At 40.9% G+C, this 57,671-nt stretch carries 52 protein-coding genes and 6 pseudogenes (1 of these 58 running past the window's edge); 37 read left to right on the forward strand and 21 right to left on the reverse strand.

The window, feature by feature from the left end:
- The coding region (locus tag F0249_RS16625; RefSeq protein WP_171757225.1) for a carboxymuconolactone decarboxylase family protein at nt 1–162 on the forward strand (162 nt) is incomplete at its 5' end.
- Nucleotides 163–339: 177 nt separating this feature from the next.
- Here the strand turns inward: F0249_RS16625 and F0249_RS16630 are convergent.
- Nucleotides 340–1,170: a LysR family transcriptional regulator gene (locus F0249_RS16630; protein WP_171757226.1), complete on the reverse strand. Its 831-nt coding sequence runs from the start codon at nt 1,168–1,170 to the stop codon at nt 340–342.
- A gap of 608 nt (nt 1,171–1,778) precedes the next feature.
- On the opposite strand from F0249_RS16630, the pseudogene F0249_RS16635 reads away from it, so the two are divergent.
- The 7 genes and pseudogenes from F0249_RS16635 to F0249_RS16665 all read left to right on the forward strand — a co-directional run.
- A pseudogene (locus tag F0249_RS16635) lies at nt 1,779–2,090 on the forward strand (RidA family protein); the annotation flags it as partial.
- A gap of 51 nt (nt 2,091–2,141) precedes the next feature.
- Nucleotides 2,142–3,029 carry a PhzF family isomerase gene (locus tag F0249_RS16640; RefSeq protein ID WP_171757227.1) on the forward strand — a complete coding sequence of 296 codons (888 nt, stop codon included), beginning with the start codon at nt 2,142–2,144 and terminating at the stop codon, nt 3,027–3,029.
- Nucleotides 3,030–3,504: 475 nt separating this feature from the next.
- Nucleotides 3,505–3,924: a hypothetical protein gene (locus tag F0249_RS16645; RefSeq protein ID WP_253825335.1), complete on the forward strand. Its 420-nt coding sequence runs from the start codon at nt 3,505–3,507 to the stop codon at nt 3,922–3,924.
- A gap of 68 nt (nt 3,925–3,992) precedes the next feature.
- The gene (locus F0249_RS16650; RefSeq protein WP_017053112.1) at nt 3,993–4,619 is read left to right on the forward strand and encodes a LysE family translocator; all 627 of its coding nucleotides are present in this window, start codon (nt 3,993–3,995) and stop codon (nt 4,617–4,619) included.
- Nucleotides 4,620–4,707: 88 nt separating this feature from the next.
- A complete protein-coding gene (locus F0249_RS16655) occupies nt 4,708–5,373 on the forward strand; it encodes a glutathione S-transferase N-terminal domain-containing protein (RefSeq protein ID WP_017053113.1) in 666 nt (221 codons plus the stop codon).
- 38 nt (nt 5,374–5,411) lie between these two features.
- Nucleotides 5,412–5,994, forward strand: a pseudogene (locus tag F0249_RS20435) (hypothetical protein).
- A gap of 517 nt (nt 5,995–6,511) precedes the next feature.
- The gene (locus F0249_RS16665) at nt 6,512–6,994 is read left to right on the forward strand and encodes a tetratricopeptide repeat protein (protein WP_017103369.1); all 483 of its coding nucleotides are present in this window, start codon (nt 6,512–6,514) and stop codon (nt 6,992–6,994) included.
- Nucleotides 6,995–7,633: 639 nt separating this feature from the next.
- Here the strand turns inward: F0249_RS16665 and sigZ are convergent.
- The 9 genes from sigZ to uhpT form a co-directional block, all read right to left on the reverse strand.
- Nucleotides 7,634–8,179, reverse strand: a complete 546-nt coding sequence (gene sigZ / locus F0249_RS16670; protein WP_171757228.1) for an RNA polymerase sigma factor SigZ — start codon at nt 8,177–8,179, stop codon at nt 7,634–7,636.
- 37 nt (nt 8,180–8,216) lie between these two features.
- The gene (locus F0249_RS16675; protein ID WP_171757229.1) at nt 8,217–8,798 is read right to left on the reverse strand and encodes a GNAT family N-acetyltransferase; all 582 of its coding nucleotides are present in this window, start codon (nt 8,796–8,798) and stop codon (nt 8,217–8,219) included.
- Nucleotides 8,799–8,897: 99 nt separating this feature from the next.
- The gene (locus tag F0249_RS16680; RefSeq protein WP_171757230.1) at nt 8,898–9,224 is read right to left on the reverse strand and encodes a 2Fe-2S iron-sulfur cluster-binding protein; all 327 of its coding nucleotides are present in this window, start codon (nt 9,222–9,224) and stop codon (nt 8,898–8,900) included.
- Between the two features lie 146 nt (nt 9,225–9,370).
- Nucleotides 9,371–10,081, reverse strand: a complete 711-nt coding sequence (locus F0249_RS16685) for a glutathione S-transferase family protein (protein WP_171757231.1) — start codon at nt 10,079–10,081, stop codon at nt 9,371–9,373.
- Nucleotides 10,082–10,821: 740 nt separating this feature from the next.
- A complete protein-coding gene (gene manA / locus F0249_RS16690) occupies nt 10,822–12,027 on the reverse strand; it encodes a mannose-6-phosphate isomerase, class I (protein WP_171757232.1) in 1,206 nt (401 codons plus the stop codon).
- Nucleotides 12,028–12,297: 270 nt separating this feature from the next.
- Nucleotides 12,298–13,638 (reverse strand): MFS transporter, encoded by a 1,341-nt coding sequence (locus F0249_RS16695; protein ID WP_171757233.1) that lies wholly within the window; start codon nt 13,636–13,638, stop codon nt 12,298–12,300.
- Between the two features lie 8 nt (nt 13,639–13,646).
- Entirely contained in the window at nt 13,647–15,143 is a 1,497-nt protein-coding gene (uhpB, locus tag F0249_RS16700) for a signal transduction histidine-protein kinase/phosphatase UhpB (RefSeq protein WP_171757234.1), read from the reverse strand.
- Complete coding sequence (uhpA, locus tag F0249_RS16705) at nt 15,143–15,751, reverse strand: transcriptional regulator UhpA (RefSeq protein WP_171757235.1); 609 nt, start codon at nt 15,749–15,751, stop codon at nt 15,143–15,145. The genes uhpB and uhpA overlap by 1 nt, the downstream gene beginning before the upstream one ends.
- Nucleotides 15,752–15,954: 203 nt before the next feature.
- Nucleotides 15,955–17,349: a hexose-6-phosphate:phosphate antiporter gene (gene uhpT, locus F0249_RS16710; protein ID WP_171757236.1), complete on the reverse strand. Its 1,395-nt coding sequence runs from the start codon at nt 17,347–17,349 to the stop codon at nt 15,955–15,957.
- Between the two features lie 587 nt (nt 17,350–17,936).
- On the opposite strand from uhpT, the gene F0249_RS16715 reads away from it, so the two are divergent.
- The 4 genes from F0249_RS16715 to cyaB all read left to right on the forward strand — a co-directional run bounded on the left by F0249_RS16715 (nt 17,937) and on the right by cyaB (nt 24,044).
- Nucleotides 17,937–20,954: a flavocytochrome c gene (locus F0249_RS16715; protein ID WP_171757237.1), complete on the forward strand. Its 3,018-nt coding sequence runs from the start codon at nt 17,937–17,939 to the stop codon at nt 20,952–20,954.
- Between the two features lie 56 nt (nt 20,955–21,010).
- A complete protein-coding gene (locus tag F0249_RS16720) occupies nt 21,011–21,955 on the forward strand; it encodes an FAD:protein FMN transferase (RefSeq protein ID WP_171757267.1) in 945 nt (314 codons plus the stop codon).
- Between the two features lie 602 nt (nt 21,956–22,557).
- Nucleotides 22,558–23,316, forward strand: coding sequence for a PhzF family phenazine biosynthesis protein (locus tag F0249_RS16725; RefSeq protein WP_171757238.1), 759 nt, complete (start codon nt 22,558–22,560; stop codon nt 23,314–23,316).
- A 176-nt stretch (nt 23,317–23,492) separates the two neighbouring features.
- On the forward strand, nt 23,493–24,044 hold the full coding sequence (gene cyaB / locus F0249_RS16730; protein ID WP_171757239.1) for a class IV adenylate cyclase: 552 nt from the start codon (nt 23,493–23,495) through the stop codon (nt 24,042–24,044).
- A gap of 77 nt (nt 24,045–24,121) precedes the next feature.
- Here the strand turns inward: cyaB and F0249_RS16735 are convergent, their stop codons facing one another.
- On the reverse strand, nt 24,122–24,625 hold the full coding sequence (locus F0249_RS16735; RefSeq protein WP_113797768.1) for a hypothetical protein: 504 nt from the start codon (nt 24,623–24,625) through the stop codon (nt 24,122–24,124).
- 303 nt (nt 24,626–24,928) lie between these two features.
- Nucleotides 24,929–25,069 (reverse strand): annotated as a pseudogene (locus F0249_RS16740) (EamA family transporter); the annotation flags it as partial.
- 318 nt (nt 25,070–25,387) lie between these two features.
- Here F0249_RS16740 and F0249_RS16745 point away from each other — a divergent pair.
- Both F0249_RS16745 and F0249_RS20265 read left to right on the forward strand, forming a co-directional pair.
- Complete coding sequence (locus F0249_RS16745) at nt 25,388–26,461, forward strand: replication initiation protein (protein WP_113797760.1); 1,074 nt, start codon at nt 25,388–25,390, stop codon at nt 26,459–26,461.
- A gap of 747 nt (nt 26,462–27,208) precedes the next feature.
- Nucleotides 27,209–27,350, forward strand: a pseudogene (locus F0249_RS20265) (resolvase); the annotation flags it as partial.
- On the opposite strand, the gene F0249_RS16750 reads toward F0249_RS20265, so the two are convergent.
- Nucleotides 27,325–27,798, reverse strand: coding sequence for a hypothetical protein (locus F0249_RS16750; RefSeq protein WP_171757240.1), 474 nt, complete (start codon nt 27,796–27,798; stop codon nt 27,325–27,327). The pseudogene F0249_RS20265 and the gene F0249_RS16750 overlap by 26 nt on opposite strands.
- On the opposite strand from F0249_RS16750, the gene F0249_RS16755 reads away from it, so the two are divergent.
- Nucleotides 27,798–28,496, forward strand: coding sequence for a hypothetical protein (locus tag F0249_RS16755; RefSeq protein WP_171757241.1), 699 nt, complete (start codon nt 27,798–27,800; stop codon nt 28,494–28,496). The genes F0249_RS16750 and F0249_RS16755 overlap by 1 nt on opposite strands.
- Before the next feature lie 78 nt (nt 28,497–28,574).
- Here F0249_RS16755 and F0249_RS16760 read toward each other — a convergent pair whose 3' ends face one another.
- The gene (locus F0249_RS16760) at nt 28,575–29,450 is read right to left on the reverse strand and encodes a LysR family transcriptional regulator (RefSeq protein WP_171757242.1); all 876 of its coding nucleotides are present in this window, start codon (nt 29,448–29,450) and stop codon (nt 28,575–28,577) included.
- 171 nt (nt 29,451–29,621) lie between these two features.
- Here F0249_RS16760 and glaH point away from each other — a divergent pair, with 171 nt between their 5' ends.
- On the forward strand, nt 29,622–30,581 hold the full coding sequence (gene glaH, locus F0249_RS16765; RefSeq protein WP_171757243.1) for a glutarate dioxygenase GlaH: 960 nt from the start codon (nt 29,622–29,624) through the stop codon (nt 30,579–30,581).
- Nucleotides 30,582–30,705: 124 nt separating this feature from the next.
- Nucleotides 30,706–31,965 carry an L-2-hydroxyglutarate oxidase gene (gene lhgO, locus F0249_RS16770; protein WP_171757244.1) on the forward strand — a complete coding sequence of 420 codons (1,260 nt, stop codon included), beginning with the start codon at nt 30,706–30,708 and terminating at the stop codon, nt 31,963–31,965.
- Nucleotides 31,966–32,063: 98 nt separating this feature from the next.
- Here lhgO and F0249_RS16775 read toward each other — a convergent pair whose 3' ends face one another.
- The gene (locus F0249_RS16775; protein WP_171757245.1) at nt 32,064–32,996 is read right to left on the reverse strand and encodes a LysR family transcriptional regulator; all 933 of its coding nucleotides are present in this window, start codon (nt 32,994–32,996) and stop codon (nt 32,064–32,066) included.
- 152 nt (nt 32,997–33,148) lie between these two features.
- On the opposite strand from F0249_RS16775, the gene F0249_RS16780 reads away from it, so the two are divergent.
- From F0249_RS16780 to gabT, 6 genes are all read left to right on the forward strand, one after another.
- On the forward strand, nt 33,149–34,588 hold the full coding sequence (locus F0249_RS16780; RefSeq protein WP_171757246.1) for an NAD-dependent succinate-semialdehyde dehydrogenase: 1,440 nt from the start codon (nt 33,149–33,151) through the stop codon (nt 34,586–34,588).
- Nucleotides 34,589–34,911: 323 nt separating this feature from the next.
- Nucleotides 34,912–35,946 (forward strand): TRAP transporter substrate-binding protein, encoded by a 1,035-nt coding sequence (locus F0249_RS16785; protein ID WP_171757247.1) that lies wholly within the window; start codon nt 34,912–34,914, stop codon nt 35,944–35,946.
- A gap of 124 nt (nt 35,947–36,070) precedes the next feature.
- Nucleotides 36,071–36,649, forward strand: coding sequence for a TRAP transporter small permease subunit (locus F0249_RS16790; protein ID WP_113796416.1), 579 nt, complete (start codon nt 36,071–36,073; stop codon nt 36,647–36,649).
- A complete protein-coding gene (locus tag F0249_RS16795; protein ID WP_113796414.1) occupies nt 36,646–37,968 on the forward strand; it encodes a TRAP transporter large permease subunit in 1,323 nt (440 codons plus the stop codon). The genes F0249_RS16790 and F0249_RS16795 overlap by 4 nt, the downstream gene beginning before the upstream one ends.
- A 1-nt stretch (nt 37,969) precedes the next feature.
- Nucleotides 37,970–38,395 carry a universal stress protein gene (locus F0249_RS16800; RefSeq protein ID WP_113796412.1) on the forward strand — a complete coding sequence of 142 codons (426 nt, stop codon included), beginning with the start codon at nt 37,970–37,972 and terminating at the stop codon, nt 38,393–38,395.
- A 127-nt stretch (nt 38,396–38,522) separates the two neighbouring features.
- Nucleotides 38,523–39,794 carry a 4-aminobutyrate--2-oxoglutarate transaminase gene (gabT, locus tag F0249_RS16805; RefSeq protein WP_171757248.1) on the forward strand — a complete coding sequence of 424 codons (1,272 nt, stop codon included), beginning with the start codon at nt 38,523–38,525 and terminating at the stop codon, nt 39,792–39,794.
- 323 nt (nt 39,795–40,117) lie between these two features.
- On the opposite strand, the gene arsB is transcribed toward gabT, so the two are convergent.
- From arsB to F0249_RS16825, 4 genes are all read right to left on the reverse strand, one after another.
- Complete coding sequence (gene arsB / locus F0249_RS16810; RefSeq protein ID WP_171757249.1) at nt 40,118–41,173, reverse strand: ACR3 family arsenite efflux transporter; 1,056 nt, start codon at nt 41,171–41,173, stop codon at nt 40,118–40,120.
- A gap of 215 nt (nt 41,174–41,388) precedes the next feature.
- A complete protein-coding gene (gene dpaL, locus F0249_RS16815; RefSeq protein WP_113796404.1) occupies nt 41,389–42,567 on the reverse strand; it encodes a diaminopropionate ammonia-lyase in 1,179 nt (392 codons plus the stop codon).
- A 106-nt stretch (nt 42,568–42,673) separates the two neighbouring features.
- Nucleotides 42,674–43,057 (reverse strand): RidA family protein, encoded by a 384-nt coding sequence (locus F0249_RS16820; protein ID WP_017051254.1) that lies wholly within the window; start codon nt 43,055–43,057, stop codon nt 42,674–42,676.
- Between the two features lie 21 nt (nt 43,058–43,078).
- Nucleotides 43,079–43,756 (reverse strand): transcriptional regulator, encoded by a 678-nt coding sequence (locus tag F0249_RS16825; protein ID WP_017051255.1) that lies wholly within the window; start codon nt 43,754–43,756, stop codon nt 43,079–43,081.
- 322 nt (nt 43,757–44,078) lie between these two features.
- Between F0249_RS16825 and F0249_RS16830 the strand changes: the two genes are divergently transcribed.
- From F0249_RS16830 to F0249_RS16845, 4 genes and pseudogenes are all read left to right on the forward strand, one after another.
- On the forward strand, nt 44,079–45,245 hold the full coding sequence (locus F0249_RS16830; protein WP_017051256.1) for a Xaa-Pro peptidase family protein: 1,167 nt from the start codon (nt 44,079–44,081) through the stop codon (nt 45,243–45,245).
- An 18-nt stretch (nt 45,246–45,263) separates the two neighbouring features.
- Entirely contained in the window at nt 45,264–46,835 is a 1,572-nt protein-coding gene (locus F0249_RS16835) for a BCCT family transporter (RefSeq protein WP_171757250.1), read from the forward strand.
- An 83-nt stretch (nt 46,836–46,918) separates the two neighbouring features.
- Nucleotides 46,919–48,070: a M20 aminoacylase family protein gene (locus F0249_RS16840; protein WP_171757251.1), complete on the forward strand. Its 1,152-nt coding sequence runs from the start codon at nt 46,919–46,921 to the stop codon at nt 48,068–48,070.
- 29 nt (nt 48,071–48,099) lie between these two features.
- Nucleotides 48,100–48,523 (forward strand): annotated as a pseudogene (locus tag F0249_RS16845) (hypothetical protein); the annotation flags it as partial.
- A 110-nt stretch (nt 48,524–48,633) separates the two neighbouring features.
- Here the strand turns inward: F0249_RS16845 and F0249_RS20270 are convergent.
- A pseudogene (locus F0249_RS20270) lies at nt 48,634–48,831 on the reverse strand (IS110 family transposase); the annotation flags it as partial.
- Between F0249_RS20270 and F0249_RS16850 the strand changes: the two are divergent.
- The gene (locus F0249_RS16850; protein ID WP_171757252.1) at nt 48,800–50,182 is read left to right on the forward strand and encodes a hypothetical protein; all 1,383 of its coding nucleotides are present in this window, start codon (nt 48,800–48,802) and stop codon (nt 50,180–50,182) included. The pseudogene F0249_RS20270 and the gene F0249_RS16850 overlap by 32 nt on opposite strands.
- Nucleotides 50,183–50,410: 228 nt before the next feature.
- On the opposite strand, the gene F0249_RS16855 is transcribed toward F0249_RS16850, so the two are convergent.
- Nucleotides 50,411–50,587, reverse strand: a complete 177-nt coding sequence (locus F0249_RS16855; protein WP_171757253.1) for a hypothetical protein — start codon at nt 50,585–50,587, stop codon at nt 50,411–50,413.
- Nucleotides 50,588–51,043: 456 nt separating this feature from the next.
- Between F0249_RS16855 and mobI the strand changes: the two genes are divergently transcribed.
- The 9 genes from mobI to F0249_RS16895 all read left to right on the forward strand — a co-directional run.
- Nucleotides 51,044–51,550 (forward strand): conjugative transfer protein MobI(A/C), encoded by a 507-nt coding sequence (gene mobI, locus F0249_RS16860; RefSeq protein WP_171757254.1) that lies wholly within the window; start codon nt 51,044–51,046, stop codon nt 51,548–51,550.
- A gap of 11 nt (nt 51,551–51,561) precedes the next feature.
- Nucleotides 51,562–52,083 carry a hypothetical protein gene (locus F0249_RS16865; protein WP_171757255.1) on the forward strand — a complete coding sequence of 174 codons (522 nt, stop codon included), beginning with the start codon at nt 51,562–51,564 and terminating at the stop codon, nt 52,081–52,083.
- 20 nt (nt 52,084–52,103) lie between these two features.
- A complete protein-coding gene (locus tag F0249_RS16870; protein WP_171757256.1) occupies nt 52,104–53,393 on the forward strand; it encodes a 3'-5' exonuclease in 1,290 nt (429 codons plus the stop codon).
- A 329-nt stretch (nt 53,394–53,722) separates the two neighbouring features.
- The gene (locus tag F0249_RS20370; RefSeq protein WP_301337562.1) at nt 53,723–53,848 is read left to right on the forward strand and encodes a hypothetical protein; all 126 of its coding nucleotides are present in this window, start codon (nt 53,723–53,725) and stop codon (nt 53,846–53,848) included.
- A 65-nt stretch (nt 53,849–53,913) separates the two neighbouring features.
- A complete protein-coding gene (locus tag F0249_RS16875; RefSeq protein ID WP_171757257.1) occupies nt 53,914–54,819 on the forward strand; it encodes a hypothetical protein in 906 nt (301 codons plus the stop codon).
- A gap of 181 nt (nt 54,820–55,000) precedes the next feature.
- Nucleotides 55,001–56,191 carry a hypothetical protein gene (locus F0249_RS16880; RefSeq protein WP_171757258.1) on the forward strand — a complete coding sequence of 397 codons (1,191 nt, stop codon included), beginning with the start codon at nt 55,001–55,003 and terminating at the stop codon, nt 56,189–56,191.
- A complete protein-coding gene (locus F0249_RS16885; RefSeq protein WP_171757259.1) occupies nt 56,184–56,546 on the forward strand; it encodes a hypothetical protein in 363 nt (120 codons plus the stop codon). Before F0249_RS16880 ends, F0249_RS16885 begins: the two co-directional genes overlap by 8 nt.
- 60 nt (nt 56,547–56,606) lie before the next feature.
- The gene (locus F0249_RS16890; RefSeq protein WP_171757260.1) at nt 56,607–57,329 is read left to right on the forward strand and encodes a hypothetical protein; all 723 of its coding nucleotides are present in this window, start codon (nt 56,607–56,609) and stop codon (nt 57,327–57,329) included.
- 132 nt (nt 57,330–57,461) lie between these two features.
- Nucleotides 57,462–57,671, forward strand: the 5' portion of a protein-coding gene (locus tag F0249_RS16895; protein ID WP_171757261.1) for a hypothetical protein. Its footprint extends 390 nt past the window's final position; only the first 210 of its 600 coding nucleotides appear in the window; the start codon lies at nt 57,462–57,464; the stop codon falls past the right edge of the window.

Here is a 57,671-nt window from a genome sequence, read left to right on the forward strand (position 1 = left end):
ACCTGTACGCCGCAACTAAAAGTGCATTTGCATGCAGCCCTTAATGTTGGTTGTTCAGAAGAAGAAATCAAAGAAGTAATAATACAAATGTCTGTCTATGCAGGCTTCCCAGCAGCGTTAAATGGAATGTTTGCTTTCAAAGAAGTGCTATCTGAAAGGTAGCATTAGAAGGGCTGCGTAACTCAAAGCTGCCCAAAGTGTGTTTAGCCAGTTTTTCACTACATTTGAAAAGGAAAACTTCATCTTACAAAAACTAATCATCTAACCTCCACCTTCTGAGCTTTGGTATTAAAATATCAGAGTAGTTTGGGTGCTGTACTTTATATAATCAATGGCAACTTATTGATTCAAAATACTATCCAATTCTGCTCTAATGAAAACTGAGATTTCGGCCAATTTTCTCGGCAGTGGATTTTGATAAGGGTAAGCGATATACATCGATCTTTCCGTATCGAAAATTTCCGTAATATGGATATGGCTATTTATATGGCTACCTTTCATGAGATAATTTGGAATGACACCAACACCGACTCCTCTAGCAACAAAGTTCATTAAAATAGATGTATTATCAACTTCAATGACATCATTATAATTCTTTTTTATCAACTCTTTGCTTGAATGGTTTTTATAGATGAGTAAAGTTTTATTTTTAATGTCATCGATTTTTGATATTAAAACATCGTTATAATTTGCTACTTTATGTGCAATCAATGCGTCATCAACAACGTTATTAAGCCTAATTGCCATATCTACATTACTTTCCAATAAGTTTTCAATGTTGTTACTTGATGATATTTCAAAGTTAACAGCAGGATATCGATCTTGAAGACCTTTAAGAACTTCACCAAAAATAGATGAGGCTATTGAATTAGGCATTGTTATTTTAAATTTTCCACTAATGCAGTCACTCAGTGATTTTGCTCTGTAATTCAATTCTTGTAAATTATCTAAAGCTTCGATGGCAAGCTCTTTGATGCTTTCGCCATGATCAGTCAGAACGAGTTTTCTTGTTGTTCGGTGAACGAGCGTAACCCCAAGCTGTTTTTCTAAGGATGTCAGTTGACGGCTTACTTGAGCCTTCGATTTTCCAAGCTCTTTTGAAGCCTCCGTCAAGGAAAGGTTCTTACAAACTGCCGCAAAGCAGATTAGTTCACTGTTCATCAATTCCATGATTGTTACCTATTTGCAACTCTGAGTCACGTTGTCTTTCAAATGCCCGTTTAGTATAACTAGCTTTCGTCGGAGGATGAAAGTGATATTTTAATTATTAATCAGACTCATTTGAAATTCTGAGTTTTAAGAGTTTAGTCAATTAAAAAGTTCATTAGTGTTCATCAAAATTTTTCTAATAATAGAACTAATTATTTTTTGTTTTTTAATATTTATCTATAACCTAATCAAAGTAGAGAAGTAAACTATGAAAGCAGAATGTCAAAATAAAAAGAAATATCTATTTTATCACGAGTTTTTTTATAACCTGATAAATTGTGTTATCCAGTATTACACAAAAGTGTTTGTTACATTATTTGGAGATGAGATGAGAGCTCGCCACAGAAAAAGTAACATCAATTTACCAAGTACATCTGAGCTTAGTGAGCACATGAAACGGGATCTTGGTTTAGATTGATTGGGAGTTTCCACTCGAACAATCCGAAACGTATTTGCAATAAAAAATAGTATCCACGAGATTTCTATTTATACCATTAAAACAAGAACTACTAAGGAAATCACAAAGTGGGATTCATTGACACCGCCTCTGCGCTAAACAACCAAATGGTCATTACAGTCAAGCTACCTTAATAAGTAATACATTGTACATATCTGAACAACTTTCAGATACTGCGGTAAGTGTTGAAAAAAAAGACATGACGAAAGAGGTTGAAAGGCAGGCTCGTTCTGTTTTAAATAACAATCTAGCGCTTACTCAAACGACAGGCGGTACACTACACAGTCTTGCGTTGGTAAGGTTATCTTTTACAGATGTAACGTACTGGCCAATAAAAGATCGAACGTTTGCCGATTTTATGGGTGAGCATAAACCTGCAAGAGCCGTAATATGTGCTGCAGCGATTAAACAAGATTTTTGGTGATGGGGGAAGCTATCACTGAAATCACTATGCCAGCAAAGGAGGAATTGTGCCATGGTTACCATTTATGTGGTTGATGCATTTACCACCGAACCTAACACAGGAAATCGGGCGGGAGTTGTTTTAGATGCAGACCGGCTTACCACTCAGGAGATGCAACACATCGCTGCATTTGCGGGTTATTCAGAAACGGCCTTTGTTTTGTCACCTAAAGATCAAAGCCATGACGTATATGTTCGATACTTCACCCCGACCAAGGAGGTCCCAATATGTGGGCACGCGACCATAGCCACTCATTTTTTGCGAGCAAGCACTGGGCACCTATCAGACTATCCGTTAATAGCGAAGACAGGGGCAGGCAATCTACCTGTATCAATTTCGGGTAATCCAAATGATATCTTGGTGAAAATGACTCAGGGCCGCGTGGAGTTTCTACCGCCATTTGACCAAAATCAACGGAATGGGCTGGCAAATGCCCTAGGTATTAGTGTGAGTGATTTTGCTGAACTGCCAATACAAATTGTCTCGACAGGTCATTCTAAGGTTATGGTTCCTATGCTTAGCAGGAAGAGGCTTGATGGATTAAACCCAGATAACGAGAAGTTAAAAGCGCTCAGTGGTGAGATAGGCTGCAATGGATTCTTTCCCTTTGTTTTAGAGGGGAGCAAGCAAAAACCTATTACTTACGGACGAATGTTTGCCCCTGCAATTGGGATTGACGAAGACCCTGTAACGGGCAATGCAAATGGCCCAGTAGGAGCGTATCTTGTTCAGCACAGTTTGATTGAGTTTAACTCGAAAGTATGCTTTTGGGGTTATCAGGGATTGGCAATAGGAAAACCCGGCCGAGTACTAGTGTCAGTGGAGAAAACCGATACACAATTACTCGTCAGCATTGCAGGGCAAGCTGTACTAGTTGGTAAGAGAGTCGAAGAGTTGTAACTGAAACCTGTAAACTGCTCCGTACCTAGCAGTTTTGGATTCTGAGTTAGGTTACTCACCATCCATATAGTTATTCGAGAATTGCTAATTTAGCAAAGCGGTTAGCACGTTTTTGTCCAAAAACAAGTTAACTCGTTGTCTGTGGCGCATTCAAACGCAGACTTTCTCGCCTAGAAATTGTAATCCATATAACTTAAATTTTGCTCCGTTTGGGTGTGTAATAGCGACCAGATAGTTCGAGCATTCTTTGCTGCAAGAGCGACAATAACTCGGTTCATTCCTCGTCGTTCCAACACACCTCGACACCACTGACTGAGCCTGGCTTGTTCATCATAGTCGACGTTTTACGCTTGATGGCCCAAAAAGATCAGCGAACAGCGTGATGGATTGCCATCAAGACAAGGGATTTCACTTGTTCAATCACGACATGAAACTGCCGGCTCGCCCGGTGGTCATTGAAGTGGTAGACAGTCATATGAGGGAGTTGCAACCTTTGCTTGATGCGTTGTCTCAAAAAGGGGTTATTTGGCAGGTATATCTTCAAGGACAGTCTCAAGATGTGGCTGTTGATGTCTCTTACGACTGTTACGTATTTGGCGACGACCTGACGTTCCAGTATTACGAATGGCTACTTTGCGGCAATGTGTTTAGCCTATGTTTGCCTGAACGTGGAAAACAAAGCCTATTAACCTTTATTGATATGCTCATGCAGGAAAGTAACGACAGTGAGGAATTTCTGCACAAGCTGTATCGAGCGGAGGATTGGCTTATTCAGAACTATTATTATTGCCCTCTCTGGCGCAATCATTTCACCGTCACTCGAGCGGACAATTTGTATGGCACAGAAACAAACAATATGGGTGTCATGTCTCTGGTGAATATGTGGTTGGAGTAATCGCTGGTATGGTAGTGTTTGAGTGGCAATTTTGTTTGCAGTGTTTAACGGATAATTAAGGATAGAAAATGGATTTTAACGTTTGGCTCAGTTTTGTCGCAGCCTCCCTCATTCTTACCGCAACACCGGGGCCTAGCATATTTTTAGGTATTGCACATGCACTGAGATATGGTCATAAACGTGTGTTATATACCGCCCTTGGGGATATCTCTGCTAACTTTATTCAAATGGTGTTAGTTGCCTTGGGTTTAGGAGTCATCCTTGCGAGTTCGGTAATGGCATTTACTGTCATTAAAGTCTTTGGTGTCATGACCTTGGTTTACATGGGGCTAAAAATGCTCCTCGTTAAACCCAAACAAGTTGAGCGCTTAGACCTCAACGACTCGGATTTGCAGGCCTCGAACAAAAAGTTGTTCTATTCTGGCTTTTTAGTCGCCGCTGGTAATCCCAAAGCCATCATATTCTTCTCTGCTTTTTTTCCGCAATTCATCAACCCTGACTTGCCAGTGTTACCTCAACTGATGGTGATGTGCCCAACCATGGCATTTCTTGATTTCAGCTTAGTAATGTTTTATGCATTTTCGGCCAGGCGCATTGTTAATGCGAGCAGACTATCTCTTAACACTGTGACCAGAGGAAGTGGTGCTTTACTGCTCGGAGCCGCAGGTATTCTAGCAGTTAAAGAACCCACTTAATCTCGACTGAGAACCGCGTTCAAGATTGAACACACTGTGCCCAGCACAACCATTACACCTATTTAGCAACTCTCGGAGTAAGACACTTATGATCACTTTTTACGAACTGTGTGGGGACGATGGCTTAAAATTCAGTCCTTATTGTTGGCGAACGAAAATGTGCTTGATACACAAAAATATAGCGTTTGATACCACTGACCTATCTTTTGTCGACCTTCAGGCTAAGTTTAAGGGGCAATTTTCTACACTCCCCGCCATCAAAGATGGTGAAACGGTACTCTCTGATTCGTTTAACATCGCTGATTATCTTGAGGCTCACTACCCTGAATTACCCTCATTATTTGGCGGTAAAAAAGGGCGTTTAATGGCACTTTTTTTCCATGAGTGGGCAGCATCATTACATTCGGACATTGCCAAAATTGCCATCTTCGACATTTACTGCAAGCTTAAAGATCGAGATAAAGAATACTTTCGTTCCTCTAGAGAGAAACACTTTCAGGACAGCTTGGAAAATGTACAAAACAACAACCAAGATTTAGCAAAGGCCGATTTACTCAAAAAAATGAGAGTACTGGAATCTTATTTAGCTAAGACACGATATTTATCGGGCGATGCGCCCATGTATTCAGACTATATCGTCTATGGAACGTTGAAGTGGCTGCTGTCTACGAGTAACGCTTTCACAGAGGAAATGCTGACTAACCATGTTTTAAAGTGGTATGACTGCCTAGATAGGATTGGCACTGGAATTTAAACATGCTTAAGACAGCGACGGAAATGTGAACGCATCGCATAGTTTCATGTTCAAGCTTTGCATCAAGTGAGATCGTTGATAATTTTTCGCACATAGGATTTGGCTATACAAGGAGCTAGTTTTAAGTCGGGGGCGTTAAAACCTTACCTTAACGATAAGTATGACAATACAGAGAGTAAGACGATGGGAGGGTTATACTTAGATGTCAGCGCTCAAGTTTTCGATTACGTATTCATCGAAGGAAAAGCAGATTTTCTCACTCGATTTAGTTCGGAGGTAGATAGTTGGTAAGCCGGCGGAGGACTCATTGGGCGTTTGGGAGGGGTAATGGCAAGTTCTTTATCCTGTGGCACAGTAAACTATCGTGCTGATAGTGATTACAGTTCACCATATTCCGAGCATGGAACATACTGTCAAGCGATGGTTAGAAAACAAATAGCTAATCATTGGCAGATGGGAGTTTCCTATCAGCATGATTTCTTAGATCTAGCAAGAGATGAGTTCAAGTGGAATAACGTCTTTCAATTCGGCTCAGTGTCTGGCTTAGTCGCAAATTTAGAATATGCAGAGCGTGAGAAAGCGGAAGTGAGCTATGAGCTTGGGTTGCAGTTCTCATTTTAACGTATGCGCATCGCAATAATTAACGTCATTATAGATCTGAATATTGGGGCTATAGTAAGCTAGACTTAGCCACCGCTTGAAAATCATCTCTATATAAAATCGTACCTATATCCGAATATTGTAATACTGAGACATTGGTATCATATTCTTCTAATATGTACTTTAACTCGTACATGATCGATATGTATTGGGTACTAGAGTCTAAAAACCAAGAAATTGCATTTCGTGGCCATGATTTTTCTTCAAATGGTGGGCAAGGTAAAGAGGAATTGAGTTGAGAAAATATTTGTTCGATATGTTCTCTATGATATTCATGGAGTATTAGATCTTCCTCGAGCATTAATCTCGCCTGTGTAATGATGCCATGAGTATTCTGCAACTGTTTTTCTTCATTATTGCTAGCGATAAATCTAATGTACATAACCTTGTTACTCTTTGGGTTAGTTAGTGCCTAAATTAATATAAGACGGACAGAATTCTTGAAACTGTAGCATAGTTAATGGGAGGTAACACACGTATGAGAACAAGAATAAATGAAGCTATCTTGCTGAGAAAAAAAGGGAGCTATAAAGAGTCTCGTCAGTTATTACGCACGGTGTTAGCGAATTCCTCCTATGCGCCTTCCGCGCATTTGAATATTGCTTGGTCCTACGATAACGAAGGTAAAGAACAACAAGCTGTAGAGCACTATCGGTTAGCATTAAAGGGGCTGCTTTCACCTAACGAGCGATTTGATGCTTTGTTTGGTTTAGCGAGCACTTACAGAAGCCTCGGTTGTTATGGAGATGCGCTGGATTACTTTCAACAAACGATTACCGAGTTCCCAAGTAATTTAGAAGCTCAGCCTTTTTATGCGATGTGTTTATATAACTTAGGTAGACATAAGGAGGCAACCGCTTTGCTTCTTAATTTGTTGGTATCGACAACTGATAATCAGTCAATAAAAGAATACCAAAGAGCAATACTGCTGTATGCAGAAGACCTTGATAAAAAGTGGTAAATATTGCGTTCCTACGTATATTTGTTCGTCTAACCGTGGAGTAGACACAATAGCGAGGTTCTAGTCATGAATTCTAAGGTTTTGGATCTCGATAACTGATTAACTGCTGTTTCAGCCCTAAAAGAGAGAGGCTAAGGTTTCGACTTATCATGAAAGAGAGTGGTGTCAATCTGATGATATGGATAAATAAGTGGCAAACCTACCTCCACTTTCACCTAGGTATCGTGTAAAAAATCTTGATCAGCTTTCTTTTGGTTCTCAGCGTAAAACAGCACAAGAAAAATAGGGAGAAATCATCCTTGTCCTTGTGGAAGTGGAAGTGGAAGTGGAAAAAAATACAAACGATGCCGCATTTCGTAAAGATATAACTATTTCTTCTTTTATAGTATAGATGGGCTTTTGTGAGCTAGATTTTGACCAAACTCAGCTTATCCGAACTGCATGGCTTGGAGCATCAACTCTAAGCCATTTCTGTCCATTTATGAGTTTGCGAGCGCATCACAGTTCAATCTCGTATGAGAAACACTCTACATTTGGTTATGTTTGGAGACAGAATAGTGATGAGCAATTTTTTCCAGAGGAGAGTAAAATTCAAAATTTCACAAGCAACGTTTAAGTCCATACATATGCAAGTTCAAATCAGCAGCGATTGCAATTACCAGATTTGGGATTGTATTCCATGATATTTCCCTGTGTATCTATGGAAAAATTGCAGCAGCTATTAAACAAGTTATAGAGTTTTTTACGGCTTTTCTTAACCCTAGATTTTAGTGTTGAGTACTTTATTCCATTGTTCTCAGCATAACTTTTTTGCGAGACTCCTTCGATTTCAACAGCAATCAACAATTCTGCATCGTCCTCAGGTAGTTGATTAATAAATGGCAAAAGGCAGTGAGAAAGCGCTTTGACAATTTGCTCTTCATCTTGCTCGTCATACCACAAATTATCCGCCGTTAAATCATTTTGTTTATTGTTTTTTCGGTAGAAATCAATAATTGTATTGTTCGCTATTTGGAATAACCACGGTTTGATCTTGCTACCATCTGTAACCGTTTGAAAACCATCATAAGTTTTAATCAAAATCTCTTGAAATAGATCTTCAGCGTCCTCAGGGTTAGCAACTCTGCTGTGTAAAAACGCCTTCAAACTGGATTGATATACTGACCAGATAGATTCAAATTTCATGTGATTCATTTACCCCTTATAAAATGGCCTAGGTCCACTAGCGAGCTAATTTATGTGCCAAACTCATTTTTACTGCTGGCCATTCACTATCAATGATTGAGAAGACAACCGTATCCCTATAAACACCATTTACCTTTTGATGATTACGAAGCACACCATCTTGCTTTGCACCTAAACGACTAATAGCAGCTCGTGATTGGTGATTATGCCAATGTGTACGAAACTCAACAGCAATCGCATCAAGATCTTCAAATGCATGATTTAAAAGTAGCAGTTTACATTCTGTATTTGAAGATGAACGTTGATGGCTTCTGGTGTACCATGTGTAGCCTATTTCGACCCTTTTATTCAATATATCCGCATGACAAAAACGAGTAGATCCGATAATTTTATCATTTGCTTTATCGACAATAGTAAAAGGCAACGAAGTTCCATTCTGCTGTTCAGATAGCGCCTGAAAGATATAGGCATCGATTGTTTCACTGCTTGGCACTTGTGTGTACCACAAATCCCACAATTTACCATCTGACGCGGCTTCAACTAGAGCAACTGCATGCTCTGTCCGAAGTGGTATCAGTTTTACTGACTTGGACTCTAATTCGATCTCACTCAGCCACATATACACTTCCTTTTGTTATTTAGGGTTTCTCATACTTTATAGAGAATAATTTCCATATTAAATATACAGCTATTGTTCACCCTTTAGATTAAGTCGCTCTCAAGAACAACGGCAAGGCGAGCTATTGTTTGATTTCATTTGCCGCTTGAATTTTTTGATGGACTCTTTTCTAATTTCATCCAAGTCATCCCTACGAACTACTACAATCATTCCACTTCTGGGTCGAGTGGAACAAGCGTAAACTTCCTTGCCGTTAACTTCGACTAAGCAAGCTTTGCAGCAACCATTCTTACGTTTATTTTTCAGGCAAGGCGCTGAGATGTTGATTTTTACTTTGCGTGCTATTTCCACCAAATTATCATCATCTGGCGTTATCAGTATTCTTTTATTGTCAATTTCTATAACTGATGATTTTAAATTAAACATGCTTTAGCCTTTGAACAACCTTAACTCAGGCAATTTTCTTAGATTAAGATACAGCTGCCCAGGGACGCTCTCAAATAGAAACGGAGCTTATCCTGAGCAGATGTACGTAGCTTAGACAATACTTTTATGCCCTACTACACATTGCACTAATCACAACATGAGCCTGATGATGTTGAGCAACTACTGGTTGCGCACTCAGCCCCTTTCCCACCCTTTAAACTGCCAAGGTATGTATTTTTTAAGTAAAATCCGCTAAACGTTGACACAAAATCTTGTGGTACAGTTTTATCGGTAAGGCCTGACTCAATGAGTGCAGCTTGCCATTTCTGAACTTTTGGAAACTGTTCCAGCATATCAAAGCCAGATTGATTTTTGATTACTGCCGCACGGTGTAGCAATGGAAGCCATGCAATATCGACATTAGATACGTAATTCCCTTTGAAAAATGATGACTCACCAAGCTTATTTTCCGCTTTTGCGAATGCCTTGGATAGATTTGCGAAACGTGTTTCAAATGTCTCTTTATCCTTACTGCCCATTGTTCCACATTGTGGCATGTAGTGTTTACTTGCTTGATATGACCATGCACGATCTAACGCTTTTTGTTCTGGTGAAACCTCTTCTATCGGTGCATATTTATCATCTAGATATTCGACAATGGCATCTGACTCAAACAAAACAGTATCATTTTCGGTAACCAATACGGGGACTTGACCATTCGGTGATATATCTAAAAACCATTGCGGTTTGTTACTCAATTCGATGTATTCGATTTCAAATGGTACATTCTTTGTTACCAACGCACCCATTACACGTTGCACAAATGGGCAGTTCTTAAAGCTAATCAGTTTAATCATTTTGTTGCTCCAAATCGGTTCATTGTTTCTACTTACACCTAATAAGACGAGCAACGTTTAAAAAAGACGAAAGATTATTACTTTTTTAAATAATTCGATTTTATGTCAGATAGCAATTCAAGCAATCCGTTTTTTAATCACTCAGAGTGGATCGAGCGCTTCGAATGACTCGAAAGAATTTTGGGTTAGGGGTTAGAGGATTACAGCCCCACAGGCGATAGCCATCAATGACTAAAAACTCTAGCTTAATCAAACAAAATTTTGATATTACTAACAGAAATGCCCTGAACCTTCATAGGCTAAACTTTTACCCTTGTGAGCTTTACCCGTGGCATTTTTTAGCACGAAAATACCACTAAACATTTCAGAACGCATAGTTTCGGTAATAGAACTTGCATACTACCGAGGAATCCTCTGCAGTTGAAATGTTGCAAAATTTGCAATAATTGCCTGACATCAGCCAAGTTCGGTGTTCATAAATGTGCGAGCTGCAGTCGTTGACTCTCCGCGCGCACGAGCTGGATTGTTGTTACACCGCAAGGTGTCTTGATTGAGCCTCCGATTGAGGCAGAAACGAGCAAAGAGGTTTGCGAGTTAAGGCATGGTTGCCCGTAGGGTGCTTAATTTCAATACCTTAACTATCAAGCCAATATGCCTTTGGTTTGTTCTCACTTCCATTAGAACTTTAAGCCAACATCTTAATTCGCAACACTTGATAGCACTTCCAACACACTATTCCCTCAATTAAACGCTCTGGCAACACGGCCGTTACTGCTCAATTCATAGTGACCAATATAGGCTGGGATAAATACCGATTGCCCTTTAGTCAGGGTTAAATGCTCGCCTTTTGGGCTCATTAGCGTGAAATCATCATCTATTGCCATTAAAATTTCAGCACCACTTGTGATGACTTCTTCTTGATAAGGACGATGAAATATATTGAAATTAAAATCACTGACCGGGATATCATAGCTATCACATTGATCTAATTTTGAGGGTGCCAATAATAAGCATTCGAACGAAATTGGCGTGAACTCCGTGCATGCGACTAACTCAGCGACATCAATGTGTTTCGGCGTTAAACCAGCGCGTAACACGTTGTCTGAATTTGCCATGATCTCGAGACCAGTCCCCTTAATGTAGGCATGCGGAGTGTTCGCATTCAAATACATCGCTTCACCCGGCTTCAGTGTGATCAAGTTAAGCAGCAGAACACAAAACAGACCAATATCGTTCGGGTACTGATGGCAAAGCTCAGTAACCAAAGCAAACTCTGCTTGATCTTGATGAGCTGCTGCGTAAGTTAGGAGTTGCTCTAATGCTTGGTGTTTACGTTGGTCATTCAGCGTTAATAGATCACGGAAAAACGCCTCTAAACCTAGAGAGTTAAGGTTATTACCAAACTCTTCAACCAAACCAACAAGCTCGATAGAATCCAACTTTCTGAACAAGGCTAATATTTCATCGAATTCTCGAAAGCCATTCATCGCTTGGTATTCAGTAATCGCGTAAACCAATTCAGGTTTATGGTTAGAATCTTTGTAATTACGGTGTCCTGCGGTCAGAGGAATACTTGCTTGCTCCTCTCTCGCAAAGCCAACCTCGGCTTGGTGCTTGTTTGGGTGAACTTGAACAGATAGTGCCTTTTCTGCCGCTAAGATTTTAAATAAGAATGGCAGTTCACCAAACTCTTTCGCAATATCAGTAGATAAATAGGCCGATTTATTCTTGTTAATCAACTCGGAGAGAGGCACCAAATGTTGGTCAAGCTTAACCATTGAGCAACCTTTTGGATGCGCTCCCATCCAAACTTCCGCTTGCGGTTCTTGTGACTCATTCTTAAAACCAAACAGTTCACGTATCGAAGAGATACTCCCCCATGCATAATTTTGGATGGTGTTTTCCATTGGGAAGAATGAGTGTTCTGAGAAGTGGCTGAGTGACATGGCGTTTTCCGTAGTGAGCCCTTTGAACACAATTCAAGAGAGCTGATTCTAATAACGTGAATAATTAGAAAGACTACAGAGAGCGGCTTGAGCCCACATGAGATGGGATCTTAGAGGTAATAGGAAAAATTCTTAGAAACGGGGGATTTCGATGAAAAGCGTGAAAAGAGTCACATTTGAATATCACGTGTAGAACGCGCTGAGAATAAGACAGCGATGCTAGCAACAGTAATACAAGCTGTCACACTATCTTATTCTCGGGAAGACACCTTAAAAACCAGATCGAGCCTCTGCACTTTTCTGAGGTGATTGAGCCTGTAGGAAAGGCAGAAGAAGCAGCCCAATAACGGCCGCACAAGTAGAGATCGTAATGAAAAATCCACTCCAACCGTAAGTTTCTAGAACGAGCGCCAATGGGTATCCGGACAGTGCAGCCCCCATGTAGGCGAATAAGCCAACAAAGCCAGTCGCCGCCCCGGCAGAGTCTTTATGCGAGCATTCGGCCGCCGCCATACCAATAAGCATTTGAGGGCCAAAAACAAAAAAACCAACACAAAACAACCCAGCAGCTTGAAACACAAAGTTGGTTAAAGGCATAAGCCATAAAGCGGATACCGAGAGGAAGATACCAATCGCAAACAGGATATTCATTGGACCGCGGTTGCCACCAAACAGCCTATCCGAGCCCCACCCAGCTACAAGTGAACCAACGAAGCCACCAATCTCGAATAGAGATAAAGCTGCGTTGGCGTTTATCAAACTGTAATTGTGTTCTTCGGTTAGGTATAAGTTACCCCAGTCGTTAACCGCCGTTCTTACTATGTAAACCAACACATAACTAAAAGCGAGCAACCAAATGTACTTATTGCTGAACACGTAGGTTTTCAGGATTTCTCGATAGCTTAATCCTTGTCCATGGTTCTCTTGAGCCAATTCTAAATGATCATTGCGCCACTTCCCTACCGTCGGAAGTCCCATAGTGGTCGGCTTATCACGTAAGCGCCAGCAAACGATAAGACCAATAAAAACACCAATCACGCCCGGCCAGATAAACCCAGCTCGCCAACTGAATTGAAGCGTCAGATAACCCACAAGAATAGGGATAAGAGCCCCACCAACGTTGTGTGCTGTATTCCATATAGCCCAACGAAAGCCTCTTTCGGAGCGAGAATACCAGGTCGTCAATAACTTAGAGCACGATGGCCAGCCCCAACCTTGAAACCACGCATTTAGCACCCAAAGTGAGATAAAAGCCGCCAACGAACTAGAAAAGCCAAACGCGATATTGATCAAGCCTGTCGCGATTAGGCCAAGACCCATGAAGTAACGCGGGTTTGAACGGTCCGATATCGTGCCTGAGATAAATTTCGATAAGCCATAAGAAAGATAAAAGAGCGTGCCAATTAAGCCGATATCGCCTTTGTCCAAGCCAAGGTCGGTGATCATAGCTGGTGCTGCATAATTAAAGGTTTTACGAGTGAAGTAAAAACCTGCATAGCCGACATACATCCCTATCATGATATGGAGGCGCCAGTAGCCATAACTCTGATTGACCTCATCATCAGTTAGAGCATGACTATTTGACGTTTTTGAGCGCAGAAATCCAAACATATTCGTTCTCACACTTTAGGTAATGTAACGCTGATATTGGTACCCGAAGAGGAGTCATTAGCGTTGATTGTCATCTTGCCGCCGAGCGCCTGAACACGCTCTAGCATACCGCGAACCCCCATTCCTTTGGGAAGATCTTGCGCTGTAAAGCCAACGCCATTGTCTGTGATCCAAAGATAAGCCTGATCATCTAAAATTAATTCAATTCTAATTTCGCTCGCTTGAGCATATTTATGGGCATTATTTAAAGATTCTTGGCACAAACGGAAGAGGGTAACCTTGAGCGTATCACTCAAACACGAGTAATCACCTTGCCAATTTAACTGGATATCAACGCCGTGGTCCGAAAACTCCATTTCCCGAATAAGCTGTTCAACGGAGTCTTTTAGATCAAGATCGTCCAACATCTTAGGTCTTAGTTTTGTCAGTAGACGTTTGGTGGTGTCATAAACATTCAAAGACAATGACTCAATCGTACCCGCACAGCGAACGCTCATCTCAGCCGCGTCGACACGTTTAATAATGCTTGCCTGCGTACGAATTGCCGTGATGTTTTGCCCGATTTCATCATGCAGCTCACGCGCAATATCACGGCGAACCGACTCCTCAGCTGTTACTAGCTGGCGTGAAAGATTTTGATTTCTTGAGAGTTCACTTCGTAATTTTGAGTTGAGATCTTTCTGCTTTTGAACCGCTAAACCAAGCAATATACCTGTGATGGTTTGAGCAGATAGAGATAATAGTAAATCTGTAATTTCGAGTTTGGATGTTCCGCTGTGGGCTGCAATCAATGCGACACTGTTTAATAGAGTCGCCAATAAAGCACCTTGCCACCCGTAACGAACGGCGAGCAGGATGATAGGGATAGCCATACAGAATGGGGCGAAGCGTCTTAGCTCATCAGGTAAACTGGTTTGTATCAAAATACTGGCCACTAGCAACACACTGTATAAAGCAATGTGGCGGATTTTGAACTCAACAACATTGTTGATTAAGTAAGAACTCAATGGCGCCCATTTGTTTTGGAATAGATAGTTCCAGACCAGATAGCACATCGGCACCAGCATCAGTCCGCCAGTGATACTCACCAACCACACCATGTAAACAGCCGGAACATGAGAGCCCACTACAGCAACGTTGATCAATGAGGTGACCATAATTAAGCTCGTCATCACTAACAAGTGGCGATTCTGGTCACCAGAATAATAACGTTTGGCAATTAGAGTGGCAGGAATGCTCAATCCACTGGCGATTAGTATCGTCAGCCATTGGGGTTCATCAAGTAATAACGCTAAAGCGATCGCGAGCCCCCACTCTGCAATATAGATAGCAGGCCAATAGTGCGCACGAGTGTGCAGCGTCATTCCCAATCGAAGTGAGAATGGAAAAAGCAGAATGGCTAACTCAGGGTCATTGATGAAATAGAAAGCAATAACCCACAAACAAAACCATGCACAGCCAGCCATAAAAACTCCACATAGGGAGGTTGCGAGATAGGAACGCATTAGTACTGTTCTTGTGTGAATAGTTTAGCTAACTCGACGTTGTTCTTAACATTGAGTTTGTCCATCGCATTGGCACGGTGTACATGAACCGTTTTATGGCTAACCCCTAACTCAACGGCGATAGATTTTACATCGAGCCCTGTTGCCAATAACTGACATACTTCGCTTTCTCTCCGGGTTAGCTGATTTAACGAGACTTTATTCTTCGTAGGTGTCGCAAGCTTTATAGCGATATCTGGCGTGAGATAACAACCGCCCTTTGCGCTCGTGTGCACGGCTTGAATTAATTCATCAGGGCTACAGCGCTTACTGAGATAACCTTTGGCTCCTAACTCTAATGACCTCTCAACCATCGCCGGAGAGTCATGAACGCTCAACATGATGCTGGCAATTCCTGATGGAATCTCTTCCAATAAGCTCAAGCCACTTTCGTCCTGCATTGAGATATCCAAGATAACGACATCAGGGTGGCAACTTGGCAATCCGAAGCGCGCTTCTGCCGCAGAGTTGAATTCACCCACGACCGTAATATCAGTTTCAAGACTGAGTAATTGAGCAAAGCCCGAACGAACAATGACGTGGTCATCAACAAGCGCAACATTAATCATGATATTAGCCAGAATTAAGAGTAAGAAAGAAAAATAGCCCCGACAGGAGCTATATAATATTAATTTTATTAATAGAGATGATACTGAATCGAACTAGCGATTGGTATGATCTCACGTGCTTTAATCCAATAAAGTACGTGAGACTATGTATCTGAAACTCTCTTTGCGACAACAAATGCGCGACAACAAGTACGCGAGACTAGCTAGGCGTTTTGAGCCGCTAAGTGTATTTTCTTAGCTTGACGAATCTTCTTCTCTTCCGCAATCGCAACGAATAGCAGCAGTACAATACAAATGGCAGCTGAAGTATCAAGTGCTGCGAACGTTCCTTTCCAACCCGTTAAGCCGAAAATAGGTGTTCCATCAGCAATCATACCTAGGCCAAGTTTTGCGAAACTGTCACCAATTAAGTAAGCAAAGGTACCTTTCACACCATCCGCAACACTGATTGCTTTCTTAGGTACAAAACCAACCGCCGCAACACCAATCAGCAACTGAGGACCAAACACTAGGAAACCAAGCACGAACAGTGATGCTAGGTACATGAACTCACTTGTTGCATGCTGGTAGAACTCTAGAGAAACGATAATCAGGCCAAGCGATACACAAGCAACTAAAGCGCGGCGTCCGTTCGCAAGGTCTGATAAATAACCCCACATTAGCGTACCGACCAGAGCACCCACTTCAAACAGAGTAAAACCTGAAATCGCCGTTTCTTTTGATAGGCCTAGCTCTTGATACGCATAAACGGTAGACCATTGATCGATACCGATACGAACAATGTACAAAAAGATATTCGCGAAGCAGAGCAACCAAATCACTTTGTTTTTAAGGATATATTCAACAAAGATCTCTTTCTTGGTCATTTGATTTTCTTCAGCGATAGTATCTTCTTCGCTGATTTCTTCGTCAAACAACTCTTCAACTGTACCTAAACCGTATGCTTCTGGAGAGTCATTACCAAAACGCATTCCAATAAAACCAACCACAATCGCGATGATCGATGGGAACACGAACATACCAACAACGCTGCCATCAAATAGGTAATTTGCCCCAAACAAAGCAACACCAGCAGCACCGGCACCACCCACGTTGTGTGACATGTTCCAAAGGCCTAGGTATGAACCACGCTTATTACGAGGCGTCCATTTAGTAATAGTCGAATAACTTGAAGGACCACCGGTACTTTGAAAGAAACCACTCAATGCGTAGAAGGCAACCATCATGAATAAGCTAGCGCTGCCGCCACCCATACTGAAACTAAAGCCCAACATGGCAAGGCCAGACAGGATTAGCATAAACGGTAGGAACTGCTTGGTATTCTTACCATCAGCGTAATAAGAAACTACGGTTTTACCGATACCGTAAGTGATAGAGAAACCCAGACCGATAAGACCTAGATCCGTCATCGATAATCCATAAGTAGAAATCATGTCGTTTTGCGCGACATTGAAGTTCTTACGGATCAAATACATGGTTAAATAACCAATGAACACGACAAGGTAAGATTGTAGGAAGGGTTTAAACCACATTTTTCTTCTGGTTTCGACCGGAAGATCCAGCGTCGGTTTTCGAACCTGATCTAGGAACTTTAACATTGTGAACTCTCTTATTTTTTGTGAGGTCTGCACGGCATAATTCCGACCATGCATTCTTTGTTAGTTGACCGTGAAATAATAAGGAGTCTAAAAATCGACCGCATGAGAGAGGGGCTTAGAATAACTAGGAAAAATTCTTAATTCAGAGTCAGGAGTCAAGAAAGCGTGAACAGCATCACTTTGTTTACGATCTGTTATGTATTGATATTACGATAACAAAAGTAGCTCATTTCAAGGCAAATAAACCTTGTGAGCAAACAAAAACAAGTGCTATTTATCAATAAAACCCACAGCAATGGAGTCACGCAAGGCAACCTAGATCCACTTACTGATTTACTAATTGAATGTTTTTTTGATGCCCCCACCCTCTCTACAAATGTACTAAGTGCATGTGAAAACAATAAATTATGCATAACTTGCATATATAGAATGCAAACCTTTCATTTTACTCCTTATTAATACCCATAGTATTTTGCGCAAAAACCTATTGATGCCAATTTTTTATATGAAAGTCCCCTTTCTTAGCAACGGCGGTTTATTAAGGCGCATTTCATATGAAAGTTAATTTGCATAAGGATAATTCACAGATGACTAAGTTGCTCAAAGACATAAAACTTGGGTTTTCACAAACGACGCTTAAAAACCGGATCGTGATGGCACCGATGACGATTCAATCTGCATTTTTTGATGGCGGTGTCTCTCAAGAAATGATCGATTACTACGCCTCTCGCTCAGGAGATGCGGCAGCAATCATTGTTGAAAGTGCTTTTGTAGAAAATTACGGTCGAGCTTTCCCTGGCGCTTTAGGCATTACTCACGATAGTAAGATTGCGGGACTAAAAGAATTAGCGACGGCCATTAAAGCAAAAGGCTCCAAAGCCATTCTTCAAATTTATCATGCTGGTCGTATGGCAAGCGCGGAATTTAATGGCGGTCATCAACCAATTTCTGCAAGCCCAATAGCAGCACTTCGCGCTAACGCAGAAACCCCACTTGAAATGACTGACGAGCAAATCCACAACATGCTTGAGTATTTTGGTCATGCTGTAAATCGCGCGATATTATCAGGATTTGATGGGGTTGAAATTCATGGGGCGAATACTTACCTTATTCAACAGTTCTTCTCCCCTCATTCAAATCGACGCACCGACAAATGGGGAGGCGATATTGAAAAACGCACTGCTTTTCCGCTTGCTGTTTTAGAGCAAGCAAAACAAGTGGTTGCCGACCATCAGATGACTGACTTCATTATTGGCTACCGTTTTTCTCCTGAAGAAATAGAAGAACCTGGAATTCGATTCGAAGACACGATGTACCTTCTTGATAAGTTAGCAACAAGTGGACTTGATTACTTTCATTTCTCTATGGGTAATTACGCCCGTAACTCGATTGTTAACCCAGAAGACAAAGCTCTACTCATCCACAAATTTCATGAGTTGAAGTCTGAAAGTGTCGCCCAAATCCCGGTCATTGGTGTCGGAGGTATTTCACAGCGCAGCGATGCTGATACCGCTCTTGAACAAGGGTACGACATGGTCAGTATTGGTAAAGGCTTCTTAGTAGAGCCAACGTGGGCCACGAAAGCAATGAACAATGAAAGCTGTGCTGAGTTTGCCGATATCGCTCAACAAGAAGAACTCATGATCCCCACGCCTTTATGGGAAATCATGGATTACATGATCATTGACAGCGCAGCTGAAACTTTAAAACATCAACGTATAAAAGAACTGCAAAATATTGATATTAAATTCGAACCCGGTGAATTTACCGCTTACGGTTATGGTCACAACGGTCAACTTCCTGTTACCGTTACTTTCTCTGAAGATAGAATTTTAGGGGTGTCGGTTGATTCATCAAAAGAGTCGGATGGTATTGCAAACCCTGCATTTGAACGTATCCCTCAACAAATACTGGATGGTCAAACACTTAATGTTGACGTTATTTCTGGCGCAACAGTGAGTAGCCAAGCAGTCATTGACGGTGTGTCTAATGCCGTGGATTTAGCAGGTGGTAATTCAGAAGCTCTTCGCTGTAAAGCCCGTGAAGCGGTAGAGTGGTCGACACAAACCATTGAAGAAACGGTTGATGTGGTCATAGTGGGCGGCGGCGGCGCAGGTTTGAGTGCCGCCCTAACTGCGCTAGACAACAAAAGAACCGTTGTTGTCCTTGAGAAGTTCCCGGCCATTGGTGGTAACACAGTTCGCACAGGTGGCTGGGTGAATGCCGCAGAGCCTAAGTGGCAAAAAGATTTTCCTGCTGTAGCGGGTGAAACAGACTATTTAAAAGCGATCGCCAATACACCAGAGTCCGAAATTGCCCAAGAATATCTTTCTGATTTTCGAACACTTCGAGATCAGTTAGCCAACTATTTCCTTGATGTTGATAGCGGGAAAAACTATTTATTTGATTCAACTGAGTTACATTTAATTCAAACGTATCTTGGTGGCAAACGCACCAATCTAGATGGCGAGCCTATTTATGGTCAGTATGACCTTGTACATACGCTGACTAACCGTGCTATGGAATCGATCGATTGGTTGACAGAAAAAGGCATCGATTTCAATCGAGGTATGGTTGACATCGCAGTCGGAGCTTTGTGGCGTCGGGCGCATAAACCCAATCGCCCTAAAGGTGTTGAATTTGTCGATAAACTTCAAAAACACATCGTCGCACAAGGTGGCCGAATCATAACGGATACACGTGCAAGCGATCTTATTGTTGAAAATGGTCAAGTGGTGGGCGTCAATGCTACACATTCTAATGGAACCAAATACTCACTCATGGCTAATCATGGCGTAGTGTTAGCATCTGGTGGTTTTGGCGCGAACACAAAAATGTTGCAGAAATACAATAACTACTGGAACAATATCGCTGATGACATCAAAACAACTAACTCACCAGCGTTAATTGGTGACGGTATCGCTATTGGTGAAAAAGCAGGGGCTGACCTTGTGGGAATGGAATACATCCAACTTATGCCTATTGGCGATCCTAAATCCGGAGCGTTATTAACAGGCTTAATCGTTCCACCAGAAAATTTTGTCTTCGTTAATCAGCAAGGCAAGCGATTTGTAAATGAGTGTGAAAGCCGAGATGTCCTTTCTAACTCATTTTTTGATAACGGTGGCCTTGTGTACATGATTGCAGACGAAGAAATTCGTAAAACCGCGGCAAACACAACCCACGAAACGATTGAACGTGAGATCGAGGAAGGCATCATTATCAAAGCAGGCTCTATTGAAGAGTTAGCGCGCAAGATTAATGTTCCAGAAGCTGAGCTATGCAGCACAATCCATCGTTATAACTCGTTTGTAGAAGATGGACGAGATCCAGAGTTCCAAAAAGGAGCGCTAGGTTTAAAAGTGGAGAAAGCCCCCTTCTATGCAACACCAAGAAAGCCCTCTGTACACCATACAATGGGAGGCCTAAGAATTGATACCAAAGCTCGAGTCTTGGATCAACAGAGGTCACCTATTCCTGGGTTATATGCAGCTGGTGAAGTCGCAGGTGGTCTCCACGCAGGGAATCGACTTGGCGGTAACGCATTGATTGATATATTCACTTACGGCCGAATTGCAGGGGATAGTGTTTCAAACAGAAGTTAGATTGTTAAGGGGAAGCCATGAGCTTCCCTTCTTTCATACCAGCAAAAAGGCAGGCAATGTTAAGTTATAAAACTCGCTTTAAAATGATGGGAACCATCATCGACCTCACTATCCATCATCCAAATGGCGAATCACTGCTAACAGATTGTTATCTTCAACTTGAACGTTTTGCACAACGCTTTACCGTCAATCAGTCACACTCTGAACTTATGAACGTCAATCACAACGCTGGTATTAGACCTGTTCGTGTAAAGGCAGACCTTTACGAACTAATCAAAAAAGCTAAAACGGCTAGCATGGATAACTCCAACCCTTTTAATATTGCCATTGGCCCTCTGATAAAGACATGGCGTATTGGTTTTAACGATGCCAAGCTGCCAACAGATCGGGAGTTAATGAACATTCTTGGTATTGTTGACCCTTCACACATCGTATTGGACGAGCTCTATCAAACCATATTTCTGACCAAGCCTGGAATGGAGATTGACTTAGGCGCCATAGCCAAAGGCTATTTTGCTGACCAAATAAAAGAATACCTTGTGAGTCATAATGTTAAACATGGGTGTATTAATTTAGGTGGAAACGTACTAACCATTGGCTACGCGCCAAATAATGCAATACAAGCATGGAATGTAGGGATTCAAGACCCTTTGAGCCCTCGCGGGGAGGTGTGCAGAATCGTACCGTTGCAAGGGCAATCGATGGTAACGTCAGGGATTAATGAACGATACCTTGAGCACGGTGGTCTGCGATACCATCACCTCATTGATGCAAAGACAGGCAAGCCGATTAACACCGATATTGCAAGTGTCACTATTATTTCCAACCTATCCGTCGATGGCGAAATTTGGAGTACCGCAGGCTTTCTATCTACCGTTGATGACTCTCTCGCTTATTTAAACAAACAACTCGATATTGAGGCCGTTTTAATTTCAGAGACCGGTGTCGTATCTATCACTAATGGTCTCAAAGATGATGGTCGATATATCCAGAAAAAATAATTTTTCGTTCAAGTGGCTCTTACATTGTCATAAAAAAGTGTGCTTTGGTTACCTCTAACGATCTCAATAAACACTTAATTTAAAGAAAACACAGTCCTATCCATCACCATTGCCGAGCGCCTTACTTCGACCAACGAAATGGTTCTGTACATTAAAAGGCTTATTCTATTTTTTATAACAAAACTAATGATGTTAATCATACTTTTCCCTTAGTCAGACCAATCTCTACTCATTCTCAGCATAAACGTATACCACTCGCAATGCTGCTATCACTAATGTGACGCTTGAAACAACCACAGCCATGACTAATTTAATAAAATTACTCTCTCTTACCCCATAAACTTGTCAATGCTCAGCCTGAGCATTGACAAATTATTCATACCATACAAACCACATAGCAACTCCTGTATTTGAATAACAGAACAATCGAATCGATAGCATAAAAACAAATTTTCTTGCTTCACTATAGTAGTGATTCAAATGTAAATGCTATCTTTAACCCTGAAGTAAAAGTGGGGGAGTTTGATGATCTTCAATCATATAACTAAGTTATATAGCCTCAAATCAAAGATGGAGCACTCAATTTAAACAGTGAGTTAAACATGATTAAAGCCCAAATATATGACGTATTTTGCAATAAAACTGCCAAAGGGAACCCTTGCAGTGTTGTCGAGTTAGATGAGTGGGCAAGTGATGAGCTGTTACTGCAAATAACTCATAAACAAAACCAGCCAGTGACATCTTTTATTGTCCAATCTGGCGACAGTTTTTACATTCGTTGGTTTACACTTGATGGTGAGATAAACCTCTGTGGACATGGAAGTTTGGGAGCAGGAGCTGCATTAATTTCAAAATATCAGGTGAGAGAAATCACTCTCAATAGCCAATATGGCCAAGTCGTAGTCTCAGAAAAAAATGGTTCATACAAAATAATCATGCCGATGTGGCTACCAAAAAACTGTTCGCTGCCTTTAGACATGTCAGGCTTAATTTCTCCTCCTATAGAAACTTTCTCAACACGAGACTTGGTTCTAGTTTTAGACTCTGAAGACGAAGTCATTAACTTTAAACCAGACTTCTCACAATTAGAAAAAATTACAGACTTTCATGCTCTTATTATTACAGCAAAAAGATCTGAGGATAGTTATGTTTTACGCTATTTCGCTCCTAAAATCGGTATTTTTGAAGATTTAGCGACAGGTTCAGCCCAATGTTCGCTTGCTCCCTATTGGTTTCAACAGCTAGGCACTGGAACTTTATCTGTTAGTCAACTTTCAAGTACTGGCGGATACTTCGAAGTTGAAAAAGGTGTCGATTCAACAATCGTATTGTCAGCTCAAGTCAAAATTAGAAAACCATAATGAAGATATCATTTCCCCTCGATATTAAGCGTCTGATTTTGAATCATTATAATAGTAAAGTTGATACTAATCATAAGCAGAAAAGCATACTCACATTGATAACACTTTGTTTCTTACATTAGTGTATTCTCTTTATTATCAATACGATAATTCCTAATTTTTTATAGAAGTAATATATGAATAGTGATCATTTTAAAGGTAAATATGAAGTAGAATTGAAGTATCGGCTTCGTTCTAAAACTGAATTCCTAAAAGCTTTAAGTCATATCCCCCATGAAATTATGCTTCAAGATAATGCAGAATCTGATTGGTACTTTGATACTCCAGATCAACTTCTACAGGCCCAAAATAAAAGCCTTTGCATTCGAACAATGGAGCCGTCAGGAATTAAATTGTGGATAGTAAAAGGTCCTGAAACAGATAAATGTGAAGCAACAAACATTACTGATGCTGATCGTGCTGTAAGTATGCTTGAAACAATGGGGTACGAAGTCGTACTCAAAGCTAAGAAAACACGCAGTATCTATTTCATAGGACAATTTCATATCACCGTAGATTCATTAGCTGGTATCGGTGATTTTGCAGAATTTGCGATTATGACGGACAACGAATCAATGCTTTCTATTTACAAAGCAGATCTCGAAGCTTTAGCCAATCAATTTAACTTAACTCAAGCGAGTTTACAGAAAAAATCGTACAAAGAAATGTTCGAGGAAAGAGGAGCCTGACAAACCATATTGAAAGACATGAATCGTGATGATTTGACTCATGATCCCTTTTCGTCTTTATTGAGCAATATTGCTCTCTAAAAACCTTGAGCCCATAAATCATATTCATCAATGATATAAACTTCTTCTTCTGTTTTTTCTCTCGGGTAATAAGGAAGTGCAAGTAGCACCGATGAAGGTAAAAGTTCCCACTCCGGGGACATTTTCATCCGAACGAGCTTAGAACCATCAGGCTTTTGAACATACATATAATACCCATCTGAGTGTGTATTTGCGTAACTTGCTATCTGCACAGTATCACCGGATGGTAATTTAACCATTCTTCCTAATGGAAATAATTGATGTAATGCAAAACTCACATGTGCATCTTCTAAATAACCTTGTTTGAACCTGTGCAAACCAATGGCAGAAGACGTTGCCCTTTTTGTCCAACCGACGAGCAGAAGCCCCTTCATCGAGTCTTTAAAGGGCTTACCTTTTGGTATTCCTTCATTTGATATAAATTGGACTAAGATAGAATCTCCATCCACATCAATAATATGAAGGTACTGCTCACCTGTTTTATCTGCTAATAATTTCATTTCATATGACGCATTTGATTCCATTTGCCTATGATACCATGTCTAACACAAGCCATCAGGTTAAGCGAATAACCAATACTTAAGCTTCACTGGCGATAAGGTTTCTTGTGTTTAACGATACCAAATAAGCTGACTAAGATGGTGAATGTACATCCTTCTTGCCAAACGACCTTAAATCACATGGGAATACTCTTAATGATTAAACAGGATTTCATGAGCACGGTGAGTTGGAGGTATGGTGAGGCACTGAAAGTATACCTTTAGAGCAAAAAATCTACTTATCTCGATTATCGAGTCGCTTGTTCAATGATCGTCTTGCTTTGATTGGAGCAGTAAGCAAACAATAATAAGAAAAATCCCCGCCCACCCAAGCAATGGAATTCGTTCCCCCACGACAAACACAGCTAATACAGTTGCAACTACAGGCTCAAACAACGTGATTATGACACCCTACTGTAGATCTCATAATGATAGAAGATGAAATAAACCATGGGTAGTTGTCAATGCTCAGGCTGAGCATTGACAAGTTCCTCTAACAAAAAAGTCAAGAATGCTTGCACATGAATTAAAATAAGCAAACATCAAACCTCTCAGTTATTGCGGATTTTCTCTCAAAATAACACAGATATAGAGCGTTCATTTTCTAATGTCTTTTCATACCATTTTCTCATCCTATTAATAACACATTTTAGGTGTCAGCTAGGCTAAACACCTAGATAGTGGTATCTTATACCTAGATTAGGTAAGCATGAGATTTTGAAAATGGCCAATAAACCACATCATTACCCAGTAGTCAGTGACAATCTTCCTAAGCATATTAAGAAGGGTCATCAAATGGTCTTCAGCCGACAGGACCTCTCAGCTCGCGAAGCCGATATGTTTGCTTTAATGATCGCCAATATGTCAGAAGGAGATTGGGATCGAACCACTCCTCACTACGAATTCACAGCTCATCAATTGTCCGAGTGGTTAAATGTCGACTCAAAACATATTGGCAGTAACTTGAGTCCTGTTGCAAATCGCTTAGCCAGTAGGAAAATTGGTATTAAAGTTGAGTCAGAAAAAAATGACACTGAATTTGATTACCGCCCCCTGTTTAAACATATCGCCTATAAAAATGGGATCCTGACCATGGTGCCCAATGATATGTTGAAATCAGAGTACATCGATTACAACCAAGGCTTTGCTTTAATCAATACGCAAAACTTTCTCAATGTGAAAAAAGAGTACTCCAAACGCCTTTATGAACTATTAAGTCGCTTTAAAACAGGCGGTACAGGCATGCACGTTCAGAAGCTAAACGAGCTCAAAGGAACGTTTGGTTTACTGGATGAAAGCGGAAAACTAAAGAAAGACAAAAGTTCGTTCAAAAATAACAGCGTATTTATGAAGCGTTGTATCCGTGACAGCATTGAAGAACTTTCGACCAATACAAGCACACGCAAAGAGTTACTGTTTTTAGACAGTGACAAAGGTGAAAAAGGTTATGAGCTGGTTAAACAAGGCCGCTCTATTGTGGGCATTAAATTTTTGTATCGTTGGGTCAAATCTGACAAATTTGAAGAGCTCAACTTACAAGATGTGCAAAGCGTTATTCGAGAGCTAGAACTCAAGCGTCTACAACATGGGCAAAAACTCACGATTGAAGAGTTAGATAAATTGGCCAACGCATACCGCTTTATTGGACGTGATGAAACCGCACAACAAATTGAACTCAGCATTGCAAAGCGCACTTCAACGACAGAACAAGAGCCACAAGACAGCACCAATGAGCTTGAAAGCATGCTCGAGAAAATTGATTCGCTTAAAGCGATAGGTGATAACCCTGAATACTAAAATACTGTGATAGATAACACATTTCAGGCATTTACACCTAAATTTCGTTATCTATACAGTAATAAGCGACAGAAATAAGGCTCAACAGCACTATAAATAACATAATTTAGGTATACAAATACGACTGGAGTATCATAAATCAAGTATATACCTAGCCAAAAGGCCCAATAAGGAAAAAACCAAGTATCAAAAGGCTTAAATCACTCTAATGAAATAGAAATTTGATCATAACACCTAGAAAATGTCCTCTAAAGTGAAAAAATTGTCAGCATTTCACCTAATTTGTGTTATCTAAATACCTAATATAAGATCAATTACACCTTAATTTTGTTAGCTAAACACCTTAAATAAGATCAACAAGGCCTTATAAATGATCATTAACACCTTAATCATGTCATCTAAACACCTAATAAATGATCATAACACGTCTTTTAGTTATTTAAATTCAATTAGTTACAAGCATCTATAGATCTAATAGTTTTTATAGTTAACATAGATTAAATAGCTAAATATAGATTTTATAGTCAATGTGGATAAGTGGAAAATCAAAGATTTACACACTTAACCACATCTGCAGCAACATTTTCTTTTTAATTTTTTATAATATTCATTAAGTCCATGATTTAATATCAAATTACGTTTATTTACGTACCACCTCCAATAGCTAGGATGTAACTTATCAAAAACATAGAGAACGAAAGTTAGACTCATGGGTTATTGGTATGATCCTTAGTAGATCCAAAATAGAAATTAAAGCTTGAAACTAAACGTGATCAAATTGAAAAAGTACTTAGCAATGGGATTAGGCGTGCGTCCTACGGCTAAGTTAATCGACAAAGCGCTAAGTACATTAAAAGATTATATTAATCGCCGTAACATCCACTTTTAATAAGCAATTCTCTTTTGGTGTCTGCTATATCTTTTGTTGTCCAGATTAGTGTTATTTCTTTATCGTCGATGGATATGATTCCGTGCAGTGTATGCATACTAGAGATCTCTGCACGTTTCGCTATCAACTCATCTAAGGTTAACGATATTCCCCTTTTTGTTTGAGGGTTAAAATCAAAGTTAGTTTGATCACTTGTAATCATCCAACTTGAGTAGGTAGAACTATCAAAAGGGCTCTCATCAGCTAACGTTCCAAAAATGATAACACCAGTCAAACTATCATCTGCTACTTGTAACTTTATTCGTTCTCTTATTTGCTCTATCTCTATGTTTTTTCGATATTTATGTGTCATTGTCTTCTTGGTGTTGTGGATATATAAGCAATTTAGAATCAATTCAGTATTGAGTCTGAGATAGCTGTCATATTTAAGATAAGCAGGAGAGTCCATTGAGTTCATTAGTTAGTCTGTTGATGGAAAAGCACAGAGATATTTTGCTCGATGTTGAGTTAAAAACGTTGTTCCAAGATGAAAACTTGTCAGGATTATTTTTAGCTAGTCCACACAAAAGTTACGAAAGTAGTTCATGTAAGTTGATGATCGTCGGTCAGGAGACAAGAAGTTGGAGAAATAGAACATGTCACTTTAAAAATGAATATTCTGTAACTGATCAAGCAGTACTGGAATCAATGGAGTGCTCAAGTGAATTTAATACTAAAGCTCCAAAAAGATCTCGTTTTCGTCAGTTTTACAAAAAATCATCTGTGGCTTTAAATTCAAACAGTTTGGATCCTGAGAATGCGGCGGTTTGGGCAAACCAGTTTTGTGTGAGCCATTACGGAAAGAGTCCGGTGAAAGCTCCTTCGTTTAAAGTAATTGAATCTCTTTCTGCCAAATTACTCAGAGCGCAATTTGAAGTTCTTAAACCCAATGTGGCTATTTTTACGGTTGGCTCAGCCCGAGACCAGTTTATAAAAGATACCTTTCATGAGCTTGAAACTCAAAGTGTGATTCATCCTAGGAGATTGTGGCATTTTAAAATAGGTGATACCCATTGCTTTAGAACTAACCACCCTCGTTGGAGTGGTTCAAAGCGTTACATCGACGAGGCGCTCGCCTTGGCAAAAGAAGTTTGTACTTCACCCTAACTTTGCGACACAACCGCTATTTTGCTCTTCAATCTTGCTGCAATAAACAAGATGATTTCACTTATCAATTTGACGTCACTAGGGATGGTAAGTGCCTTGTAGAAAGCTGACAAAAGCTTTTGCTGCGGTTGAAAGGTAATGGCTCGACTTCCAACCAATTCCGAGCTGCAAGGGAATAGGTGGTTCAAACGGAATCGCTTTAAGTTGTGGATCATCGGCAACCAATATTGGTAGGCAAGTGCCAATGCCTATTTCGCGTCTAACCATTGATTTCAGCAGCTCTGGTAGGTTGGTTTCAAAGTGAATATTGGGTTTTAATTTATGCTGTTGGCAGTAAGCATTAACCGTTTCTCGTAAGAAGTAGCCATTCTTGAACAGCACTAATGGTTGTTGACAGAATTCGTCTAAGCTAATGCTTTTTCGATCCGCGAATGGATGTTCTACAGGCACACAGGCGGCGATTTGATCGCAGGCGAGTAATGTTTGGCGGATCTGCTCATGTTCTCGGTCACCACGGATCAAGGCGAGATCGAGTTTCCCATTTACCAGCATCTGCGCTAAAGTCGCGGTACCCGCTTCTTGAATATTGATCTGAATACCCGGGTAAGATTTTTTGAATTGTTCTAGTGCATCAGGTAAAAAATACGAAGCCAGCATCGCGGGTGCGCCAAAATTAATCACCCCGCTGGTGAGCCCTTTTAGCTCTTGTAGCTCTTTTTCTGCTTGTTCTACATCTTCCAAAATTATTTTTGTATGGCGTAGTAATACTTGCCCTTCCGCCGTTAAGCTCATTTGCCGTTCGGTACGGTTGATCAGTTTTAAGCCCAGTTTCTGTTCTAACTTTTTGACACTGGTACTCAATGCTGATTGGGCAATACCAAGCTGATCTGCGGTTTTAGTAAAGTTTCCCGTTTTGGCTAATTGGTTGAAATAGTGCAGTCGCTTCAAATCCATCTGAATTCTTACCATCTATTTTGTGTATGGAAACTATACACTCCATATATTGTTAATACAAACTCACAATCGTTATAGTTTTGTTAACCAAAGCGGCGGTTAGATTCGCTTGATCTAAACAACATGATGTAGATAGCAGTTTGCTGCTCAGCCAAATAAGGAAGTAACACAATGAATATTGCTAAGGTCTTTAACCAGAACGTAGAAGAACGTTGCGGATTTACTATCTCTTTGCATCCAGAGAGCCCTCGTTTACAAGTGGTTACGCTGACAAAGGAAACGTTGGATAGGTTTTCAGATCTAATTCAAAACTTTAACCTTCAATCTTTAGAGTACAAGCCGTTTCTTCGCTTCGCCGTGGCAGATGCGTTAGATAAAGCGTGTGATTACCAATTGGGTCAGTTCTTGGTGGAAACGATGGAAGATCGTGAAAGAGGCGCTTTCTTACTTGAGCCATCAGAGGAAGCGAAAGCATTGTTTGAAGACAGCGATGAGCAGCGTGATTTCTTTGTTATTCTTTCCACCGCGATCTCTCACCTAATTGGTATTCCAAATTTTGACTCCATGTTTGGTAAATACTACGCGCGCTTTACCGTAAAAAATGAAGACAACAGTGACAGTTATTTACGTCAAGCGCACCGTCGTATGGAGCTGCATAACGATGGCACTTATGTTAATGAACGTACCGACTTCGTACTTATGATGAAGATGGACGAGAAGAACATGCAAATGGGTGACTCGCTTCTTCTTCACGTTGATGACTGGCAAGATCTGGATAAGTTCTACAACCATCCAATGGCGAAGCAAAATATCGTATGGGCCGCGCCACCAAGTAAAAATATCGGCTATACGATTGAGCACCCAGTCTTCTTTGAGGAAGATAAAATCGGTAAACCGCATATGTTATTTATTGACCAATTTGCTCAACCGCAAAACATGCAGCAAGGTATCTACTTGCATCAGGTGAGTGAGTCTCTAGAGACGGACAGTAACTGTATTAATGTACGAGTGAACACCGGTAGTATGCTTGTGGTACAAAACCACTGTTGGTTGCACGGTCGTGATAAGTTTGTCGCGCACCAAGATCTTAAGCGTGAACTTTTACGCCAGCGTGGTCACTTCACACGCTAATCTAACGCCCCTCGCATTATTTAATGTGAAAAGGGGCGTATAGTAAAACGGCTTTATTGGAGAAGCCGTTTTGCTATAACTACACACTATAATTAGAATAATGAGAGTGAAGGAGCACCTAATCGTGGAAAAAATGTATGACTACGTAGTGATCGGGGGCGGTATTGTCGGTGTTTCTACAGCCTGGCAGTTACAGAGTCGTTTTCCTGATAAGTCGATATTGTTGATCGAAAAGGAATCAGGATTTTCGCACCATCAAACAGGGCATAACAGTGGGGTTATTCACGCGGGGGTCTACTATGCGCCTGGCAGTTTGAAAGCTGAGTTTTGTAAAGCCGGCGTAGCGGCAACCACAGAGTTTTGTGCTAAGCATGATATCCCGGTCGAGAACTGTGGCAAATTGCTTGTGGCGACGTCGAAAGAAGAGGTCAAACGAATGCAAGCTCTGTATCAGCGCTGCCATGAAAATGGTCTTAATGTGGAGTTGATTGATCAAGAAGAGCTAAAAGTGCGTGAGCCTAATATTGTCGGTTTAGGGGCTATTGCCGTATCAACCACTAGTATCGTCAGCTATCGGCAAGTTACCGAGAAAATGGCGCAAGAATTTGTTGATGCGGGCGGGGTGATTTCACTTGATACTGAAGTAACAGATTTGGCTGAATCGACGGAAAAAGTCACCGTATCGGCCTTGCGCTGTGGTGAATCGGCAGTGTTCGATGGTCAATTTCTCGTGGTCTGTTCAGGCTTAATGGCTGATCGAATGACTCGAATGATGGGGATTGAAACCGACTTTCAAATAATTCCATATCGTGGTGAGTATTATCGTTTACCTGCCAAATATAATAACATCGTTAATCATCTGATTTATCCAATTCCAGATCCTGATTTACCGTTTCTTGGCGTTCACTTAACTCGCATGATTGATGGTTCAGTTACGGTTGGCCCTAACGCAGTTCAGGGCTGGAAGCGTGAAGGGTATGGCAAAATTAACGTTAATCTGCGTGACGTATTAGATATGGTCAGTTTCGTAGGGTTTTGGAAAGTGTCAGCGAAGCACTTGATAACGGGATTAATTGAAACCAAGAATTCTTGGTGGAAACCAGGGTATTTGAAATTAGTTAATAAATATTGCCCAAGCATCAAAGTAGATGATTTACAGCCGTATCCGGCAGGTATCCGTGCTCAAGCGGTTCTAAAAGATGGTTCGCTGGTGCATGATTTTCTATTTGCTGAAAGTGAGCGCAGTTTGCATGTGTGTAATGCACCGTCTCCAGCTGCTACATCGGCAATTCCAATCGGTGGATATATTTGCGATAAAATCGTAAAGAAGCAGCAACCCACAATCGCTGAAATGAATACTGCAGACGTGGCTAACGTCGCTTAGCCTTCATCGCTTAATTTAGTCAATTTAAAGACCTGAATTACCCACTTGCTAGTTGGGTGTTTCAGGTCTTTTTGATCGCGTGTATTGCTTTTTCTCAGTTATTCATTCTGTTTTCGATAATAGTCACGCATGGTTTTTATAAACAGCGAACGTACTTTATTTATCGCGTTGGTCTTTTTAGTGATCGCCATGATCTCCAAATGGTAATAACGGCGTGATGGTGCAATGGCAATTAACTCACCAGAGTCTACATAAGGTTTGGCGTAATGCTCAGGTAAAAAACCAATAAACCGAGAAGATAGCAGTAAAGTGATGCGTGATTCATAGTTATACGCAGTGGCTTTCAGGTTCATGTTGGCCAAATGACCGTTGATGCGCTCTTGAGTTTTTAGCCCGGCGTAGGCAACGGGAAAACCATCAATAACCTCATCCGTTAATTCAGAGTCTGAAAGCTTTGCTAATGGGTTATCCGTACTCGCATAGAGGTAACAAATATCTGTGTAAATATACTCATATTCCAATCCATCAAGTTCTCGATGTAGGGGAATAAAACCAATATCTGCTTCATCTTGCATTACCATCCTTTCAATTTCAGTCATCCGTGAGACTTCTGCTGTTAGGTAAACCTCTTTGGCGATACTGGAAAAATTACGGATCACCTCCGGCATGCAGGATCTAGGATCCAAGCTTATGTTGTCACTGAATAGAATCGTTAAGCTACCGGATAGTTGAATGTCCAAGTGGTTGATAGTATTTCTAAAATCGTCCAGTTCTCCTAGTAATTTAACGGTTGCCTCATACACGACGATGCCTTCTTCTGTTAAAGAAAATCCAGAGCGTCCCCGGCGGCATAGAATCAGATTTATTCGAGATTCAAGGTTGGAAATATGAATACTGATAGTGGAACGACTGATATTGAGTTCGGTTTCAGCAGCAGAGAAACCGCCACAATCTGCGACGACCTTGAATATTTTGAGCTGTTTTATTTCGTAGTCACCAATTTGACCGACAGGCGAAGAATTTTTTGTCATTGTTTTAGGCTCGTAAAACTTCATGTTTACTGAGGAATATTTATTCCCTTGGCGAGTTGTTATAATTTTGTTGTATCCATTGCCGATTATGCGTTATTTGATTTTTTTAATCTTTGACGTTGTTAATGTTTATAACAGTAGGAATTTAAGTGATGAAAGATTTAGTCTTATCCCGTGGCTTGATCAACGGAGAATGGGTCGAAGCCATTGATGGTAAAAAGGTTAATATAGTGAATCCATCAACAGGCGCTATCATTACTGCCGTACCTGATATGGGTAAGGAAGAATCTGAAGCAGCCGTTATTGCCGCACATACAGCCTTACAAGATTGGCGTACAACCACAGCTAAATACCGCGCGGGTCTAATGAAAAAATGGTTTGATCTGATGGTTGAAAATGCAGACGGACTGGCGAAGTTACTGACGTCTGAGCAAGGTAAACCGTACAAGGAATCCTACGGTGAAGTCATTTACGGAGCATCATTTATTGAATGGTTTGCCGAAGAAGCGAAGCGAATGTATGGAGATGTGATTCCCGCGGCAAATTCGAATAATCGCTACATGACGATTAAGCAACCTGTGGGTGTAGTGACGGCGATTACTCCATGGAATTTCCCTATTGCGATGATTACTCGTAAAGCGGCGCCAGCTTTGGCGGCAGGATGTACAGTGGTGATTAAGCCTGGGGAAGACACACCTCTTTGTGCACTCGCAATGGCGCTGCTGGCAGAAAAAGCGGGAATCCCTAAAGGTGTGATCAACGTAGTGACGACTTCACGTCCCGCCGAAGTGGGTGATGTATTGTGCCGCCATCCTCTGGTTCGTAAGGTCTCGTTTACTGGTTCAACGCCTGTGGGTAAGCTCATTTTGCGCCAAGCATCTGAGACAGTGAAAAAAGTGTCATTGGAGCTAGGTGGAAATGCCCCATTTATCGTTTTTGAAGATGCAGATATTGATAAAGCCGTACAAGGCGCTCTCATTTCCAAGTATCGCAATGCGGGTCAAACCTGTGTTTGCACCAACAGACTTTATATTCATGATGCTATTTATGATCAGTTTTTGGCGAAATACACCCAAGCTGTCAGTAAGTTAGTGATTGGAGATGGTTTGGTAGATGGTACAGAGATTGGCCCTCTTATTAATCAAAAAGCGATTGATAAAGTGGAGCAGTTGGTAAACACCGCCGTTGAGCAAGGCGCAACCCTTACTTTAGGTGGAAACATCTCTGAGGTTGGTCACCAATTTTATCAACCAACAATTTTAACCGACGTGACAGAGGAGATGGATATTGCGCACCAAGAGCTGTTTGGTCCTGTTTCTACCATCTTCCGCTTCAATAATGAAGATGATGTTGTACGCCGTGCCAATGATACCCCATTTGGATTAGCCGCTTATTTTTATACTCAAGACCATGCCCGTGTTTGGCGAATGAGTGAAGCGCTTGAATACGGTATTGTAGGTATTAATGAAGGTATCATCTCAACGGAAGTTGCTCCATTTGGTGGGGTAAAAGAGTCAGGCTGTGGTCGTGAAGGCTCTAAGTATGGCATCGAAGATTACCTAGAAATTAAATACTTATGCCATGGCATATAAACGAAGAGTTTCTCTTTCTGTGACCGTATGGTTTTGACATGTCTTCCCCAAATAGTGAGTCCTTCCAGGCCTTTTGGGTTTCATGCTTTAGCAGCACCAAGTGTGCTGCTTTTTTTCGTCTCAAGTTGAGTGATCTGTAGAAAATAGACAAGTGCTGTTGAAAGGTTGAGCGCAGTAAAACTTTAGGTGGAGAAATGCGAATTTATCAATTGTAACCAAAATGTAACCATTAACAACACGGTGACAACGAGGAAGTAACAAGTCACTTCAGCACTGTTACTGGCATAGCCAGAGCAAACAGGAATACATCAAGGAGATAATTCATGTTTAACACCCTAAGTAAGCTAAGCAAAAAAAGCCTAACGAAAAAGGTTGCTGCATACGCATTGGCGATTTCGAGCTCTTTTTTTACCGTATCTCAGGCTTTCGCTGCTGAGCATAACTGGCGTTTTGTAAACCTATACTCACGCGGTACAGCCTATGGTGAAGTGTATAAAAACTTTGCTGATAATATTGTAGCAATGTCGAATGGTCGTATTTCTGTTCAAGTAATGTATGCCGGTGAAGGTGTTGGTCAAACGGGTGTACTTGGCTCGGTTAAATCAGGATTAATGACTATGGGGGCTCCTTTCCAACCGATGCATGCGGGTGAATTCCCTGCGGGTGTCGTTGAAGTTGGTTTACCAGGTATGACGGATGATGTGGGCGAGCTAAGCGCATTGTTCCATGAAAAAGGTTGGGGTGAAGTATTAGAGGAAGCTTACGACAAGCAAAATCTTGTTTGGCTAGAACCATATATCCAGTTACCAGTTTATGTTTTAACCAAAGAACCGATTAATTCAATTAAAGATTTCGAAGGTCTGAAGATTCGCGCTCCGGGTGCTTACGGTAAGTTCTTACGTAACTTAGGTGCATCTCCAGCATCACTATCATGGAGTGAAATCTACACCAGCTTAGCGACTGGTGTTATCGATGGCTCTATCGGCAGCAACATCATTGACCACCGTGACGGTAACCACGTAGAAGTGGCGAAGTACATGTACCGTTTGCCAATTGCCGGCGCTCAAGCATTGCCAATCGTCGTCAATAAGAGTGCGTGGAACAAGCTACCAGAAGATCTACAAGCCATTGTACGTGCAGCAAGTGCGGTTCATGCTCGTGAGCAGATGACAAAGTCACGTCTATGGGAATCTCAAGCGATTGCTGATATGGAATCGAAAGGTATGAAATGGAGCCCAGAGCCAAGCGCTGAAGATGTCGTTAAATGGAATGGCGCTGCGGATTCTCTATGGACGGAATACGCTGACGCAGACAAATACAGCAAACGCCTAATTAAGATTGTACAAAACACCCAGTAATCATTTTAAAGACGGGCGATTTAGCCTAGTTCAAATCAAAGTTTAGATTTTGAATGCGTTTTTAAATCGCAAACCAGAGAGGGGGTAGACCCCCTTTCTTTTTATGCTGGCAGGGATGATGTGTATGTTGAGACAAATATTAACGGCTTATTGTCGAGGAATTAATCGCTTCGTGTATTGGATTGGCTTTTCTGCTTCGATGCTAATGCCGCTCCTTGCAGCCACCGTCGCTTTTGAAGTTTTTTCTCGTTATGTGCTTGGAGAACCGACTATCTGGGCTTATGACGTATCGCTGTTCTTATTTGGTTATATCGCCGCACTTGGTGGCGCATTAGCGCAGCAAAACAAAGCGCATATTAACGTTGATGTGCTTTACCTTTCAGTGTCAATACGGGTGCGCTCCTTGTTTAACCTTTTTACATATTCGTTGGCTATTTTTTTCCTTTCGGTGGTATTGATGATGTCATTCGGAAAGTTTGAAGAAGCACTTGAGTTTAATTACCGACGTCAATCTGAATGGGCACCATCCATGGCGCATTTCTGGGTGATGATGATGGTCGCTTCAGGTTCGTTTATCGTCCAATTTACCAGCGATATGGTGCAGGACATCTACTACCTATTAACGGGTAAGACACTCATAGAGCAAGAACCAGAAGAGAGTGAACAACAAGACACGCTGATCGAACAAGCGGGGGATGTATGAGTATTGAAGTTCTAACGTTGTTATTGATCGGCTGTATTTTATTTAGCTTTGCCTTGGGCGCTCCAGTTGGACTCGCTTTGGGTGGCATTGCTATGGGTATGGGGTATCTAACCTGGGGAGAAGGCATCTTTAACCTAGTCCCAACCACCATTGAGAGTAACTTTTTTAGTTTTATTTTGTTAGCGATCCCTTTGTACATTTATATGGGGCAGTTACTGACTCGTTCAGGTATTGGGGATGCGATGTTCAACGCCAGCCAAATGGTGATTGGACGCTTGAGAGGCTCACTCGCGATCAGCGTGATTGGCGTCTGTTCTATGATTGGCGCAATGGTTGGCATTATTGGTGCGGGTATTATGACTTCTGGCAGTATCGCGCTTAAGCCAATGCTTGAACGTGGTTATGATAAGCGTCTGGCGCTCGGCGTTATAATGGCAGGTGGCGGCTTAGGTATTCTGATCCCGCCAAGCATTCCAATGATCATGTACGCGGCAACGACGCAGAACTCGGTAGGTCGCATGTTTTTGGCTGCGATTATCCCTGCACTCATCTCTATTACGTTGCTAATCAGTTATGTGATCATCAGTTGTAAATTGAACCCAGAGAGAGCGCCACTCGGGACTGGCAGTGAAAGTAAAATGACGGGTAAAGAAAAGGTGAGAACCGCGCGTGACGGGTTATTTTCTTTACTGCTGATCGTTGCCGTATTAGGCAGCATTATTACCGGGATCGCTACGCCAACAGAGTCGGGAGCGATTGGCGTTGTTGGAGCTCTTTTTCTTGCGATTATCTTTAAGCGTTTTCGTTTTGAAATGTTCAAATCATCGGGTTTTGAAACGGCAATGCTTGTTAGCGTGTCAATGTGGATCATTCTTGGCGCTTCACTGTTTAGTAATTTCCACATGCTCAGTGGCGTGCAAAACATGGTGGCACAGCTTACGCAAGATCTTGGGTTACCGCCTCTTGGTGTGATTATCTTGCTGCAAGTCATCATGTTGCTACTCGGGTTCATTATCGATGAACTGATCATCGTGTTGATGTGTGCACCGCTGTTTACGCCAATTGTTGTATCGCTCGGCTATGACCCCATTTGGTTCGGTATTTTGATGATATTGAATATTGAGATTGCGGTACAAACTCCACCTTATGGTTTTGCCTTGTTCTATTTGAAAGGCATAGCACCGCCGGGTGTCAGTATGATGGATATCTACCGCTCCATTTTGCCGTTCATCTTACTCAAGTTGTGCGTGCTGGTGACGTGTATGTTGTTCCCAGAAGTCGTGATGTGGCTACCTAATAAAGTGATGGGAGTGAATTGATATGAGTTTACAACGTATCTTAATGCCCGTTGATCTCGCCTACCCAGAGGTAGTGAAAAGAGAAGTTAACTTGGCGCTTAAATTGATCGCTGAAGATGGGGTCATTGACATGCTTTATGTCGATGAAGCTCGTGTTCATCGCCGAACGGTGCCCACAGCATCGGGCAACGTTTTTTCAACGCAGCATCAAAGTGCGTTTGATAGCGTGCAGACGATGTTAGAACAATTGGTACCGAAGCCCCATCTAGGTAAGAGTATTGTGCGTTGCGGAGTGGTTTTTGATGAAGTTGTGTTACAGGCAAAGAAATCAAATTCAGACGCAATAGTTATGGCATCTTCAAGGCCTAGACTACGCTCATATCTGCTTGGTTCCAACGCAGCAAAAATTGTACGACATTCACATTGCTCAGTGTTTGTTGTGAAGTAAAGCAGTAGCGATTCAACTAAGTTGATAGTTCGTTGTAAGAATCGCGATAGAACCGGTAAGTAAGTGCCTAAATAGAAAGAGGCATCTAGCTCGTATTAGTAAAAGCAACAAACTCAAGGAAATGATGATGACCAACCAACAATTGCACCAAAGAAGAAGCCAAGTCATTGCTCAAGGCATGGGCGCTCTTTATCCCCTTTATGTTGAAAAAGCAGAAAACGCACATGTGTGGGACGTAGAAGGGAATAAATATATCGACTTTGCCGCGGGCATTGCCGTCACCAATACGGGTCATTCAAATAAACGTATTAGTGAAGCGGTGAAAGCACAGTTAGATAACTTCTCTCATACGTGTGCGTTGGTTACTCCATATGCCTCATTTATTGAGTTGGCAGAGAAATTAACGCAAGTTGCACCGGGAAAAAGCGATAAAAAAGCAGTTTTCTTAACTACGGGTGCAGAAGCTGTTGAAAACGCAATTAAAATTGCCCGCGCGCGCACAGGGCGTAGTGGTGCAATTGCATTTAAAGGCGGGTTTCATGGCCGTACTAATTTAACTATGGGATTAACAGGGAAAGTAGCAGCATATAAAGCAAATTTTGGTCCTTTCCCAAGTGAAATCTACCATGCTCCTTATCCTAATGAGTTTCATGGCATTAGTGTTGAGCAAAGCCTACAAGCGTTGGAAGATTTATTTGCTTGTGATATCGAACCTTCGCGCGTTGCCGCGATCATCTTTGAACCTGTTCAAGGTGAGGGGGGCTTTTATCAAGCGCCAGTGAAATTTGCTCAAGGTCTACGTGAAATCTGTGATAAACACGGAATTATGTTGATTGCTGATGAAATTCAAACAGGTTTTGCACGTACTGGTAAAATGTTTGCTACTGAATATTTGAATATTGAGCCGGATATGATCACCATGGCAAAAGGTATTGCCGGTGGCTTCCCTATTTCTGCGGTTGTGGGGAAATCTGAGGTAATGGATTCTGCTACTGCGGGGGGATTAGGAGGCACTTATGCCGGATCCCCACTTGCGTGTGTGGCAGGTTTAGAAGTACTGAAAATTATTGAAGAAGAAGATTTGTGCGCCAAAGCAATGGGTATTGGTGAGGTTGTTTACTCTCGTATGACGAAACTACAGCAATCAGTACCAGAGATTGGTGAAGTTCGTACTACTGGTGCGATGATGGCTATCGAATTTACTGATCCGGATTCCGGTCAGCCTTTGCAAGAACTGACTAAAACCATTATTAGCAAGGCGCAAGAAAACGGCCTAATTCTGCTTTCTTGTGGTGTTAAAGGCAACGTAATTCGTTTGCTTCCAGCATTGACGATTGAGCAAGAAGTGCTTAGTGAAGGTTTAGATAAACTAGAGAAAATAATCATAGAAGTGGTGTGATTTAATCCACTATCAAGGGTTGTTAATAAGGACCAAGTGTTATCACTCGGTCCTACGTTACGAACCATAAAACTGCTAACGTGAATGAATAAAATATGTAATAAACTCACTGAGCTTTTAGCTATATGGTTAAGTAACACCAAGCTAAATGAGTACATCATTATAAACCCATCCAACTTATTATTAAGCGATGCTCTGTTGTAAAGCTCTAGTGCAAGTGCCATGTTACCTTTGAATTTTTTGACCAATCATTAGCCAGTCTAAATTACATTTATAGCCTCACTATTGATATGCTTACATTCATAAACGCTAAGTGATTTTTGCTAGTTGCTAGATTTAATTCTTAGACCGTTGTAGTACTTATCTTTCATCTTCAATGCTACGTTCACTAGGTAAATTAGAACAGGTACTTCAATCAGTGGGCCGATCACGCCAGCGAAAGCTTGGTCTGAGTTAATTCCAAATACAGCGATAGATACAGCAATCGCCAATTCAAAATTATTACCTGTTGCTGTGAACGCAATCGAGGCGTTTTTGTCGTAATCGATACCAATCTGCTTACCAATGAAGAAGCTGATGAAGAACATCAACGTGAAGTAGATAATTAGTGGAATGGCGATCAATAGTACATCCATTGGAAGTTCGAAGATCATTTCGCCCTTTAAACTAAACATCAAAATAATTGTTGCTAGGAGCGCAACCAAAGTGAGCGGTGAAATGCGCGGAATGAATACGTCTGTGTACCATTGTTCGCCTTTCATCGATACCAAGATCTTACGACTCAAGAAGCCTGCTAAAAATGGTATGCCTAAATAAATTAATACGCCATATGCTATATCAATCATCGATATATCAACCATCATTCCTTCGTAACCAAATACTGGAGGTAGGATGCTGATGAATAACCAAGCCATGAAGCTGTACCCCACAACTTGGAATGCGCTGTTCAATGCAACTAGAGCTGCTCCGTATTCTTTGTTACCACCGCCAATGTCATTCCAAACTAGAACCATAGCAACACAACGAGCAAGACCGATCATAATAACGCCTACCATGTAGCCAGGATGATCGCCTAAAAAGGTGATAGCTAAAATGAACATTAATACCGGGCCAACTAGCCAATTCATGACTAAAGATAGCTTGATCGCTTTTTTATCCTTCACCACAGCGCCTAATAGGCTGTAGTTAACTTTAGCTAAAGGTGGGTACATCATCAGAATCAGCCCAATTGCTAAAGGAACATTGGTGTTTCCCACCGACATTACTTCATTCCACTGCTCGATTTGTGGAAATATGATACCAAGCAATATCCCTATGCCCATGGCGATAAAAATCCACAATGTTAAGTAGCGATCTAGAAAGCCTAATTTTGATGTCATAATATTTTCTCTTTGATAGTTATCGTTAATCGTCGAAATGCGATTAAAGGTAAAGTAATTTTATATGAGGGTCAATATTAACTTTCACATTATCGTTTTGTTCTATGAGGGGGGAAGCGGATGATTAGTGTCTCACTAAACCTTGAGTTTTAACGAAAAGCCACAGTGAATACTGTGGCTTTTGAATAAAGTTGAGGAGTATTTGTTGCTAAATACTAGCTAGAATGATGCAAGCCGTTCCAAACAACGTCACGGTAGCGAGGTTGGTTGGTATCACCTTCAGTGCTAAATAGCATGATGGTTGCATCTTCATTTAGGCCTAGCTCGTCACGAGTTGCTTGGTCTGCACCTTCACGACATAACGTGTAAAGTAAGCCAAGAGTGATAGCGCCAGATTCGCCACTGATCACTTGCGCATCACCGCTAAGTGGGTTGCCAAGGATACGCATACCCGTTGCTGAGATATTGTCGTCAACCGAAACAAAGTGATTGCTGCAATCTCGTAATACTGGCCACGTTACTGGGTTTGGTTCACCACATGCAAGACCAGCCATAATCGAGTTCAACTCACCAGTTACGTTTACCATTTCACCTTTTTCACCTGAGCGGAAAATACAATCGGCAGCAGATGGCTCAGCAATGATGGTTTCAAAAGTATTCGGCCCTAACTTGTCTGCAAGATAGCCTAAGACTCCTCCAGCCATAGCGCCAACCCCTGCTTGTAAAAGAACATGAGTTGGAGCGTTGAATTCTAATGCTTGAGCTTGTTCAATAGCTTCATCTGCCATAGTCATGTAGCCCTGAGAAATCCATGTAGGGATTTCTTCATAGCCCTCCCATGCAGTATCTTGCACTAGCATCCAGCCCTTGTCTTGCGCAGTTTGGTTCGCCATACGCACCGTGTCGTCGTAATTAACCTCTGTTACTATGCATTCAGCGCCTAAGCCTTTAATGCGATTCACACTTGCTTGAGATGAACCTTTAGGCATGTAAACCACGGCTTTCTGTCCCATTTCGCGCGCTGCCCAAGCAACACCTGTACCATGATTTCCTGCGGTTGCCGTAGTGAAAACAAGTGGTTCGTCTAGTTTTGAAGCCACTGTCTTAAGGTTGATTTCAGAGATATCAATGCCAAGGTGTTTTGCCAATTGACGACCGAGAGCGTAAGAACCACCGAGTACTTTGAATGCATTCAAACCAAAGCGTTTTGATTCGTCTTTAACTAGAATCGCCTTAACACCAAGCAGCTTAGCAAGATGTGGAAGAGACACGAGTGGAGTGGGTTGATAGCCTTCGATCTGGCTGTGAAACTCACGTGCTTGTTGCGCTTGATAAGCGGTAAATAGTTCGCAGACTTGACCAGTGTAGAATGAATTTTTTGATAGTTTTAACATAGGGCACACTTAGATTCAGGCAAAGGAATGGAAGGTCATTAATGGGTACTCAATGACCTATTTAATCGTTTGTAGTACAAACAGTATTACTTTTAATACAGCGTTATTATTTGATGTAAGCGATCGCTTCAACTTCAACTAATGCGTCTTTTGGTAAACGAGCTGCTTCAACACATGAGCGTGCTGGCGCGTTATCTGTTCCGAATACTTCTGTGTAAACTTCATTAAATGCAACGAAATTTTCCATATCAGATAGGAAACATGTGGTTTTAATTACAGTGTCGAGTGAACCACCACTCTGTTCCAATACTGCCTTTAGGTTTTCTAGTGACATGCGAGCTTGCTCTTTAATGCCACCTTCAACAAACGCCATTGTTTTTGCATCTAGCGGTAGTTGACCTGAAGTAAAGATGAGATCTTTGAATGACATACCTTGAGAGTATGGGCCGATTGCTGCTGGTGCTAGATCTGTATGGATTTTAGTTTTCATTACGCTTCTCTTTATATGATTTTATGCTCTGAACTCGCGGATGTATTTGTAAACAGCATGGCGAGTAATTCCAAGACGCTCAGATACGAATGCTGTCGCCTCTTTTAACTCGAAAATACCATTCTCAAGCAATCGCTTGGTGATGGCTTTGTTTCGACCTTTTAAGTTGACTGATTCATTGTTATCGACTTCAAAAATAGCGTGCTCAAGCGCTTGCTCAATCACTTCTGTAGTTGAAGCTCCAAAGTTTTCATGCACACCTACTGGAGCATGAGTCATGTCCGGCATTAAAGTCTTTATGATCTCTGGAAACGGGTGAGATAAGTTCATGTTGATACAGAACAACCCGATCGGTTTACCATTTTCTCCAGCCAGCACACAAGTCGTTGATTTTAGTAATGATCCATCTTTACTGGTCGTGAAGTAACTTTTTGGCGTGACCTCTCCTGTACTCTCAAATACGCTCAACATCTTCAAACCCAGATCGGTAATCGGAGACCCCACTTCTCGCCCTGTATGATGACCGTTCACTATCTTCACCACCGACTTTTCAAAACTCTCGAATGAATGGATCACTACTTCACAATGCGGACCAATAAAGTCAGCAATAGTTTCGGCTAAGCGAAAGTTCAGTTCGAGATGTTCTCTGTCGCTGTCGGTGAATTCTACGTTAAACGATTTATATGCTGATGCATTCATTTTAGACCACTGTAGTTAACTTTAAGTGCCTTTCATTATCATTGGTTATTCGATGAATTTCAAGATTTCAATCAACTTTATGTAACCATAAAACTATATATTATTTTTTCATGCAAGTTTAAAGTTACAAATAAGTACCCAAAAGTGATCGAAATCAATGTGAGCATTAGTTTAATATAATTTGTGGTCACTATAGTTAACTGTAAGACCTTGGTCACATTATTTGACTGAAATGTCAGTAGTATGTTCAACGTAACGTAAACAAAGTTGAACTATAGGGTTGGTAGCATTTACTGACTCACAATAATAATTAGAGGTCCTAATGACTAACTATCTGAACCGCGGCTTTGAACAAGCTGAGTTTGAAAACAGAACATCACGTGCCCAAAAAGTTATGCATGAGCAGAAATTAGATGCAATGATTTTTACGACAGAGCCAAACGTTCGCTACTTTACTGGTTTCCATACTCAGTTTTGGCATAGCCCAACTCGACCATGGTTTGTGGTTATTCCAGCTGAAGGTAAACCTATCGCTATAGTTCCTGAAATCGGTGCTAGCGGTATGGCCGGAACATGGGTCGATAACATCATTACTTGGCCTTCTCCTCGTCCTGAAGATGATGGTATTAGCTTAGTTGCTAGCGCATTGAACTCCCTGCCTTGTCGTCATGGCCGAGTAGGCGCAACGTTGGGCATTGAGTCTCACTTACGTATGCCTGTGAACAACTACCTCAAGTTAACCACTATGGTTAAGAAAGACTTTGTTGATGTGTCTTTAGCAATGCATGAGCTACGTCAGATCAAATCACAAGCTGAAATCGAAAAAACGCGTGAAATCTGCCGCATTACCAATGTTGGCTTTAGTAAAATCCCTCAATACGCCAAAGCCGGTATGACAGAACGTGAAATCTGTAAACAATTCCGTATCGATATGTTGTTAGAAGGGGCTGATGAGTGCCCTTACATCATCGCGGGTTCAGGGCCTGACGGTTACGACAGCATCATCATGGGCCCAACCGACCGCATTATCGAGCCGGGAGATGTCTTGATCATCGATACCGGTGCCGTGCGTGATGGTTACTTCTCTGATTTCGACCGCAACTGGGCATTTGGTCATGCAAGTGATGAAACGAAAGCGGCATACCGCGCGACCTACGAAGCTACGACAAAAGGTTTCGAAGCGGCTAAACCAGGAGCGACAACAACTGATATTTATAATGCAATGTGGGGCGTATTAGAAGCAAACGGAGCTTTAGGTAACGATGTCGGTCGTCTTGGGCATGGCTTGGGTATGGAACTGACAGAGCGTCCATCTAACACCGCTACCGATAATACAATACTTAAGCCTGGCATGGTGATGACGTTAGAACCGGGCATGGTTTACGCGCCGGGTAAATCAATGGTCCATGAAGAGAACATTGTGATCACGGAAGATGGTGCTGAATGGTTAAGTGAACGTGCAGAACCAGAACTCATTGTAATTAAATAATTTTCAGGAGAACTGATAATGTCAGCGAATCAACCACAATTAAAACAAGGCAAAATGCTATTTACTAGTACTATCTGCTTTATCTTAACTATCGTAGCTGCTGGGATATTATTTCCAGAGCAGTTGTACAACGTAGGTATTGGAACCATGACTTATCTGACTGATACATTTGGTTGGATATACATGGCAGGCTCATTTTCCTACGTCATGATTATGTTTTTCTTTGCATTTAGTAAGTACGGTAATATCAAGTTTGGGCCAGATGATGCTAAACCAGAGTTTAGTACTTTCTCTTGGATTGGGATGTTGTTCTCAGCGGGTATGGGGACAGTAATGCTCTATTGGGGTGTTGCAGAGCCTGTTTATCACTATATGAACCCACTTTCTACTACAGGTATTGATCCACAAACTGCAGCCGCCGCGGAATTTGCAATGAAGCAAAGCTTTATTCACCAAGGGATTCAAGCTTGGGCTGCATTCTCTGTTGTTGGCCTTGTTCTTGGCTACTTGATGTTCCGTAAGAATGAGAGTGGCCTAATCAGTAATATCCTTATTCCTTGGGGGCGAGGGAAGGCAAACGGCAGCCTAGGGAAAATTGTAAACCTGATCTGTGTGTTTGGTGCTATTGCTGGTATTTCCACTTCTCTTGGGCAAACCGGTTTGTCGTTAGGCATTAGTTTCTCATACCTGTTCGGTACACCTGATGCTCCATGGGTTACTTTCTTGCTAGTGGGTGTGGTGGCATTTATTACAATCATATGCACAACAACTGGCTTGGAAAAAGGAATTAAGCTTTTATCTGACTATAATGCTTATTTATTAGTCGGCCTGATTGTTCTTGTCGCTATTGTTGGTCCTACGACCACTATGATTAATGTGTACTTTGATGCAATCGGTAATTATATGAATGATTTCTTCAAAGATGCGCTGATGTTACCAACATTTGCAGCAGAAGAAGAAGCTGGTTGGATTCGTGGCTGGCCTATCTACTACTATGCTTGGGCTATTGCTTGGGCACCATTTGTAGGTCCGTTTATTGCTCGTGTATCAAAGGGGCGAACTGTACGTGAGTTTGTACTTGGTTCAATGTTAATCCCTTGTGTCGGTATCTTCATCTGGGTTGCATTTTTCGGGACTATCGGTATTCAATCTGAGCCTGAGGTACTAAAAGCAGCTGCAGCATCATCAAAAGCAGCGACCTTTATCGTACTTCAAGATTATCCAATGGGTACGGTAATCTCAATTGGTGTAGTCATTGCTCTATTTACGTGCTTTATCACTTCGCTAAACAGCTCAACTTTTACACTAGCAAGTATGTGTGAAGACGGCTCTGACAATCCAAGCAACAAAATGAAAATCATCTGGGTTATTGCTCAGTGTGCAATGGCTTTAACACTAATGATGGCAACCAAGACAGGTATAGACATGCTACAAAGTATTAGCCTGATATTTGCTCTGCCATTGATGTTTGTACTCTTCTTATGTATCTGGAGTACTTTCAAGATGTTTCGTGCTGAGTTTGCTGATGAGCCCGAAATAGTTGAAGAGGCTGTAGAAGTAAATCTAGAAAACGCAGAGCAAACCATCTAAACACAGACTAGCGATAAAATAGACGCCCCTGAATTTTAATTAAGTTCAGGGGCTGATTATTAAAGAATATTGGAGAGGTTCCGATGGCTATTGAACAACAAGTTACAGAGTGGCGTCGTCATTTACATCAGCACCCAGAGTTTGGTACTGAAGAATTTAAAACATCTGAATTTGTAGCATCTAAACTGGAAGAGTTTGGTCTCACTGTGCATCGTGGGGTTGGCGGCACAGGCGTTGTGGGAATTTTAAAAAATGGCACAAGTGATCGTTCAATTGGTTTACGTGCTGATATGGATGCCTTGCGTATTCATGAAGAGAATACTTTTTGTCATGCTTCAAGGCATGATGGTGCAATGCATGCTTGTGGGCATGATGGCCATACCGCAATGCTTCTTGGTGCAGCCCATGAATTAGCTAAAACTCAAAGCTTTGATGGGACGGTATATTTTATTTTTCAACCCGATGAAGAGCGAGGTACTGGCGCTAAAGCTATGATCTCTGACGGGTTGTTTACTCGGTGGCATATGGATGCTATTTATGCAATGCATAACCTACCGGGCATTCCTGCTGGTGAATTTGTGACTCGGCCAAGTTCATTAATGGCGAGCGAAAGTAGTTTCGAAATTGTAATCAAAGCGACAGGCGGTCATGCTGCGATGCCACACATGGGAACTGATCCTATCGTAGTGGGAGCTCAGGTTGTAACAGCACTACAAACCATTGTTTCGCGCCATTTGAGTGCCATTGATGAAACGGCTGTGATATCAGTAACGAACTTTGTAACCAATGGAACGGTTAATGTGATCCCATCACAAGTCACTATTTCTGGTGATACTCGGAGTTTTACAGATCAGGCTTTGCACAAAATAGAGAAAGCGATTGAGCGTGTAGTGGTTGGTCAGTGTATGTCAGCAGGCGTTGATTACCAATACAATTTCAACAATAGTTTCTTGTCTACGATTAATTCGCCTGAAGAGACAGCTCACGCAGTGAAAGCAGCACAGACAGTTGTCGGTGAAGATAGTGTGAATGGAGCTTGTGAACGCTTCACCATCAGTGAGGATTTCTCGTTCATGCTGCGCGAAGTAAAAGGGTGTTATGTGTTAGTTGGGAATGGCGTTGGTGAATGTGGAGGCACTGCACTTCATAACCCACATTACGATTTCAACGATAATATCCTAGAATTCGGTGTTGGGTTCTGGAAGACGCTTGTAGAACAACAATTGTCGCAATAAGTAAATACCCTCGGGCATGCCTGAGGGCAAGGCGCTTCATGCCTCGGCTAGGAAATCGTAAGCTTTATTTTTTATTGAAACCTAAGCTGATAGCTAAGGGAATAAAACTTGGGCGTGATGCTTTGTTTGATTATCTCAGGGAAGAGCGATTACTCGTCAAGCCAAAGCGGAGTTACACCAAAACTACGAACAGCAGGCTCTGGATGAAAAAACATCCGAACTTACTAAAAGAAGTCGTTCCTTCAAAACCAGAAGAGGTACTGGTGAGCGACATCACTTATGTTCAGTCAGATGAAGGTGGTTCACTACTTGTCATTGGTTACCGATGCCTTCAGTCGTAAAATTATGGGGTATGAAGTCAGCAATGAAATGAGGCCACATCTCAGCCTAGGTATGAATACGCCAAATAAGATGCATGAAAAAAGCCAGCAACTTGCATTACTGGCTTACTAAAAATTGTCAACGTATTTTAGGACGAGACATTTCGTAAAATTTTAGAAGTCTATTTTTGATTAATCGCTCAGTAAAACAGACTTATATTCAGTCTCATACCGAAGCATGGCTCACGCAGTTCGGACGACTTTGTTAGCCAAAGCAATACAAGCCTTCTTAAAGCCAATACGGTCAATGATACTCCTTAACCAAGCATCCTTCTGAGTTTTGGGTTTTTCGGGTAGTCGACCCACATAAGACATTGCACCAAGATAGAGAAGAGATCGCAGTTCTTTGATGCCGCCATTTATCTATTCCAACCACACCTCTTCTGGTGGCACTACAGTTGACGAAAACACAGCGTCTTTAATGGCTATGAGTTATGCGCTTTCAAATTCAGGTGACATAGATGAATTTCATACAATGCTTGCTAATAATACTGATTTTAGTTCAGATAAAATCGAAAAAAATGCCGATAGTGTAGGTGTAGAAAATAAGACAGGTGTAACCAATAAACCAGACGGTGTAATACCGACAATAAAAGAGGCAGATCCAGAAACACTATCCACTCTAAAGTCAACTAATCAACCTAAATACACTAAAGATGGCATAAAAGAAATTGCTCAAACTAATGGTGCAGGGGTTCAAGCTGATTCAGATAAAAGCAAAATGGTACAAAAACAAAAAGCCGATGAAAAATTCGCACCTACTAATCAAGCTATAGACAAAGGAAAAGCTGAAATTCAAGAAAAAAGCGATCATATCATGGATGAAAAAATGGCTTACCAAGCAAAAGAAATGGGGGCTGCAATGTTAGATTGGGTAGGTCATAACCTTACAACAAGTCAACTAGCCGAACATTATCAGGGGTTCAAGGAAATGTTTGGTGGTGATGTTGCCGATGCTGTGTTTAATGACTACAAAGGAAAATACAATAATCCACTTCCAATTCAAGCACTACAGTCTATAGATGGTCAAGGTGTTAACTCTCAACCAGTAACACAAGAAGCAATCTTAGACAAATTTGACTCTAAGATTGAAGATGAACAAAAACAATCTGAGGTAGCTCAAAGAATGACTGATGATACATATCTCGACGCAGATAGCAGAGCTGTATATCAATCGCAAGCAGATAAGCACAGTGAAATGGCAGATGCCTTAGAAGCAGAAAAAATGAACGTGGTTAACAACCAACCATACACATTAAACCCTGAACTTGACTCCGATAAAGATGATCACCGTTCAGAACTCAAAGGGAAAATTATGTCCCTAAACGGCTTAAATGAAAAGCTAGACACCATTCAAGAAAACAACCCAACAATGGTTGGTGGCTATTATACCGACTTGCAGAATTCAAATAATGAAGCAATAGCATTTTATTCAGAGCAAATAGAAAATCTCGATAATGGAAAACCATACAGATTAGATATTAACGATGAACAAGCAAGCGGAAATACAGATATAGACGTTCCAACATTCATGCCCGAAGTTCAAGTGGCATCAACGAACAACGTTGAAACCGCAACTACTGAGCCTCAAGTGGCATCAACGAACAACGTTGAAACCGCAACTACTGAGCCTCAAGTGGCATCAACGAATAACGTTGAAATTAACAATGATAGTGATGATTTTTTAGAAACTGAACCAGATGATCATCTAGAAAACTTTAAACTCTCATAACAAAAAAAAGGGCTAATTCGAAGTAGCCCTTTTTTTAACAGATAAAATATTGTCTTTATTGGTAATAAGTAAACATTGATTTTGATTTATCAGGAGCGTTTATATATCCACTGTTATTTGACGATAACGGTGGTTCATCATTCATAAGTAAAGATTTTGTTTTTTTACTTTTTGTAGCAACTAGGGGTTTATTACTAACCGCCAGAAACACAAGATACGTCAACAATACTAAGATACCCATAACTTTCTCTTACGGTAAAAACCGAAGTAATGAACAGCACAACCAACAACCAGAACACCATCAATCAAGTTCCATTCGTAACCAGAAGATAGTGATACCATCGCCCACCAAACGCACCACATAAATAAAATAGCTTGCAAAAAACCTTTCAATGTTTCATTCATATCAAACCCTCAGCCTTTGAACTTAATAATATATTATCACGATTATTTAAACTCCAAAACACTAATAAAACCAAATCCAGATACCTAAAAAGACTATAAGTTGAACCTTTTAAAATCAATGAGAAAATAACAATCCCACATCTACATGGAAAATTTATGTTAAATATAAACACCTTACATTTGGTTAGCTGCTCTTTTTTTTTCTGAACTCAACACGCAAATAAACCATCAAGTTTCAACCAATTCTTTATTAGAACTAAAAACCATGATAGTTAGTACGATCTAACAGAGCTAAAAACCATAGTAATTAGACCTAACTAATAGAGCTAAAAACTATAGTTTTTTAAACTAACTAATAGAGCTAAAAACTAGGTTTTTTTGTTACTACTATTGTTAAATAGTGTTTTGACTAAAACTAATGGACTACTTAATGCTTTTGACTTTTGAGGTTTACCGATGGAAAAGATACGCGATGAAATTTATGCGGAAATTGACCGCATGTATGAGACAGCAATGACCATTCACCGTGGATGGATGAAAAAGGTCGCTAGGCGTGAATTGGATCGTGTTGGGGATGTAAAGTTAAATACTGAGAAAACAAACTATGAATTACGATTAGAATTTAGCGGTTCGTCGTTTGTAATAAGATGGAATAAAATATCATTCGTTAGAAATAACAATAAGCCTATTCGCTTAGTCAAAAGTATTGCTGTACCTGACAATGGCATTTATAAAGAAATAAATTTTAAAGAAGCGGAAAGTTGGGAGTTAGCGTTAATAATGCAAGCTGAATCAGCCCTAGCGCCAATCAGACAACAATTGAAACACTTAATGAAAGCGCACCGCTCGATTGTTTGGGCTTCCAAGGTGATTGGTAGCGATGAGATTGAGGTGAAATTAATGAACAGCAGAGTTGCCGTTCCAGATTATTCAATCAAAAAATTCAAAAACCAAATGATATAGGTACTGCACATATGGACGATGAAAACAGAACAATAGGTGATCATGACTTAACATTCGAAATGAATGCGATCATTGATGCAATTATTTCAGGCTTGAATGTAAAGGGGTTTGCTTATGCAGGAGCAGGAAAAAGCTCTCTTTTACGTGCAGTTGAAAAGTATCATGTAAACAAAACGGGTCTGTACATTTGCTACAACAAATCACTAGAGCAGGAAGCTAGAACATTATTCAAAGGGCATAGTGTTCACATTGCAACTTCCCATTCATTTGCACTGAACAGTTTCGATAAGCAAACCAGAAGTCGATTCATGTTGAAGATTAATGAGAAGCTTACATTTGATCATGTGGTTTCATTTGGACAAGTAGGGGCAGAGCATGAATACTTCCAGTTACTAGAGTTAAATAAAAATTGGAGAACGCTAGTACAGGTTGCTGAGTGTTTTATCTCAACAGCATCACAAAGCTTGAGCCGTATTCACCTAACACAGAAAACGCACAACCTAGTAAACCAACTTGTTAAAAAGAAAAGGTAACGCCATCCTCCAAAGAAAAAATGTACGAATGGATAATAAAGATTTGCCAAAACTTATCGCAAGCGATGTTAAATCCCGACTCTGAGTGTCCGGCAACGCATGACACCTACGTTAAATACTGGCAATTATCCAATCCTGAAATCAAATACGACTACATCATGTTTGATGAAGCGCAGGATGCAAACCCTGTACTTCTCTCTGTCATACTTAAACAAAAGTGTCAGCAGATATTTGTAGGTGATAAATACCAAAGCATCTATCAATTTAGAGGTGGCGTAAATGCAATGGACATTATCCCTTACGAGGCATTTCCACTAAGTAATTCATTTCGTTATGGGGAAAGCATAGGTCAGCTTGCAACAAAAATTTTGCAACACTCCGATCCAACAGTTAGCGTAGGCGGGGTAGGGTTCGATACAAAAATATACAAAGGGTCTGATTACAACGGAGGGGAAGCACTTCTTTACTTATCTCACACAAAGATAGATTTACTGGAACGATTAATCAGTTGCTATAAGCTAAAAGTACCTACAGTGTTCACTTCCAACAAAGCGGGATTCACACTTAGTAAAATTGAAACCATGTTAAACCTTGAGCAAGGTGAAAGTTCGACATTACCAATATTTCGAAAATATAAAAACTTACCTAAAATGCTCATTGGTGAGAAGGACTTAGAAACCCAAACGCTCGGTGAGTGGATAGAAACGGATAGAGAGAAAGTTAACACGCTCGTTAGTGCGCTTAAGTGGTCGTTGAATATTCCACCTAAGAACGCAATGATTCATTTATCTACAGCACATTTAAGCAAAGGTCTTGAGTATGACTGCGTAATGTTGGCTGATGATTTTTATTCAGTAGTAGCAAGCTTTCGTGATGGCAAGAAGTTAAATGAACCTGAATTAAATTTATTGTACGTTGCAATAACCCGTCCAAAGAAAACACTCATACTGCCGGATGAATTATACGAAGCGTTAGAAAAGAACGTTGCCTTTACTTTAGTTGAATACCAAGTAGCTGATTGTCTCTTAGATAATTTAGTGCCTGAACACTTGATAAAAATCGAACCCACTAAACCTAAGCGTTCAAAACCAACACCCGCAAAAGATACATCTAAGAAGAAAGAAATTGAGGTCGCTACAATTGTTCAAAACGAACCGACAGCGAAAGATGAATCAATTAAGAGTGACAAGCCAAGCGTTAAAGAACTGGATGCCTCTCTGGTAAGCCAAGATGATAAATCATCAGCAAACGAGAAAGTTAAAAATCACGATACAAAGTCAAAACCTATACCACCAAAATTATCAAGATAATTCTGATAGTCAGAAAAAAGTAAGCAATAAGAAACTGAAAGGAATAAATGTTGAAGTAGGCCGATGCAAAGAAACCGACAAACCTTTGTATTGGAGTCCAACCAATACGGCAGCGTTTCTTAACCCTAACATCGCGGTTATCGGTACAATGGGAACGCTTATATTTGATTATAAGTCCGACTACCAAGATAAAGAATTCATCAAAGAAACCAACAGCAAAGCGTTACCTCCAAACAACTTGCCTATAAATCCATTTTTATTATTCACGTACAACAGATTGTTCGTTGCAAACACAGCAAAGGTATTTGTTGACGGGAGCAGGGTCGAACATGGACTTCACAGATGATAATTCAAGAGAAAATGTGTTAGAGAAAAACAAAGAACGCATGGAAGAATTAAATGGTGATGCGGTTCGTCGTGTCGGTGATGAAGAGGAATGGAATAAGCAGCAATAGCTATTTTGGAAGTTAAAAATGCGCAGTAAAATAAACTTAAATTAAGAACACTCACGGATAAGAACATGACTAAAATAAAAATAGCATTAACGGTGGTTGCAGGGCTTTTACTTTCAGGATGCAGCTCTACGCCTCCTGAGTTGGTTAAAGGGCGTGACTTTGATACAAACTATAGCCATGCGTACAACATTGCTAATCAAACGGCTTTAACACGTAATGATAGTCCGTTGCGTGACTTTTCTAGTGATGAAATTGAACAAGTCAAAACAAACTTACGCGCAGGCAGTAATGGCGGTGATACCTCTTTAATGGTTGGTGCTCTTGTTATTGCAACGGGTAATCTTACTGGTGCTATAGATGTAGTCGGAGGTGCAGCGGGTCACTTAGCGTCAAGTGATCACATTGCAAGTAAGAATCAATGGTTTGTTGCGTTGGACGCATCAAACTTTAATGATGGACAAGAAGCAAAAAAATACGCAATAGATACAATAAATAATGCCATTATCGAAACAATAACAAGCGCGGGCAATACGCTTAAATCACAAAACGATACGGCAAGATATACAATAAATGGCAATAATTATCTGTTCGATTACATAGCAACTTCATTTGATGATACGAAAACACCACTATTAAAAGGTCATAGCTCCCTTGCTGACGGGGATTTACAATATATATCCGTTGATGAATTGCCAGTGTATGGTTTTAATTCCACCTCTTTTATTGATGGGAAAGTAAATGGTTACAAGGGTTTGTTGGGTTACGAACAATATCTATTGGATGTGACAAGCAAATTACCTAAAGGTTTTTATTTATACACACCATCATTTCCTGTGAGTTACAAAATGACACTTGATAGTGGTGATGATTGGAATTGTATTACATGTAAGTCAGTGAAGAAATTTACGCTATATCAAGTTGTTCCTGCCATTTACACTCAAGGTCAAAAGTTTGAGTTCATAAAACCGTAACAACGTTGGTTAAATCGCATACTTCAACAGCCGAGTTAATTCAAGCTCGGCTATTTTATTTGAACCAACGCGACCTTCCTTCCTAAGCACCGTTACGATAGTAAGTTACTGATTCAACTAAGATTTGAAAGATGATTTTCCATGATATTGTGTGTTTAATCTATTTAGTCGAGATAACACAATGAAAATAAAAAATATCCTCATGATTACTGCTTGGGTTTTGGTTAGCTATCAAGCCAAAGCTGCTGTAAGCGTCGCCAGTGATAATAATAACCACATCACACTCAATGTAAGCGAAACTTACCTCCTTGGTGATAACGACACGCTGACGCAAGCAAAAGACATAAATCTTGAGCAAGTAAAGAAAGAGGCGAGTGAATACGCAGGAACTTACGTTGAAAGTGAGCTAAAAGTATCAGGTAGCAATATTGCCAAGCAAGAAATTCGCGTCCTCACTGCGGGTTATCTAGAAGTGCTATCCGTCCAGAACAAGCGCAAGGTTAACGGGTCGGGCATTCTTACCTTAACGACTCAAGCCAAAATTCGAGTGTCGAAAGAATCGGTTCGTGACGGATTGGCTAAATTTAAAAGCGATCCTGAACGTAAAGCTAAAATCAAAAAGTTGGAAACAGACAATAACCGTTTGAGAAACGAGCTGCTTGCGCTGACAAAAAAAATCAACACTGGTACTTCCCGTCTTGATTTGGTTGAGGCGAGAGAAAAGGTACTGTCTGATTTGAACAGTAATCGACAAGCGACAAAGCAAGTGTTTGAGAAAGGCACATTATTTCAATTAGCGGTACTTGGTGGGAGCGATGGCGACCTTGCCAAAAAAGACATTGAAGAGAATGTGTTTGGTTACTTTCAACACGAAATCAAAGTGACACTAGGTACGCCTGAGTTCAAAAAGAACAATAACGGAAAGTACGATATTTTCGTTCCTGTTGAGTGGAATTTACCGAAAGCACCCGCTGAAAAAGTATTGAACAAGTATTTCAATATAGAAACTAATGTTGGGGGAACGCCTTACACTGTTGGCTTTGAGCAATATTACAATAAGGGAAACAAAATGAAGCGTCCCTTTTCTAGTGACTTGCAATCTGATATGCGAAAGAAATTCATAACAATCAAAGTAAACACAGGTTCACACTATGGTTATTTGCCTATTTCTAACGTTAACGGTTTCGGAAACAAATACTACACAATGCAATTTTCTAACGATTCTAAGAGAAATAGACTTGTTGGTTATAATTTTCGCAATCCAGTGGTTATTAAAGATGTGTCAGAGCTTGAACTTCAAAGCATAACGTCAATTGAATCAGAAGTTGTGGTGTTAAATTCATCAGACCTAAGAAGATGGAAATATGAGTAATAAACATATCGGGTACGCCTTGGCGGGAGTGATGATAGCCGCTCTAACGGTTTCATCTGCACCGCAAGAGGGGCTAGGTTGTGTGATTGCAACTGAGAATGAGTACGTGGATAGCATCACCGCAAAGGCAATCGCTAAGGGGCAGTTATCGCATGAGCTTGGCAGTGTAGTTACGGCTAACACCAAGCTTGAAACCATCACCTCCGAAAGCGAGAGTTCAATTAAAACCACCGACGTTCTAACGGAAGAAGTGACGCTTAAAAGTAAGCATCATATTGTTGGTATGCAAACTATTGAGTCAGGGTATATCTCTAAAAACGGTATAAAAAAATATTGCGTAAGAGTTGCCATTTAGGAAGCTTAAAAAGCCATGATACAACTAGTGCATCATCAAAATTAATTAGGATGCATCACTATGAACAAATTTATGTTAACCGCCATTGCAGCTACGCTTGTTCTATCTGGCTGCGCGACAACGCCGCCGACGAACGTTGAGATTGCAAAAGACCAACTACAAGCTGAAAACATCAAAAATGAACACGCTCAAAGCAAAGCTGAGGGTGTTATTAGCTCCATTCCATCTTGGGTATTAAATCCACCGAAAAATGACAGTACGGGCGTATATGCGATTGGCATTGGTGAAAGCCGCAAGCTCGATACTGCAATGAAAAAATCAAGCTTAAACGCTCAATTTGAACTGGCTAAATCGTTCGGTCAAGAAATGTCGGGTAACGAGCAAAGTTACACGAAAGATGAAGGCTACAAGGTATCAGAGCAATACAAACAACTTATTGACGGCATTGTTGATTCAGTCCCTATGACGGGCTACCAAACCATTGAGCACGAAGTTAAAACAATGGACGGCAAGTTTCTATCTTACCGCTTGATGAAGTTGAGCTACGAGCAAATCAATAATACGCTCAAACAGCAATACGAATCTAAAATCACCAACGAAGAAATGAAAGAGGCGTTCACTGAATTAGAGCGTCGTTTAGACAAGCGCAAAGCTACAAATGTTGAAACTGAACAACCAGAAACCAATAACACTCAAGCTGTTCAATCTGAACACGTTACACCAGTAGCAAAGGCAAAGGTTCAAAATAACACTCCCGCTATTAGGCGATACCTTGCAAGTTAACTTTCAGTCATGGGACTTACCTTATAGGTTATTCGTTGAACCAATATGAAAAGAACTGCATTATGGAAAGATGAAAGACGACAATTTGTAGTCTATTAAGCGCTATGAAAATCGTAAAATTTAGGGAAGAGTATGTTTGAACCGATTGCAGTAGAGATGGATGAATTACAACTAGCTGTGTCTTTACCAGAATTAGATTCTGTCGCACATGGCATATTGATCCCACTCGAAAACATTGCGAAGTCACCGTTGCTTATCTCTTCACTTGACGCTCTATTTATTTCAGGTTTATTCCCCGAACAAAGTCGTGAATTGACTCTTGCTTGTGAAGCTATTGGACTT

The sequence above is a fragment of the Vibrio sp. 03-59-1 genome (assembly GCF_013114135.1).
In the GTDB taxonomy this organism is placed as follows: Bacteria; Pseudomonadota; Gammaproteobacteria; order Enterobacterales; family Vibrionaceae; genus Vibrio; species Vibrio cortegadensis.

Bases quoted from the DNA above. Each gene is read 5' to 3' on its own strand.
- F0249_RS16760 (WP_171757242.1), bottom strand. From the start codon at position 29,450: ATGGATTTGAAGCGACTGCACTATTTCAACCAATTAGCCAAAACGGGA.
- F0249_RS16645 (WP_253825335.1), top strand. From the start codon at position 3,505: ATGAGGGAGTTGCAACCTTTGCTTGATGCGTTGTCTCAAAAAGGGGTT.
- F0249_RS16640 (WP_171757227.1), top strand. From the start codon at position 2,142: ATGGTTACCATTTATGTGGTTGATGCATTTACCACCGAACCTAACACA.
- manA (WP_171757232.1), bottom strand. From the start codon at position 12,027: ATGTCACTCAGCCACTTCTCAGAACACTCATTCTTCCCAATGGAAAAC.
- F0249_RS16825 (WP_017051255.1), bottom strand. From the start codon at position 43,756: ATGAATGCATCAGCATATAAATCGTTTAACGTAGAATTCACCGACAGC.
- F0249_RS16735 (WP_113797768.1), bottom strand. From the start codon at position 24,625: ATGAAATTATTAGCAGATAAAACAGGTGAGCAGTACCTTCATATTATT.
- F0249_RS16675 (WP_171757229.1), bottom strand. From the start codon at position 8,798: ATGTGGCTGAGTGAGATCGAATTAGAGTCCAAGTCAGTAAAACTGATA.
- F0249_RS16680 (WP_171757230.1), bottom strand. From the start codon at position 9,224: ATGTTTAATTTAAAATCATCAGTTATAGAAATTGACAATAAAAGAATA.
- F0249_RS16790 (WP_113796416.1), top strand. From the start codon at position 36,071: ATGTTGAGACAAATATTAACGGCTTATTGTCGAGGAATTAATCGCTTC.
- F0249_RS16630 (WP_171757226.1), bottom strand. From the start codon at position 1,170: ATGGAATTGATGAACAGTGAACTAATCTGCTTTGCGGCAGTTTGTAAG.
- F0249_RS16685 (WP_171757231.1), bottom strand. From the start codon at position 10,081: ATGATTAAACTGATTAGCTTTAAGAACTGCCCATTTGTGCAACGTGTA.
- F0249_RS16885 (WP_171757259.1), top strand. From the start codon at position 56,184: ATGAGTAATAAACATATCGGGTACGCCTTGGCGGGAGTGATGATAGCC.
- F0249_RS16785 (WP_171757247.1), top strand. From the start codon at position 34,912: ATGTTTAACACCCTAAGTAAGCTAAGCAAAAAAAGCCTAACGAAAAAG.
- uhpA (WP_171757235.1), bottom strand. From the start codon at position 15,751: ATGATTAATGTTGCGCTTGTTGATGACCACGTCATTGTTCGTTCGGGC.
- uhpB (WP_171757234.1), bottom strand. From the start codon at position 15,143: ATGCGTTCCTATCTCGCAACCTCCCTATGTGGAGTTTTTATGGCTGGC.
- cyaB (WP_171757239.1), top strand. From the start codon at position 23,493: ATGAATAGTGATCATTTTAAAGGTAAATATGAAGTAGAATTGAAGTAT.
- F0249_RS16720 (WP_171757267.1), top strand. From the start codon at position 21,011: ATGTTAAGTTATAAAACTCGCTTTAAAATGATGGGAACCATCATCGAC.
- F0249_RS16880 (WP_171757258.1), top strand. From the start codon at position 55,001: ATGAAAATAAAAAATATCCTCATGATTACTGCTTGGGTTTTGGTTAGC.
- F0249_RS16855 (WP_171757253.1), bottom strand. From the start codon at position 50,587: ATGAATGAAACATTGAAAGGTTTTTTGCAAGCTATTTTATTTATGTGG.
- F0249_RS16780 (WP_171757246.1), top strand. From the start codon at position 33,149: ATGAAAGATTTAGTCTTATCCCGTGGCTTGATCAACGGAGAATGGGTC.
- F0249_RS16865 (WP_171757255.1), top strand. From the start codon at position 51,562: ATGGACGATGAAAACAGAACAATAGGTGATCATGACTTAACATTCGAA.
- F0249_RS16875 (WP_171757257.1), top strand. From the start codon at position 53,914: ATGACTAAAATAAAAATAGCATTAACGGTGGTTGCAGGGCTTTTACTT.
- F0249_RS16650 (WP_017053112.1), top strand. From the start codon at position 3,993: ATGGATTTTAACGTTTGGCTCAGTTTTGTCGCAGCCTCCCTCATTCTT.
- F0249_RS16655 (WP_017053113.1), top strand. From the start codon at position 4,708: ATGATCACTTTTTACGAACTGTGTGGGGACGATGGCTTAAAATTCAGT.
- F0249_RS16890 (WP_171757260.1), top strand. From the start codon at position 56,607: ATGAACAAATTTATGTTAACCGCCATTGCAGCTACGCTTGTTCTATCT.
- F0249_RS16715 (WP_171757237.1), top strand. From the start codon at position 17,937: ATGACTAAGTTGCTCAAAGACATAAAACTTGGGTTTTCACAAACGACG.
- uhpT (WP_171757236.1), bottom strand. From the start codon at position 17,349: ATGTTAAAGTTCCTAGATCAGGTTCGAAAACCGACGCTGGATCTTCCG.
- F0249_RS16850 (WP_171757252.1), top strand. From the start codon at position 48,800: ATGCCGCCATTTATCTATTCCAACCACACCTCTTCTGGTGGCACTACA.
- F0249_RS16840 (WP_171757251.1), top strand. From the start codon at position 46,919: ATGGCTATTGAACAACAAGTTACAGAGTGGCGTCGTCATTTACATCAG.
- sigZ (WP_171757228.1), bottom strand. From the start codon at position 8,179: ATGAAATTTGAATCTATCTGGTCAGTATATCAATCCAGTTTGAAGGCG.
- F0249_RS16745 (WP_113797760.1), top strand. From the start codon at position 25,388: ATGGCCAATAAACCACATCATTACCCAGTAGTCAGTGACAATCTTCCT.
- F0249_RS16775 (WP_171757245.1), bottom strand. From the start codon at position 32,996: ATGACAAAAAATTCTTCGCCTGTCGGTCAAATTGGTGACTACGAAATA.
- F0249_RS16725 (WP_171757238.1), top strand. From the start codon at position 22,558: ATGATTAAAGCCCAAATATATGACGTATTTTGCAATAAAACTGCCAAA.
- F0249_RS16830 (WP_017051256.1), top strand. From the start codon at position 44,079: ATGACTAACTATCTGAACCGCGGCTTTGAACAAGCTGAGTTTGAAAAC.
- F0249_RS16750 (WP_171757240.1), bottom strand. From the start codon at position 27,798: ATGGACTCTCCTGCTTATCTTAAATATGACAGCTATCTCAGACTCAAT.
- F0249_RS16820 (WP_017051254.1), bottom strand. From the start codon at position 43,057: ATGAAAACTAAAATCCATACAGATCTAGCACCAGCAGCAATCGGCCCA.
- F0249_RS16665 (WP_017103369.1), top strand. From the start codon at position 6,512: ATGAGAACAAGAATAAATGAAGCTATCTTGCTGAGAAAAAAAGGGAGC.
- glaH (WP_171757243.1), top strand. From the start codon at position 29,622: ATGAATATTGCTAAGGTCTTTAACCAGAACGTAGAAGAACGTTGCGGA.
- F0249_RS16870 (WP_171757256.1), top strand. From the start codon at position 52,104: ATGTACGAATGGATAATAAAGATTTGCCAAAACTTATCGCAAGCGATG.
- F0249_RS16800 (WP_113796412.1), top strand. From the start codon at position 37,970: ATGAGTTTACAACGTATCTTAATGCCCGTTGATCTCGCCTACCCAGAG.
- F0249_RS20370 (WP_301337562.1), top strand. From the start codon at position 53,723: ATGGACTTCACAGATGATAATTCAAGAGAAAATGTGTTAGAGAAAAAC.
- F0249_RS16835 (WP_171757250.1), top strand. From the start codon at position 45,264: ATGTCAGCGAATCAACCACAATTAAAACAAGGCAAAATGCTATTTACT.
- gabT (WP_171757248.1), top strand. From the start codon at position 38,523: ATGACCAACCAACAATTGCACCAAAGAAGAAGCCAAGTCATTGCTCAA.
- mobI (WP_171757254.1), top strand. From the start codon at position 51,044: ATGGAAAAGATACGCGATGAAATTTATGCGGAAATTGACCGCATGTAT.
- F0249_RS16695 (WP_171757233.1), bottom strand. From the start codon at position 13,638: ATGTTTGGATTTCTGCGCTCAAAAACGTCAAATAGTCATGCTCTAACT.
- F0249_RS16795 (WP_113796414.1), top strand. From the start codon at position 36,646: ATGAGTATTGAAGTTCTAACGTTGTTATTGATCGGCTGTATTTTATTT.
- arsB (WP_171757249.1), bottom strand. From the start codon at position 41,173: ATGACATCAAAATTAGGCTTTCTAGATCGCTACTTAACATTGTGGATT.
- dpaL (WP_113796404.1), bottom strand. From the start codon at position 42,567: ATGTTAAAACTATCAAAAAATTCATTCTACACTGGTCAAGTCTGCGAA.